The sequence below is a fragment of the Nocardioides sp. REDSEA-S30_B4 genome (assembly GCF_001627265.1).
Classification (GTDB): Bacteria; Actinomycetota; Actinomycetes; order Propionibacteriales; family Nocardioidaceae; genus Nocardioides.
On the sequence record NZ_LUPI01000025.1, the window covers coordinates 1 to 56,431 of the forward strand.

A 56,431-nucleotide genomic window follows, 5' to 3' on the forward strand; every position below is an offset into this window, starting at 1 on the left:
GCAAAGCCGACGGATTTACAGTCCGCTCCCATTGGCCGCTCGGGCAACCTGCCGGGTGTCACGCGCGGGGGCCGTTTGGTCCCGCGGCAACGGGAGGAAACAATAGCGCAGCCCCCCGGGGCGACCTCAATTCCGCGCGCCCGACCGGCCGCGGACCCCCAGCAGACCAGCAGCGCACACCGAGACCAGGAGACACCGTGGCCGACTCGTCCTTCGACATCGTCAGCAAGCTCGACCGCCAGGAGGTCGACAACGCGCTGGGCCAGGCGGCCCGCGAGGTGGCGACCCGCTTCGACTTCAAGGGCACCGGCGCCACCATCGAGTGGAAGGGCGAGAAGGCGATCGAGATCACCGCCTCCGCCGACGACCGCGCCACCGCGGTGCTCGACGTGTTCAAGGACAAGCTGGTCAAGCGCGGCGTCTCGCTGAAGGTGCTCGACGCCTCCGAGGTCCGCCAGTCCGGCCAGCAGTCGAAGATCGACATCGCGCTCAAGGAGGGCATCACCACCGAGGACGCGAAGAAGATCGGCAAGCTGATCCGCGACGAGGGCCCCAAGGGCGTCAAGGCGCAGGTCCAGGGCGACGAGCTGCGGGTCTCCTCCAAGAAGCGCGACGACCTGCAGGCCGTTCAGCGCCTGGTCAAGGAGCAGGACTACGACTTCGCGGTGCAGTTCACCAACTACCGCTGAGCCGGGTCAGGCGGGCGCCCCCACGCTGAGCCTCGGCGGCATCGAGGGGACGGTGGCGGCCCCGACGGCCGCAGTGAGCCACAGCGTCGCGCCCTCCGCCACCTCCAGCGCGCGGGCGTGGGTGCGGGTCATCAGGACCGTCACCTGCTCCCCGGTGGTGGTCTCGGCGCTCACGCGCACCTCGAAGCCCACCCGCAGCACCCGGGTCACCACCGCTTCCTGGGCGCCGGATCGTCCGGGCCCCCGGTCGACCTCGATGTCATGGGGCCGCAGGACGACCCCGCCGAGCATGGTGATCTCGCCGAGGAATCCCATCACGAAGTCGTTGGCGGGGGCGTCGTAGAGCTCGTCAGGGGTGCCGACCTGCTCGACGCGGCCCTGGTTGACCACGACGATCTCGTCGGCCACCTCGAGGGCCTCCTCCTGGTCGTGGGTCACGAAGACGGTCGTCACGTGCACCTCGTCGTGGAGCCGTCGCAGCCAGTCCCGCAGCTCTTTGCGGACCTTGGCGTCCAGTGCGCCGAAGGGCTCGTCGAGCAGGAGCACCGTCGGCTCGACGGCCAGCGCGCGCGCCAGCGCCATCCGCTGGCGCTGGCCGCCGGAGAGCTGGGCTGGCAGCCGGTGCCCGAACTGCGAGAGGTGCACGAGTTCGAGCAGCTCGGCCACCCGCGCCTCCACCTCGGCCTTGGGACGCTTGCGGATCTCCAGACCGAAGGCGACGTTCTTGGCCACGCTCATGTGCTTGAAGACCGCGTAGTGCTGGAAGACGAACCCGACGTTGCGCTTCTGCGGCGGCAGCCGGGTGGCCTCGACCCCTTCGATGTGGACCGAACCGCTGTCGGCGCTCTCCAGCCCGGCGATCACGCGCAGCAGGGTCGACTTGCCGCCGCCGGAGGGTCCCAGCAGGGCGGTGAGCCCGCCCGAGGGAATGGTGACGCTGACGTCGTCGAGGGCGACGAAGTCGCCGAACCGCTTGGTGACGCCACGGACGTCGATGCTCATGGGAGTACCTCTCTGCGATGGGGGATCAGTGGGCGCGCGCGGGGCGCAGCAGGGCGACAGCGACCAGGCAGGCCACGGAGACGAGGATCAGCAGGAACGAGACCGCGTAGGCGGTGTCCTGGGCGAAGTTGTTGTACTGCTGCTCGACCACCAACGTGGCGGTCTGGGTGCGGCCGGTGATGTTGCCGGACACGATCTTCACCGCACCGAACTCACCGACCGAGCGGGCCAGACTCAGCACGACGCCGTACACCAGCGCCCAGCGGATGCTGGGCAGGGTGATGCGCCAGAACGTCTGACGGGCGTTGGCGCCGAGGCTGCGGGCCGCCTGCTCCTGGTCGTCGCCGATCTCGTGGAGCACCGGCACGACCTCACGGATCACCAGCGGCAGGGCCACGAAGCAGGTGGCCATCACCATCGCGGGCAGGTCGAAGACCAGGCGGAGACCGGCGGCCTCCAGCGTCGGTCCCACCAGGCCGTCGCGGCCGTTGTAGGTGAGCAGCAGCGCCAGCCCGACGACCACCGGCGAGACCGACAGGGGTACGTCGATGAGCGCCGAGAGCACCCGCTTGCCCGGGAACTCGTAGCGCACCAGCAGCAGCGCGATGGTGACCCCGAAGACCAGGTTGATGACCACGGCCCAGCCGGCGACCATCGCGGTCAGTCGCAGGGCGTACTGGATCCGCTCGTCGCCGAGCGCGTCCAGCAGCGTGCCGGGCCCGCCGGCGAAGGTCCGCTGCACGAGCATCCCGACCGGCCAGGCGACCAGCAGGCCGACCCAGCCGACCGCGACGACGCGCAGCAACCAGCGGACGGGGGTGGAGGTCTCAACCACGGCGGCTCACCCGCCGCTGCACCACGTCGAGCAGGACGATCACCACCAGGGCGATGACCAGCATGATGGAGGCGAGGGCGGCCGCCGAGGCGGTGTTGCCGTTCTCGATGAAGCTGAGGACCCGCACGGAGACCACCTCGGTCTGGTAGGGACGGTTGCCGCTGAGCAGCACCAGGGAGCCGTACTCGCTGATCGCCCGGGCGAAGGACAGCGCGGCGCCCGCGGTGATGGCGGGGACCAGGGCCGGCAGCAGCACCCGGCGCAGGGTGGTGAGCCGGCCGGCCCCGAGGGACGCGGCCGCCTCCTCAGCATCGGGGTCCAGCTCCTCGAGCACCGGCTGGACCGTGCGCACCACGAAGGGAAGGGTGACGAAGGCCAGGGCGAGGAAGACGGCGTAGCGGGTGAAGGCCCAGTGCACGCCGATCGGGCTGCTGGGGCCGTAGAGCGAGAGCAGGACGAGCCCGGCCACGATCGTGGGCAGCGCGAACGGGACGTCGATGATGACGTCGAGGACCCGCTTGCCCCAGAAGGAGTCACGCACCAGGACCCACGCGATCACCGTCCCGACCACGACGTTGACCGCCGTCACCAGGGCGGCCTGCCCCACGGTCAAGGTGATGGCAGCCCAGGTCTGCTCGTTGCTGACCACCGACCAGTAGCGCTGCCAGCCCCCCTCGCCGGCGGTGGCGACCACCACGGCGAGGGGCAGCATCACCAGCACGGAGAACCAGGCAACCGCGATGCCGAGCCCGAGACCGGCGCCGGGGGTCAGGGTGCTGCGCGGTCCGGACCGGCGGACGCGGCGGCGCGGCGCCGGGCTCGCCGGGTCCACGGCGGGCGGGTCGCCGGGCCCGCCGGCCGTGGGCGGCGCGAGGAGGTCGGTCACTGCTCGCCGACCTTGCCGGTGCGCTGCTGGATCCTCGTGACGATCCCCAGGGGGTTGCCGTCCTCGCCGTCACCGAAGAACTCCCCGGCCGCCGTGGCCCAGCCACCGAACAGGTCGTCGATGGTGAACAACGACTCCGGCGCCGGGAACGGGTCGGTGGGGTCGTTGGCGCCCTCGACGTCGGGCACGTCGACGCCATCGACCACGGGTCGGAAGCCGGAGGCGGCGTAGTCGGCCTGGGCCTGGGGGGAGGTCATGAAGTCGAGGAACGCCCGGGCGGTGTCGTCGGCCGAGGTCGTGACGGCCGCGGGGTTCTCGATGAGCAGGGTGTCCGGCGGGACGACGTAGTCGACGGCGGCTCCGTTCTGCCGCGCCAGGATCGCCTCGTTCTCGTAGGAGAGCAGGACGTCACCGCTGCCGTCTGTGAACGCGGTGGTCGCCTCGCGGCCCGACGCCGGCAGAGCGATGGTGTGGTCGAGCAGCTCGGCCAGGAACCGGCCGGCCTCCTCCTCGCTCCCACCGTTGCCCACGACGTGGGCCCAGGCTGCCAGGATGTTCCAGCGCGCCGAGCCTGAGGAGCCCGGGTTCGGTGTGATGACCTCGACGTCGCCCTCCACCAGGTCGTCCCAGGTCTCGATGCCGAGCGGGTTGCCCTCGCGGACCACGAGGACGACGACCGAGGAGGTGGCGATGCCGCGGGTCGGCGTGTTCTTCCAGTCCTCGGCGACCAGTCCCTCGTCGACGAGCCGGGTGATGTCGGTCTCGAGCGAGTAGTGCACGACGTCAGCCTCGGCGCCGGCCACGACGGCACGACTCTGGTCGCCGGAGGCGCCGTAGGAGGTGACGAAGTCGGCCGCGGTGAGCGCGCCGGCCGCGTCGGTGTCCGCGAAGTCCTCGAAGACGGGCTCGTTGGCCGCCTCCATGACCGAGAACGCGTTCACGGCGACCGGGTCGACACCCTCGGTGCCGGCCACGCCGCTGGCCGAGCACGCGCCCAGGGCGAGCGGGAGGGGGAGCAACAGGGCGGCGGCGCGCAGCCGGGCCTTCGTGGTGGTCATGGTGACTCGCTTCCAGCCCGCGGGGGCGGGCTCCGGTGGTGGTCGCGACCTCAAACAGGTCAATGTCGAGTGAATTAGTCCATTTACTTGAGAAGGCGTCAAGCCACGTCGGCCCCGCGTGTCGCAGATCACCTCGCCCGGCGGGGCGTCGACCCGGGACCGCCGAGGCGCGATACGCGGCGGGCCCCTCACCAGCGCCGGACTACAGTGGGCCGGGTGTCCAGGTATTTCTGGACACCTGTCCAAGTCACGGAAATCGTGCGAAACTAGAACACGTTCTCGTACGACGTACGGCAGTGCGCGACCCACGCGCAGCACGAAGGAGTGGACGCACCGTGTCCAAGCAGGTCAAGCAGCTCGACCGGGTCATCATCCGGTTCGCGGGCGACTCCGGTGACGGCATGCAGCTCACCGGTGACCGGTTCACCCAGGAGTCGGCGGCGTTCGGCAACGACCTGGTGACGCTGCCCAACTTCCCCGCCGAGATCCGCGCCCCCCAGGGCACGATCCCGGGTGTCTCGTCGTTCCAGGTGCACTTCGCCGACCACGACATCCTCACCCCCGGCGACGCGCCGGACGTGCTGGTGGCGATGAACCCGGCGGCACTGAAGGCCAACCTGGCCGACCTGCCCAAGGGCGCGACGATCATCGTGGACACCCACGACTTCACCAAGCGCAACCTGGAGAAGGCCGGCTACTCCGAGAACCCGCTCGACTCCATCGACGACACCGCCGGCCCGCTGGCCGACTTCGGGGTCCACCCGGTCGACCTGACCGGCATGACGGTCGAGGCGGTCAAGGAGTTCGGGCTCTCCCGCAAGGACGCCGCCCGCGCGAAGAACATGTTCGCCCTCGGCCTGCTGTCGTGGATGTACGGCCGTCCCACCGACACCACCGAGAGCTTCCTGTCCAAGCGGTTCGCGAAGGTCCCCGACATCCGCGACGCCAACATCACCGCCTTCAAGGCGGGCTGGAACTTCGGTGAGACCACCGAGACCTTCGTGGTGCGCTACGAGGTGAAGCCGGCCACGATGTCGCCGGGCACCTACCGCAACATCACCGGCAACCTCGCGCTCGCGTGGGGCCTGGTCGCCGGTGGCGTGCAGTCCGGGCTGCCGGTCTTCCTGGGCACCTACCCGATCACCCCGGCCTCCGACATCCTCCACGAGCTGAGCAAGCACAAGGGCTTCGGTGTCACGACCTTCCAGGCCGAGGACGAGATCGCCGGCATCGGTGCCGCGATCGGCGCCTCGTTCGGCGGTGCCCTGGGCGTCACCTCGACCTCCGGTCCCGGTGTCGCGCTGAAGTCCGAGGCCATCGGCCTGGCGGTGATGACCGAGCTGCCGCTGATCGTCGTCGACGTCCAGCGCGGCGGCCCCTCGACCGGCCTGCCCACCAAGACCGAGCAGGCCGACCTGCTGCAGGCGATGTTCGGCCGCAACGGCGAGGCCCCCGTGCCCGTCGTGGCCCCCCAGTCGCCCGGTGACTGCTTCGAGGCCGCGGTCGAGGCCACCCGGATCGCGGTCACCTACCGCACCCCGGTGATGCTGCTCTCCGACGGCTACCTCGCCAACGGCTCCGAGCCCTGGCGCATCCCCGAGGTCGCCGACCTCCCGACCATCGACCCCGCGTTCGCCACGGCCGACGACCTGACCGACGAGGGCGAGTTCCAGCCCTACGCCCGTGACCCCGAGACGCTCGCGCGTCCATGGGCGCCGCCGGGCGTGGCCGGTCTCGAGCACCGCATCGGTGGTCTGGAGAAGGCCGACATCACCGGCAACATCTCCTACGACCCGGCCAACCACGACTTCATGGTCCGCACCCGCCAGGCCAAGATCGACCGGATCGCCGACTCGCTGCCGCCGCTGGAGGTCGACGATCCCAGTGGCGAGGCCAAGGTGCTGGTGCTGGGCTGGGGCTCGACGTACGGCCCGATCGGTGCCGCCTGCCGTCGCGTCCGCCGCGCCGGCTACCACGTGGCCCAGGCCCACCTGCGCCACCTCAACCCCTTCCCGAACGACCTCGGCGAGGTCCTCAAGCGCTACGACAAGGTGCTGGTCCCCGAGATGAACCTCGGCCAGCTCTCCCTGCTGCTGCGCGCGAAGTACCTCGTCGACGCCATCGGCTACAACCAGGTCAACGGCATGCCGATCAAGGCCGCCGAGCTCGCCGAGGCCGTGGGCCACCTCGTGGCCGAGGCCGAGGGCATCCCGCTCGAGGAGCTCGACCTGTCCGTCGCGACCAGCCAGGAGGTCCACCAGTGACCACGTCGTCCATCACGGACCTGAACATCCCGACCTTCCGCTCCGGCACCGAGGGCGTCCCCACGCTCGCCGAGGGCGAGACCCAGACCGGCAAGGACTTCTCCTCCGACCAGGAGGTCCGCTGGTGCCCCGGCTGCGGCGACTACGCCGTGCTCAAGGCCGTGCAGTCCTTCCTGCCCGACCTGGGTCTGCGCCGCGAGAACATCGTGTTCATCTCCGGCATCGGCTGCTCCAGCCGCTTCCCCTACTACCTCGACACCTACGGCATGCACTCCATCCACGGGCGTGCCCCCTCGATCGCGACCGGCCTGGCCACCGCGCGCGAGGACCTCTCGGTGTGGGTCGTCACCGGTGACGGCGACGCGCTCTCGATCGGTGGCAACCACCTGATCCACGCGCTGCGACGCAACGTGAACATGACGATCCTGCTGTTCAACAACCGGATCTACGGCCTGACCAAGGGTCAGTACTCCCCCACCTCCGAGGCCGGCAAGATCACCAAGTCGACCCCGATGGGCTCGGTGGACCATCCGTTCAACCCGGTGTCGCTTGCCCTGGGCGCGGAGGGCACCTTCGTGGCCCGCACCATCGACTCCGACCGCAAGCACCTCACCTCGGTGCTCGCCGCGGCCGCCGCCCACCGCGGCACCTCACTGGTCGAGATCTACCAGAACTGCCCGATCTTCAACGACGGCGCCTTCGACGCGATCAAGAGCCCCGACACCAAGGCCGACGCGATCATCCCGCTGGTCCACGGCGAGCCGATCCGCTTCGGCGCCCCCGCCGAGGACGGCCTGGGCTCCAAGGGCCTGGTCCGCTCCGCCGGCGGCGGCGTCGAGGTCGTCGAGGTCGCGTCGGTCGGTGCCGAGGCGATCCTGGTCCACGACGCTCACAACCCCGACCCGAGCACGGCCTTCGCGATCAGCCGCCTGACCGACTCCGGCTACCTCAACCAGTCCCCGATCGGGATCTTCCGCCAGGTCGAGCGCTCGACGTACGACGACCAGGCCCGTGCCCAGCTCGCGACCGCCCGCGGCGACCTCGAGTCCGCCGACGCCGCTCCCCCGGCCGAGCGGCTCGCCGCCCTCATCGGCGGCGGCGACACCTGGACCGTCGTCTGACCAACTCCTGAACGCAGGAGCCACGTCCTGCTCCACGCACGAGGGGCCCCACCGTCTCGGTGGGGCCCCTCGTCGCGTCTGGTCAGGTCGGCCGGCGGACCGGGTCAGGACAGCCGTTCGACGTAGATCGACTCCGAGACCGCGGCGAGGAACTTCTTGTTCTCCTTGGTGGCGACCCGGTAGTAGACCCGCTCGTGGCCCTTCTTCGGGCCCTTGACCCGCTCGCTGTAGCGGCCCTTCTTGTTGGTCTTGATCTTGGCGAACCGCTTCCAGTCCGCACCGCAGTCGGTGTCCTTCCTGCAGTGCTTGACCTCGATGATCGCGTTGACCGGCTTGCCGGTGCTCGGGGCGATCTTCCCCTTGATGATGAACTTGTTCTCCTGCGGCTCCTTGCCGTTGATCGAGATCTCCCGCTCCACCTGCTCGGCGCTGGCGGCCGGCACGGTCGCGGTCAGCAGGCCGAGGGCCAGCACCACGGCGAGAAGGGTGTGGGGGGCGCGGAGGAGGCGGCGCAGCACGTGCGGCATGGGGACTCCCGAGGGCTGGGGTAGCGGTGTGGTGGGGCGGTGCTGGCTTCGTGCCCCGATGCTGCCTGAGTCAAGCAGCGCTCCTATGCTCCGGACGTGAACGACTCGGGACGCGGCGTGGCGCTGGGGGCGGCGGCGTACCTCATGTGGGGGCTCTTCCCGCTCTACTTCCCCCTGCTGGAGCCGGCGGGCGCACTGGAGATGCTGGCCCACCGGATCGTGTGGTCGACGCTGACCGTCGGGCTGCTGATCCTCCTCCTGCGCCGGCGCGAGAGCCTGATGGCGGTCGTGAGGAACCGTCGGGCGCTGCGCCTGCTGGCCTTCGCCGCGGTGGCGATCAGCGTGAACTGGGGCGGCTACATCTACGGCGTGACCCACGACCGGGTCGTGGAGACGGCGTTGGGGTACTTCATCAACCCGCTGGTCATCGTGCTGATGGGCGTCTTCGTGCTCGGTGAGCGGCTGAGGCCGCTGCAGTGGGCCGCCCTCGGCGTGGCCGGCGTGGCCGTGGTGGTGCTGACCGCGGCGTACGGACGCCCCCCGTGGATCGCGATCACGCTGGCGCTGTCGTTCGCCTGCTACGGCCTGGCCAAGAAGAAGGCCTCGGTCGGCGCCGTGGAGTCGCTCTCGGTCGAGACCGCGGTGCTCGCGCCGGTGGCGCTGGGCTACCTGCTGCTCATCGGGCTCGCGGGCAGCGCCGAGGTCGGGCAGCACGGCGTCGGCCACGCGCTGCTGTTCACGACGGCCGGCATCATCACCGCGGTCCCGCTCATCTGCTTCGGGGCGGCTGCCACGCGGGTCTCGATGACCACGCTCGGGCTGCTGCAGTACCTCGCGCCGATCCTGCAGTTCCTGCTCGGCGTGCTGTGGTTCCGCGAGGAGATGCCCGCGGCGCGATGGGCCGGCTTCGTGCTGGTCTGGGTGGCGCTGGTGGTCTTCACCGTCGAGGCGCTCACGCACCGGCGCCGCCAGCTGGCGCTGGCCGCGGAGGCGTCGGCGGTCTGAGCGGGCGTCAGGCTCCCGGGGTCCCGTCGCGCTGCTCGCGGCGTTCGTGCAGGCGCTGCTGGGCCGCGGGCAGGTGCACCAGGCATGGTGCCTCCTGGCCGGGGTGCTTCTCGACCAGGTGGAAGGACCAGCGGTCCATCGCCGCGAGGTAGCCGTTGTCCTCGCCGCGTCGGTGGGTGGACCAGGGGCTGCCGGACCCGGTCGTGCAGTCGGTGCAGGCGATCCGGTAGACGAACGAGTCGTCGGCCCCCACCTCGATGCGGACCCGGGCGAGCGGTCCGGCCTCGACACCGGCCTTCCGCGCCCGGGCGGACCTGCTGGCGACCACGCGTCAGCCGGTCCGGGTGGCGACCAGGTCGGCGAACGACTCCAGGGCCGTGCGCACCGGCGTCTCGGGCAGGACCTCCAGCAGTGCCTTGGCCTCGGTGGCACGGGCGACGACGTAGGCGCGTGCCTGCTCCATCGCGGGGTGCGCGCGGAGCAGGCCCAGGGCCTCCTCGACGTCGGCGTCCTCGGTGATGGGGCCGGACAGCAGCTCCAGCAGCCGCGCGTCGGCCGGGTCGGAGGAACCGCGGCAGGCGGCCTGGGCCATCAGGGTGGGCAGCGTCGGCACGCCCTCGCGCAGGTCGGTGCCCGGGGTCTTGCCGGACTCGTCGGTCTCCGAGGCGATGTCGAGGATGTCGTCGGAGAGCTGGAAGGCCGAGCCGACGATCTCGCCGTACGCCGCCAGCGCCTCCTCCACCTCGCGGCTGGCGCCCCCGAAGCGGGCTCCGTAGCGCGCCGAGGTGGCGATGAGGGAGCCGGTCTTGCCGGCCACGACCTCGAGGTAGTGCTCCAGCGGGTCCTCCCCCTCACCAGGTGGGACGGTCTCCATGATCTGGCCCTCGACCAGTCGGGTGAACGTCTCGGCCTGGATGCGCACCGCGTCGGCCCCGAGCCGCGAGGTGAGCTCGGAGGAGCGCGCGAAGAGGAAGTCACCGGTGAGGATCGCGACGAGGTTGTCCCAGCGCGCGTTGGCCGAGTCGGCGCCGCGGCGCAAGTCGGCCTCGTCCATCACGTCGTCGTGGTAGAGCGAACCCAGGTGGGTGATCTCCACGACGCAGGCCGCCGTCAGGACGTCGTCGCTGTCGGGGTGCTCACCGGTCTCCGAGGCCAGCAGCACCAGCAGCGGCCGGAACCGCTTCCCCCCGGCGGCCAGCAGGTGCCGTGCCGCCTCGGTGACGTAGGCGGTGCGGCCCTCGACGTGACCGTCGAGGAGCTTCTCGACGGTCTCCATGCGCGTGCGCAGCCGGGCCGCGAGCGCGTCGTCGGTGACCGGCAGGGCCAGCGTGGCGGGGGGCGGGGTGGAGCTCACCTGATGAATTGTCCGGCATCGGCCGCCAGCTCGAGCAGCGGCCCCGGCACCACGCCGAGGACGAGCGTGCCGAGCACGGCCACGGCGATGGTGCCGCTGGTCAACATCGACGGCACCGAGACCGCCGCGGGCTCGGTGCCCTCGGCGACGTCGGAGAAGAACATCACCTGGATGGTCCGCACGTAGAAGAAGATCGCGATCACCGAGGAGGTGATGGCCACCAGGACCACCGGCCACGCTCCCGCCGACATCGCCACCGTGAACACCGCCCACTTCCCCGCGAAGCCGGCGGTCAGCGGGATGCCGGCCATCGACAGCAGGAAGAACGCGAAGGCACCGGCCACCAGCGGCGAGCGCTTGCCCAGGCCGGCCCAGCGGTCCAGCCCGGTCGCCTCACCGGAGGCGTCGCGCACCAGGGTGACGACCGCGAAGGCGCCGAGCGTCGCGAAGGAGTACGTCGCCAGGTAGAACAGCACGGCCTGGAGCGAGGTGACCTGGCCGACCGCGAGGTCGCCGGCCGCCTGCGCGCCGAGCACGCCGGTGAGCAGGAACCCGGTGTGGGCCACCGCGGAGTAGCCGAGCATGCGCTTGACGTCGGTCTGCACGACCGCGAGCAGCGCACCGACCAGCATGGTGAGGACCGCGATGACGCCCAGCACCGGCTGCCAGGTCCAGCGGTCGGCACCGAAGCCGACGTAGAGCAGGCGCAGCAGCGCGCCGAAGGCGGCGATCTTGGTGCACGCGGCCATGAAGCCGGTCACCGCGGTCGGGGCGCCCTGGTAGACGTCGGGGGTCCAGGAGTGGAACGGGACGGCGCCGACCTTGAAGAGCAGGCCGACCAGCAGCAGGCCGAGCCCGACGGTGAGCATCCCGGTGTTGCCGGAGCCGTTGCGGATGGCCAGGTCGATGCCGCCGAGGTCCAGCGTGCCGGCGTACCCGTAGACCAGCGCCATGCCGTAGAGGAAGAAGCCGGAGGAGAACGCCCCGAGCAGGAAGTACTTCAGCGCGGCCTCCTGGCTCAGCAGGCGGCGGCGGCGCGCCAGCCCGGAGAGGAGGTAGAGCGGTAGCGAGAGCACCTCGAGGGCCACGAACATCGTCAGCAGGTCCCCGGAGGCGGGGAAGAGCATCATGCCGCCGATGGCGAACATCATCAGCGGGTAGACCTCGGTGTGATCCAGCCCCTGCGCCTGGCGCTCGGCGTCGCTGCCGGGCAGCGCGGCGGCCTGGCCGGCGAAGACCGACACCCCGGCCTCGACCTTGCGCTCGGCGAAGAGCGCGAGACCCATGAGCGAGAAGACCAGCACCAGGGCCCACAGGAAGACCGTGGGGCCGTCGACGACGACCGAGCCGGCGCCACCGATGACGCCGCGGGCGGCGCCGTCGGCGACCTCGTCGAGGCGGGTGCCGACGACGACGGTGCCGACGAGCGCGGCGACCAGGCCGGTGCCGGCGAGCAGCACCTGCGCACGGTGGCGGTGGGGGCGGGCGAGCAGCGCCTCGGCCAGCACGCCGAGGCAGGCGACACCGAGCACCGCGATGAGCGGCCAGATCTCGGCGTAGGCGAGGACAGGCTTGGTGAACTCCATCAGTGCTCGCCCTCCTCGGCGTGCTCGTCACCGGCGTGGTCGGCCGCAGGCGCGGTGACCTCCGGCGGGTCGTCGGTCACGCCGACGTGGCTCATCAGGTCACCGACGTAGGGGTCGGCGGCGTCCAGGAGCGGCGCGGGGTAGAAGCCCAGGAACACCAGGGCGACGACCAGCGGGGCGACGGCGATGCCCTCGCGCAGGCTGAGGTCCTCGTCGGCGGTGGCCCGCTCGGGTGTCGGGCCGGTCATGGTGCGCTGGTACATCCACAGCACGTAGATCGCGGCCAACACGATGCCGGTGACGGCCACGGCGCCGACGTACCAGGCGTAGTCGAAGGCCGCGATGATCACCAGGAACTCGCTGATGAAGGGCGACAGGCCGGGCAGGCCGAGGGTCGCGAGGCCGCCGATGAGCAGCAGGCCGGCGATGACCGGGGTGACCTTCTCCTGGCCGCCGAGCTCGCGGATCGAGGCGGTGCCCCGACGCGCGATGACGTAGCCCGCGACCAGGAACAGCGCGGCGGTGCCGAGGCCGTGGTTGACCATGTAGAGGATCGAGCCGGTGCCGCCCTGGGAGCTGAAGACGAAGATGCCCAGGACGATGAACCCGAAGTGGCTCAGCGAGGTCAGGCCGATCAGGCGCAGCACGTCGTCCTGGCCGATCGCGACGAAGGCGCCGTAGACGATCGAGATCAGCGCCAGCGTGACGACCAGCGGCGTGGCCCACTGCGAGGCCTCGGGGAAGATCCCCAGGCAGAAGCGCAGCATGCCGAAGGTGCCGATCTTGTCGAGCACGCAGACCAGCAGCACCGAGGTGCCGGGCGTCGCCCTGCCGGTGGTGTCGGCCAGCCAGGTGTGGACCGGGAACAGCGGGGCCTTGACCGCGAAGGCGATGAAGAACGTGGCGAAGAGCCAGCGCCCGGCGGTGGTGTCGATGTCGAGCGCCATCAGGTCGCTCAGGAGGTACGACGGGGAGCCGGCCTGCGCGGAGACGACGTAGAGCCCGATGACGCCGATGAGCAGCACCAGACCGCCGGCCAGCTGGAACATCAGGAACTTCACCGCGGCGGCCGAGCGACCGACGCGACCGAAGCCGCCGATGAGGAAGTACGCGGGGATCAGCGTGGCCTCGAAGACGATGTAGAAGAGGAACACGTCGGTGGCCAGGAAGACCGCCAGCGAGAGCGCCTCGAGGGCCAGCGCCCAGGCGACGAAGACGTGGGCCTTGCCCTGGGTGTTGCCGTCGACGTGGGCGGGGTTGTCGGTCTCGTCCTCACGCCAGGCCGCGAGCAGCACGATCGGCACGAGCAGCGTCGTGAGCAGCACCATCAGCAGGCCGAGGCCGTCGACACCGAGGGCGAAGTGGACGCCGAAGGCGGGGATCCACTCGTAGGTCTCGGTCAGCTGCATGCCGCCGTCGAGCTCGTACTGCGCGGCCACGAGCACCGAGAGGACCAGCGTGGCCAGCGAGAAGCCGAGGCCGACCTGCTTGGCGGTGGTGCCGCGCAGGCTCGGGACCACGAAGGCGCCCACGAGCGGCAGCGCCACGAGGACGCTGAGCCAGGGGAAGTCGGACATCAGAGGTTCACCACCGTGAGGGCCGCGAGGACGAGGATGACGCCGCCGAGGATCGACAGGGCGTAGGAGCGCACGAAGCCGTTCTGGGCCCGGCGCAGGCCCTGCCCGATCCCGGCCAGCACCGTGGCGGTGCCGGTGAACAGACCGTCGACCACCGAGCGGTCGGTCGAGACCAGGCCGCGGGTCAGCGCGGCACCGGGCCTGACGACCAGGGTGTCGTTGATCGTGTCGCCGTAGATGTCAGCGCGGGCCGCGCGGGTGACGAAGGAGACGTCGGTCGGCGGTGTGGTCGGGATCGGCCGCTTGCCCACGGTCATCCAGGCCACGCCGACACCGACCGCCACGACGGCGACGGTGATGATCGAGTAGACGATCGCCGGCATCGGGAGCTCGTGCTCGGGGATCTCGCCGACGACCGGCGCCAGCCAGTCGACGATCCAGTGCCCGAGGTAGAGCACGCCGCCAAGGACCGACAGGGCAGCCAGGACCATCAGCGGGACCGTCATCACCGACGGCGACTCGTGCGGGTGGACGCCGTCCTTCCAGCGCTTCTCGCCGAAGAAGGTCATCAGCATCAGGCGGGTCATGTAGAAGCCCGTGACCCCGGCGCCGATGAGCGCGGCCGCTCCGGCGACCGGGCTCTCGACCAGCGCGGTCTCGATGATCTTGTCCTTGGACCAGAAGCCGGAGAAGAGCGGGAAGCCGATGATCGCGAGGTAGCCCATCGCGAAGGTCAGGAAGGTGACCGGCATGACCTTGCGCAGCGCCCCGTAGGCCCGCATGTCGACGTCGTCGTTCATGCCGTGCATGACCGAGCCGGCGCCGAGGAACATGTTGGCCTTGAAGAAGCCGTGGGTGATCAGGTGGAAGATCGCGAAGGCGTAGCCGTACACGCCCAGGCCGGCGGCCAGCATCATGTAGCCGATCTGCGACATCGTCGAGCCGGCGAGCGCCTTCTTGATGTCGTCCTTTGCACAGCCGATCACCGCACCCCACAGCAGGGTCACGGTCGCCACCACGATGACCGCGGTCTGCGCGGTCGGGGCGAGCTCGAAGACGAAGTTGGAGCGGGTCACGAGGTAGACGCCCGCGGTCACCATGGTAGCAGCGTGGATCAGGGCCGAGACCGGGGTCGGGCCCTCCATCGCGTCGAGCAGCCAGGCCTGCAGCGGGACCTGGGCGGACTTGCCGCAGGCACCGAGCAGGAGCAGCAGGCCGATGGCGGTGAGTGCACCCTCGCTGGCGCCGGAGGCGTTGGCGGAGATGACGGTGAAGCTGGTCGAGCCGAAAGTCACGAAGAACATCGCCAGCGCCAGGCTCATGCCGATGTCACCGACGCGGTTGATGACGAAGGCCTTCTTGGCGGCCGCGGCCGCCGAGGGCTTGTGCTGCCAGAAGCCGATGAGGAGGTACGACGCCAGGCCGACGCCCTCCCAGCCCAGGAACACCCCGAGGTAGTTCTCCGCCAGCACCAGCATCAGCATCGCGGCGACGAACAGGTTGAGGTAGGCGAAGAACCGGCGGCGGCGCGGGTCGTGCTCCATGTAGCCGATGGAGTAGACGTGGATCAGCGAGCCCACACCGGTGATGAGCATGAGGAACAGGATCGAGAGCGGGTCGACCAGCAGGTCCATCCCGACCTCGAAGTCACCGACGCTCACCCAGTCCCACAGGTGCTGGGTGACCGAGCGGTCACCCTCCTCGCGGCCCATCAGGCCGATGAGCATCAGCGTGCTGAGGACGAACGAGCCCACGGCCATGGCGGTGCCGAGCAGGTGGCCCCACGGGTCGGTACGACGACCGCCGAGCAGCAGCACGGTGGCACCGAGCAGCGGCAGGCCGATGACCAGCCACAGCAGGCCGAAGACACCACCCGCGTCGGCCGCGCTCACGGGGTCGACCACAGGGATGCTGTGGCCGCCTTCTGTGAAGAGGAACATCATCCGCCTTAGTACTTGAGGAGGCTCGCGTCGTCGACCGAGGCCGAGCGACGGGTCCGGAAGATGGTCATGATGATCGCCAGGCCGACGACGACCTCGGCGGCCGCGACGACCATGACGAAGAACGCCGCCACCTGGCCGTCGAGGGTGCCGTGCTGGCGGGCGAAGGCCACCAGGGCGAGGTTGCAGGCGTTGAGCATCAGCTCGACGCACATGAAGACCACGATGGCGTTGCGCCGGGTCAGGACACCGATCGTGCCGATCGTGAACAGCACGGCCGAGAGGCCGATGTAGGCGTTGACGTCACTCACGCGTCCTCCTCCGGGTTCTCGGTGTTGTGGCCGCTGCCGGCACTGGTGTCGCCGGCGCCGCCGGACCCGCCCGCGACCCCGCCGCCACGAGCGTCGGAATCGGTGCGGCTGCCCACGTCGCCGAGGGTGCGTCGCAGCTCCTCGATGTCGTCGGCCAGCGCGGGCGCGGAGCGGACGGTGCCGCGGGCCGCGAGCACCCGGGCCACCGACTCCTCGGCGGGCGTGCCGTCCGGCAGCAGGGCCGGGGTGTCGACCGCGTTGTGGCGGGCGTAGACGCCCGGGGAGGGCAGCGGACCCAGCGGCTTGCCGGACTCGGCGTAGTCCCGGACCCGGCGCGCGGCCGTCGAGGCCTGGGTCGGCTTGGGCGTGAGCCGCTCGCGGTGGGCCAGCACCATCGCCCCCATGGCCGCGGTGATCAGCAGCGCCGCGGTGACCTCGAAGGCCAGGACGTAGCGGGAGAAGAGCAGGTCGGCCAGGCCCTCGATGTTGCCGCCGGCGTTGGCCTCCTCCAGGCCGCGGACGGTGCCGAGGGAGATCTGGGCGACCGCGACGAGGAGCAGCGCGCCCATCACCACGCCCGCCCCCCAGGCCAGCCAGCGCTGCCCACGGATCGTCTCGACCACCGAGTCCGAGGCGTCGACGCCCACGAGCATCACGACGAAGAGGAACAGCATGAGGATCGCGCCGGTGTAGACGATGATCTGCACCGCGAAGAGGAACGGCGCCTCGAGGGTCAGGTAGAGCACCGCGAGGCTGATCATCACCACGGCGAGCAGCAGCGCGCCGTGCACGGCCTTGCGCACGAACAGCACGCCCAGCGCCGCCGGCACGATGATGGCTGAGAGCAGCCAGAAGGTCACGGTCATGCCTGCTCCCCCGTCGTGAGCTTCTCGCCGGGCGCGGGTGCGGCGTACTGGCCGCGGTAGTAGTCGCCCTCGTCGTCGCCGAGCCGCATCGGGTGCGGCGGCTGCTCCATGCCCGGCAGCAGCGGCGCGAGCAGGTCGGACTTCTCGTAGATCAGGTCGGCGCGGTTGTCGTCGGCCAGCTCGTACTCGTTGGTCATCGTCAGCGCGCGGGTGGGGCAGGCCTCGATGCACAGGCCGCACAGGATGCAGCGCAGGTAGTTGATCTGGTAGACGCGGCCGTAGCGCTCGCCGGGGCTGAAGCGCTCCTCGTCGGTGTTGCCCGCACCCTCGACGTAGATCGCGTCGGCCGGGCAGGCCCAGGCGCACAGCTCGCACCCGACGCACTTCTCCAGGCCGTCGGGCCAGCGGTTGAGCTGGTGACGGCCGTGGAAGCGCGGCGCGGTGGGAAGCTTCTCGAAGGGGTACTGCTCGGTGACGACCTTCTTGAACATCGTCCGGAACGTCACACCGAACCCGGCGACCGGGTCGATGAACTGCTCCTTCAGCGTCTTGTCCTTCTTCTCAGCCACGGGTCAGGCCTCCTCCCCGGCACCGGCCGGGACGGTGGTGGATCGGGGGAACTCCAGCGGCGCCGCGGCGCCGCGCACGGCACCACCGGCGGGCATCGGCGGGACGGGGTAGCCGCCCTCGGGGGCCGGCGGCGTCTCGTCCTCCTCCTCGTCCTCCTCGGAGCCGAAGAAGCCGAGCGCGAGGACCACCACGATCGCCGCGCCGCCGAAGAGCAGCACCTGCTGCACACCGATGTCGTAGGTGTTGGAGACGTAGCGCATGATCGCGACGAGCACGGTCCAGGCCAGCGCGACCGGGATCAGGACCTTCCAGCCGAAGGCCATGAACTGGTCGTAGCGCAGACGCGGCAGCGAGCCGCGCAGCCAGATGAACATGAAGATGAAGAACAGGACCTTGCCGAAGAACCAGATCACCGGGACGTAGCCCTCGTTGGCGCCCTCCCAGACCCGGTCGATCCAGAACGGCGCGTGCCAGCCGCCGAGGAACAGCGTCGTGGCCAGGGCCGAGACCGTCGCCATGTTGATGTACTCGGCGAGGAAGAACAGGGCGAACTTCAGCGAGGAGTACTCGGTGTGGAAGCCGCCCACCAGCTCGCCCTCGGCCTCGGGGAGGTCGAAGGGGGCACGGTTGACCTCGCCGACCATCGAGATCACGTAGATCACGAAGGACGGCAGCAGGATCAGGCCGAACCACAGGTCGTCCTGGGCGGCGACGATCTCGCTGGTCGACAGGGAGCCGGCGTAGATGAAGACCGCGATGAGCGCCAGGCCCATGGAGACCTCGTAGGAGATCATCTGGGCGCTGGAGCGCAGTCCGCCGAGCAGGGAGTAGGTCGAGCCGGAGGACCAGCCGCCGAGCACGATGCCGTAGATGCCGATCGAGGCGATCGCCATCACGAAGAGCACCGCGACGGGCATGTCGGTCAGCTGCAGCGGGGTGCGCTCACCGAACATCGTGACCTCGGGGCCGAAGGGCACCACCGAGAAGGTCACGAACGCGGGGATCACCGCGATCACCGGGGCCAGGACGAAGACGACCTTGTCGGCCGCCTTGGGGATGAGGTCCTCCTTGAGGGCCAGCTTCACGCCGTCGGCCAGCGACTGCAGCAGGCCGAAGGGGCCGTGCACGTTGGGGCCGATGCGGTGCTGCATGCGCGCCACGACGCGCCGCTCCCACCAGATGTTGAACAGCGTCAGCAGCACCAGGACGACGAAGATCAGCCCGGCCTTCACCAGGACCAGCCACCAGGGGTCCTGGCCGAAGGCCGAGAGGTCCTCGGCCATGGGCACGAACAGCGGGCTCACGCTCCTGCTCCCTTCACGGTCACCCGGGAACCGGGCGAGGCGAGACCAGCGAGCACGCCGGTCCCGGTGGAGGCCGCCGGCACCCAGACGGTGCCGTCGGTCATGTCGGCGACGACCTCGGCCGGCATCGTGACCGACCCGCGGTCGCCGGTGAGGACGACGGCGTCGGGCTCACCGAGCTCGGCGTACGTCGCGGGGCTGACCCGCGCCACGGCCGGTCGGGCGGTCGCCGCGAGGTGCTTGTCGCCGTCCTGCATCGAGCCACCGTCGATCATCAGCTTCCAGGTCGACAGCGCCAGGCCCTCGCCCTGCGCCGCGGTGGGCGGGACCGCGGTCATCGCGGGGCGCTCACCGTCCCAGGGGCCGAGCTGCTCCATCTCCGCGCGCACGTCGGCGACGGTGCGGAAGCCCAGCGGGGCGCCCTGGCCCAGGGCCGCGAGCTCCTCGGAGACGCCGGCCAGGACCCGGAGGTCGGGCAGCGAGGTCGGGGAGGGCAGGACCGCCTCGAAGGGCCGCGGGCGGCCCTCCCAGGTGAGGTAGGTGCCGGCCTTCTCGACCGCGGCGGCGACCGGGAAGACCACGTCGGCGGCTCGGGTGACCTCGGTGTCGCGCAGCCCGAGGGCAACCACGAAGCCGGCGGCCTCGATCGCGGCCCGGGTGGCGGCGGGGTCGGTGGTGTCGTCGGGCTCCACGCCAGCGACGACGAGGCCGCCGAGCTCACCGGCGACCAGCGCGGCGACGATCGCGTCGGCGTCACGGCCGGGGGTCTCGGGCAGCGAGCCGACGCCCCACGAGGTGGCGGCGTCGACGCGGGCGGCGGCGTCGGCGACCGGACGGCCCCCGGGCAGCAGGGTCGGCAGGCAGCCGGCCTCGACCGCACCGCGGTCACCGGCCCTGCGTGGCACCCACGCGAGGCGGGCACCGGTCTTGGCCGCCAGGTCGGCCGCGGCGCTCAGCGCGCCGGGCACCGAGGCGAGCCGCTCGCCGACCAGGACCACCGAGGTGGCGTCGAGCCCCTCGGAGGCCAGCGCCGCCAGGGCCACGGGCTCCTCGCCGGGGACGGTCGGGACCAGGGTGCCGCCCATCTTGCGCAGGCCGCGGGTGGTGTACGGGGCGAGGGCCACCACGCGGCCGCCGCCGTGGCGCGACGCCTTGCGCAGCCGCAGGAAGATCGCGCCCGCCTCGTCCTCGGGCTCGAGGCCGGCGAGCACCACCGTGGAGGCGGTCTCGAGGTCGGCGTACGAGACGCCGCCGGCCCAAGGGCCGGTGAGCGCGACGTGGGCGGCGAGGAACTCGGCCTCCTCGGCCGAGTGCGGCCGGGCACGGAAGTCGATGTCGTTGGTGCCGAGGCTGGCGCGCGCGAACTTGGCGTAGGCGTAGGCGTCCTCGGCGGTCAGGCGACCGCCGGTGAGCACGCCCACGCCGCCGGCGGCGCCTGCAGCACGGAGCCCGCGGGCCGCGACGGCGAAGGCCTCGGGCCAGGAGGCCGGGCGCAGCTGGCCGTCGGCGCCGTCCTCGACGCGGTCACGGACCATCGGGTAGCCGAGGCGGTCCTCCAGGGAGACGTAGGCGAAGGCGAAGCGGTCCTTGTCGGTGATCCACTCCTCGTTGACCTCCGGGTCGTCACCGGCGAGGCGGCGCATGACCTTGCCGCGACGGTGGTCGACGCGGATCGCGGAGCCGCACGCGTCGTGCTCGGCGACCGAGGGGGTGGAGACGAGGTCGAAGGGGCGCGACCGGAAGCGGTAGGACTCCGAGGTCAGCGCGCCGACGGGGCAGATCTGGATGGTGTTGCCGGAGAAGTAGGACAGGAACGGCGCGTCCTCGGCGATGCCGATCTGCTGCTGGGCACCGCGCTCGACCAGGGCGATGAACGGGTCACCGGCGATCTCGTCGGCGAAGCGGGTGCAGCGCTGGCACACGATGCAGCGCTCGCGGTCCAGCAGCACCTGCGGGCTAAGGTTGATCGGCTTGGGGAAGGTCCGCTTGACCCCTCCGCTGCCGGACCCGGCGAAGCGGGACTCGCCCTGGCCGTTGGACATCGCCTGGTTCTGCAAAGGGCACTCGCCGCCCTTGTCGCAGACAGGGCAGTCGAGCGGGTGGTTGATCAGCAGGAACTCCATGACGCCCTGCTGCGCCTTGTCCGCGACCTCGGAGGTGGCCTGGGTGTTGACGACCATGCCGGGCGCGACCGGCAGGGTGCAGGAGGCCTGCGGCTTGGGGAAGCCACGGCCGTTGCCGGCGTCCGGGACGTCGACCAGGCACTGCCGGCACGCGCCGACCGGCTCGAGGAGCGGGTGGTCGCAGAAGCGCGGCACCTGCACGCCGATCTGCTCGGCGGCCCTGATGACCAGGGTGTCTTTCGGGACGCTGACCTCGATGCCGTCGATCGTGAGGGTGACGAGGTCCTGCTCGGTCACAGCCTTCTGGGAGGCCTTCTCGGGGGCCTTGTCGTTGGTGGCGGTCATGCCTTCGCTCCGGCGGTCGTGGCGGCCCAGGCGGTGGAGGCGGCCGGGTCGAACGGGCAGCCGCCGTGGGTGAGGTGGGCGAGGTACTCGTCGCGGAAGAACGTGATGGAGCTCGAGATCGGGCTCGTCGCACCGTCACCGAGCGCGCAGAAGGAGCGGCCCAGGATGTTGTCGCACTGGTCCAGCAGCAGGTCGAGGTCGGACTCGCTGCCCTCGCCGCGCTCCAGCGCCGCCAGGGTCTGGACCAGCCACCAGGTGCCCTCACGGCACGGGGTGCACTTGCCGCAGGACTCGTGCTTGTAGAACTCCGTCCAGCGCAGCACCGCGCGGACCACGCAGGTGGTCTCGTCGAAGAGCTGCAGGGCGCGGGTGCCGAGCATGGTGCCGGCCTCGCCCATCGACTCGAAGTCCAGCGGCAGGTCGAGGTGCTCCTCGGTCAGCAGCGGCGTCGAGGACCCGCCGGGGGTCCAGAACTTCAGCCGGCTGGGCTGGCCGTCGGGGCCCGGACGCATGCCCCCGGCGAGCTCGACGAGCTGGCGCAGCGTGATGCCGAGCGGCGCTTCGTACTGGCCCGGCCGGTTGACGTGGCCGGAGAGGGAGAAGATGCCGTAGCCCTTGGACTTCTCGGTGCCCATCGAGGAGAACCACTCCGCGCCGTTGGCGATGATGCTCGGCACCGAGGCGATCGACTCGACGTTGTTGATCACCGTCGGGCTGGCGTAGAGACCGGCCACGGCCGGGAAGGGCGGGCGGAGCCGCGGCTGGCCACGACGACCCTCGAGACCCTCGAGCAGGGCCGTCTCCTCGCCGCAGATGTAGGCACCCGCACCGGCGTGCACCACGATGTCGAGGTCGTAGCCGGAGCCGTGGATGTCGGTGCCGAGGTGGCCGGCGGCGTACGCCTCGGCGACCGCGGCCTGCACCCGCCGGATCACGTGGAGGACCTCGCCGCGGATGTAGATGAAGGCCTTGTTGGCACGGATGGCGAAGCTGCTGATGATGACGCCCTCGACCAGCGTGTGCGGGCTGGCCATCATCAGCGGGATGTCCTTGCAGGTGCCCGGCTCGGACTCGTCGGCGTTGACGACGAGGTACTTCGGCTTCCGCCCCGCTTCGGTTTCAGGGTCCTGCGGGATGAAGGACCACTTCATGCCCGTGGGGAAGCCGGCGCCACCACGGCCGCGGAGACCGGAGTCCTTGACCGCGGAGATGATGTCGTCGGGCGCCATGCCCAGCGCCTTCCTCAGCGCGGCGTATCCGCCGTGCTGCTCGTAGGACTCCAGGGTCCACGAGCGCTCGGCGCCCCAGTTGGCGGTCAGGACCGGGGTCAGCGTGTCGATCGTGTTGTCGCTCACTGGGCGTCCTTCTTCTCGGCTGCCTCCGTGTCGGTGGGGGCGTCGGCCTCCACCGCGGCGGACTCGGCCTCCTGCGAGGCGTCGGTCGCGGCGGCTGCGGCCTGCGGGGAGGCAGGCACGGCCGCCGGGGAGCCGTCGGCACCGGCAGGGGCCGACCACCCCTTCTCCCGGGCGATCTCCAGGCCGCGCAGCGACGCCGGCCCGGCGCCCGGACCCTCGTCGACCCGACCGTCGGGGAACCCGGCGAGCACCCGCTCCGCCTCGCGCCAGCTGCACAGGCGCGGCCCGCGGGTGGAGCTGACCTCCTTGCCGGCGCGCAGGTCGTCGACCAGCGTGACCGCCGACTCGGGGGTCATGTTGTCCATGAACTCCCAGTTGACCATCATCACCGGCGCGTAGTCGCAGGCCGCGTTGCACTCGACGTGCTCGAGCGTGATCGACCTCTTGCCGGGCTCGTCCTCGGTCGTCTCGTCGTTGCCGACGTCGAGGTGGTCCTTGAGGCGGGTGAAGATCTCGTCGCCGCCCATCACCGCGCACAGCGTGTTGGTGCAGACACCGACGTGGTAGTCGCCGACCGGGCGACGCTTGTACATCGTGTAGAAGGTCGCGACACCGCTGACCTCGGCCGGGGTGATCTCCAGGATCTCCGCGCACGCCTCGATGCCGGCCGGGGTGACCCGGCCCTCGACCGACTGCACGAGGTGCAGCATCGGCAGCAGGCCGGAGCGCTTCTCGGGGTAGCGCGCCGCGATCTCCTGCAGCTCTGCGTAGGTCTTCTCGTCGATGCCGCTCACCGGTCGACGCCTCCCATCACGGGGTCGATCGAGGCGATGGCCACGATGACGTCGGCGACCTGGCCGCCCTCGCTCATGACGCTGGTCGCCTGCAGGTTGTGGAAGGACGGGTCGCGGAAGTGCGCCCGGAACGGGCGGGTGCCGCCGTCGGAGACCACGTGGGCCCCCAGCTCCCCGCGCGGGGACTCGACCGGCACGTACGCCTGGCCGGCCGGCACGCGGAAGCCCTCGGTCACCAGCTTGAAGTGGTGGATCAGCGCCTCCATGGACTCGCCCATGATGTGCTTGATGTGGTCGAGGCTGTTGCCCATGCCGTCGGAGCCGATCGAGAGCTGGCTGGGCCAGCCGATCTTCTTGTCCGCGACCATGACCGGTGCGCCCTCGAGGCCGGCCAGCCGGTCCGCGGCCTGCTCGACGATGCGCAGCGACTCCCACATCTCGGCCAGGCGGACGCGGAAGCGGCCGTAGGCGTCGGCGGTGTCCCAGGTCTGGACGTCGAACTCATAGTCCTCGTAGCCGCAGTAGGGCTGGGTCTTGCGCAGGTCCCACGGGTAGCCGGTCGAGCGCAGCACCGGACCGGTGATGCCCAGGGCGGTGCAGCCCTCGAGGTCGAGGTGGCCCACGCCCTCCAGCCGCGCCTTGAAGATCGGGTTGGCGTTGCAGAGCGAGGCGTACTCGGGCAGGCGCTTCTTCATCAGCGCGATGAACGAGCGGATCTCCTCCAGCGCGCCGACGGGGAGGTCCTGGGCCACGCCGCCGGGACGGATGAAGGCGTGGTTCATCCGCAGGCCGGTGATCAGCTCGAAGAGGTCGAGGACCAGCTCGCGCTCGCGGAAGCCCACGGTCATGACCGTCAGCGCGCCGATCTCCATGCCACCGGTCGCGATGGCGACCAGGTGGGAGGAGAGGCGGTTGAGCTCCATGAGCAGGACCCGCATGACCTGGGCCTTCTCGGGCACGTCGTCCTCGATGTCGAGCAGCCGCTCGACGCCGAGCACGTAGGTCGCCTCGTTGTAGAACGGGGAGAGGTAGTCCATCCGGGTGCAGAACGTGACGCCCTGCGTCCAGGTGCGGAACTCCATGTTCTTCTCGATGCCGGTGTGGAGGTAGCCGATGCCGCAGCGGGCGTCGGTGACCGTCTCACCCTCCAGCTCGAGGATCAGGCGCAGCACCCCGTGCGTGGAGGGGTGCTGGGGGCCCATGTTGACGACGACCCGCTCCTCGGCCTCCTCGGCGAGGCCCTCGCTGATCGCGTCCCAGTCCTGGCCGGTGACGGTGAAGACCCGGCCCTCGGTGGTCTCGCTGGCGCCGGCGTACATGTCCTGATCGGTCGACATCAGTGGTAGCTCCTGCGCTGGTCCGGCGGCGGCACGGTCCCGCCCTTGTACTCCACGGGGATTCCTCCGAGGGGGTAGTCCTTGCGCTGCGGGTGACCCGGCCAGTCGTCGGGCATCAGGATGCGGGTCAGCGCCGGGTGGCCGTCGAAGACGATCCCGAACATGTCCCAGGTCTCGCGCTCGTGCCAGTCCGCTGCGGGGTAGGTGTCGCTGACCGTCGGCACGTGCGGGTCGCTGTCAGGGGCGGTGACCTCCACGCGGATGCGTCGGTTCCAGGTCATCGAGCCGAGGTGGTAGACGACGTGCAGCTCGCGCCCGGTGTCGTCGGGGTAGTGCACACCGCTGACCGAGGAGCAGAACTCGAAGCGCAGGGCCGGGTCGTCGCGCAGCACCCGCGCGACGGCGCCGATGTCCTCGCGACGGACGTGGAAGGTGATCTCACCGCGGTGGATCACGACGTCGCCGAGGGCGTGCTCGAGGCCGGCCGCGCGGGTCGCGGTCTCCAGGGCGTCGGCGACCTCGTCGAACCAGCCGCCGAAGGGCCGCTGGGCGGGCGCCGGGAAGGTGACGGCGCTGACCAGGCCGCCGTAGCCGGAGGTGTCGCCGGTGCCGCTGACGCCGAACATGCCCTGGCGGACGCCGACCTGGCCGACCTCGCCGGTGGGTGCCGGGACGTTCTCCGGCATCTTGTCGGTGCTGTCGGGGCTGCCGGGGCTGCCGGGCTTGTCGGGGGTCTGGTCGCTCATCGCAGCAGGCCCTTCATCTCCGAGGTCGGCAGCGCCTTGAGGGCCGCGTTCTCCAGCTCCTCGATCTGGGCGGCACGGTTGGCACCGAGCTTGGTCGTCTGGACCTGGTCGTGGAGCTTGAGGATCGCGTCGATGAGCATCTCCGGGCGCGGCGGGCAGCCGGGGAGGTACATGTCCACGGGCACGACGTGGTCGACGCCCTGGACGATGGCGTAGTTGTTGAACATGCCGCCGGAGCTGGCGCACACGCCCATGGCGAGCACCCACTTGGGGTCGGCCATCTGGTCGTAGATCTGGCGCAGGACCGGGGCCATCTTCTGGCTGACCCGGCCGGCGACGATCATCAGGTCCGCCTGGCGCGGGGAGGCGCGGAAGACCTCCATGCCGAAGCGGGCCAGGTCGTACTTGGGGCCACCGGTCGTCATCATCTCGATGGCGCAGCAGGCCAGGCCGAAGGTGGCCGGCCAGAACGACGCCTTGCGGAAGTAGCCGGCCACGCCCTCCACGGTCGTCAGCAGGACGCCGCTGGGAAGCTTCTCTTCAATGCCCACGGGGGTCTCCTTCTGCTCCGGTCAGTCCCAGTCGAGGCCGCCGCGACGCCACTCGTAGGCGTAGGCGACGGTCAGGTTGACCAGGAAGAGGACGACGGCGACGAGCCCGAAGCCGCCCAGGGCGTCGAAGTGCACGGCCCACGGGACGAGGAACATGATCTCGACGTCGAAGACGATGAAGGTCATCGCGACGGTGTAGTACTTCACGGGGAACCGGCCGCCACCGACCGGCTGCGGAGTGGGCTCGATGCCGCACTCGTAGGAGTCGACCTTGGCGCGGTTGTAGCGGCCCGGGCCGGTGAGGGTGCTCACCGCCACCGAGAAGATCGCGAAACCCGCGGCCAGGGCCGCGAGGAACAGGACCGGTGTGTAGAGCTCCATCTGAGCCGACTCTCCTCTCCGGCGCCCCGTGGTCGGATGCGCGTCCAGGCCGGTCCGAGGACGTGGCGCGGGCCGCGTCTCGTGACCTTGTGAACCGAATCACTAGGTGGCGCAGCCCACATCTTGCCACTGCTCGCGAGGTCGGTACAGCCGGGGGGTCGCTCCGGTCCGGACCGACCCCGCGACCGGGCCGCACCGGCCCTGACCTGGGCATTTAAGACACTCAGCCGTTGCTTAATTCAGGGTGCTTGGGGGCGCGGTTGCTCCGGCTCGTGTGGGCCAGCGCGGTCCGTGGAGCGCGCTGGGACGCACGAGGCGGCTGCCGGGCCGAGCCTCGCAGCCGGGCTCAGGCGTGGCCGCGGTGGAGGGCGACGATGCCGCCGGAGAGGTTGCGCCACTCGACGCCGGACCAGCCGGCCTCCTGGAGCAGAGTCGCCAGGCCGGCCTGGTCGGGCCAGGCGCGGATCGACTCCGCGAGGTAGACGTAGGCGTCCGGGCTGCTGGAGACCGCGCGCGCGACCGGGGGCAGCGCCTTCATGAGGTACTCGACGTAGACGGTGCGGAACGGCGCCCAGGTGGGGTGGCTGAACTCGCAGACCACGAGGCGGCCGCCCGGCTTGGTCACCCGGCGCATCTCGCGCAGGCCGGCGACCGGGTCGACGATGTTGCGCAGCCCGAAGGAGATCGTGACCGCGTCGAAGGTGGCGTCCGCGAACGGCAGCCGGGTGCCGTCGCCGGCGGTGAAGGGCAGGTGCGGGCGGGCCTGCTTGCCCACCTGGAGCATGCCCAGGGAGAAGTCGCACGGGACGACCGTCGCGCCCTTGTCGTGGAAGGGGACGCTCGAGGTGCCGGTGCCGGCGGCCAGGTCGAGGATGCGCTCCCCCGCCACCGGCGCGACGGCGTCGACGACGTGGGTGCGCCAGCGTCGGTCCTGGCCCAGCGAGAGCACGTCGTTGGTGACGTCGTAGCGCTTGGCCACCGCGTCGAACATCCGACGGACGTCGGTCGGCTGCTTGTCCAGGTCTGCACGGGCCACGGGCGAAGACTAGGCGGTGGCCCCTGGCCCGCTCTCGCTCGACCCGTCCCGCCCGCACCGGCACACGTCGCCGTCGCGGTGATCCCCGCCACGCGATGTCCGGGAAGCGGACGGCGGTGAGTAGTCTCGACGGCGTGACGAGCAGCAGTCCGGGTGAGCTGGGCACTCCCGCCCCCGCCCTGGTGGCCCGCACGGTCGAGATCGACCCGGCTCGGGTCGAGGACCTCCTCGCGCTGCTGCCCACCGACGACCCGGTCAGCTGGGTGCGCCGCGACGAGGGCCTGGTCGGCTGGGGACGCGCCGCCGAGCTGCGCACCGCCGGGGCCGCCCGCTTCGACGACGCCGCCGCCTGGTGGAGCGAGCTGACCTCCCGCGCGGTGGTGCGCGACGAGGTGACCGAGCCGGGGACCGGCCTGGTCTGCTTCGGCACCTTCGCCTTCGCCGACTCCCCCGGCGAGTCCGTCCTGGTCGTGCCCTCGGTCGTGGTCGGCCGGCGCGGTGAGCGCGCCTGGCTCACGACCGTCGGTCGCGGCCTGGAGCACCTCGACCACGCGCTGGTCGCCGCCGAGGCGCCGCGCGCCCCCGAGGGGATCGCGTTCACCGACGGTGCCCTCGACGGCGAGGCCTGGATGTCGGCGGTCGCCGACGCCGTCTCCCGGATCGAGCGCGGCGACCTCGAGAAGGTCGTGCTGGCGCGAGACCTGGTGGCGCGCGCCGACGGTGACGTCGACGTCCGGTGGCCCCTGCGACAGCTGTCGGCGGCGTACCCGATGTGCTGGACGTTCCACGTCGACGGGATGGTCGGCGCGACCCCGGAGATGCTGGTGCGCCGCGAGCGCGGCCTGGTCACCTCGCGCGTGCTCGCCGGCACCATCCGCCGCACCGGCGACGACGAGCGCGACCTCGCCCTGGCGGCGGCGCTGGCGCGGTCCTCCAAGGACCTCGAGGAGCACGAGTACGCCGTCCGGTCGGTCGCCGACGCGCTCGACCCGCACTGCTCGTCGATGAACGTCCCCGAGGCTCCGTTCGTGCTGCACCTGCCCAACGTGATGCACCTGGCCACCGACGTCGCCGGCGTCGCCCGGGACGCCCGCACGTCGCTGGAGCTCGCCGCCGCGCTGCACCCCTCGGCCGCCGTGGGCGGCACCCCGACGACCGCGGCCGTGGCCCTGATCGCCGAGATCGAGCAGATGGACCGGGGCCGCTACGCCGGGCCCGTCGGCTGGATGGACGCCAGCGGTGACGGCGAGTGGGGCATCGCGCTGCGCTCCGCGTCGGTCTCCGGCGACACCGTGCGGCTCTTCGCCGGCTGCGGCATCGTCGCCGACTCCGACCCCGAGGCGGAGCTGGCGGAGGCGCAGGCGAAGTTCGTGCCGGTCCGCGACGCGCTGGGCGGCTGACCCGGGCCGCCGAGCCGTCACTCACGCACGCTCGAGGCGTCACTCGCGCACGCGCGGCCGTGCGCCAGCGACCTCTCGGCCGTGCGCCAGCGACCTCTCGGCCGTGCGCCAGCGACCTCTCGGCCGTGCATGTGCGACCTCTCGGCGGGTGAGGGTCAGGGGAGGTCGGCGCCGTCGGGGAGGCGGAGGTAGTCCTGCTCGCGCGGGGTGAGGAAGGTCGAGAGGTGGGTGTCGGCCATGCCGAGCGCGAGGTCGGAGTAGACCTTGTCGTGGATGGCGAGGTTGCGCGGCGCGCCGACGGCCAGGGCGAAGTCGATCGCCTCGCTGATCTTCATCCACGGCGCGGACACGGGCGCCAGCAGCAGGTCCACCGGGCGGCCCGGGCCGTCGAGGCTGTCGCCGGGGTGGAAGACCGAGGTGCCACCGAGGTCGAGCAGGAAGCCGGAGTTGTCGGGGCGCGGGTAGTCGGGGTGGATGACGGCGTGCTTGTCGTTGACGACCTCGACGTCGATCGCTCCCGCGGCGAACCGCTCCCCGGGCGCCACCACGGTGACCCGCTCGAGCAGGTCCGGCGCCTGCTCGGCGACCGCGTCGGCCACCTGGGCGATCGTGCGCACCGGGGCGTCGGCCCGGCGCAGCCGGTCGGGCGTCCAGTGGTCGGGGTGCAGGTGCGTCACCAGCACCAGGTCGGCGCCGTCGACCGCCTCGGGCTCGGTGAAGGCACCCGGGTCGAGGACCACCGTGGTGCCCTCGTGCTCGATGCGGACGCAGGAGTGGCCGAACTTCGTCAGGCGCATGCACCCACCGTAATCCGCTGGCCGCGCCCTGCCGGGTCGGCCAGGATGCGTGGGTGCTCGAGGTGGTCGTCTCCGGTCTCGTGACCGGTCTGGCCATCGCGGTGCCGATCGGTGCGGTCGGCGCGTTCCTGGTCATCCTCACCGCCCGCACGTCCTGGCGGGTCGGCTCCGCGGCGGCGCTGGGGGTCGCCACGGTCGACGGGGTGTACGCCGCCGTCGCGGTCCTCGGCGGAGCGGCCCTGGCCGGTCTGGTCGGGCCGGTCGCCGACCCGCTGCGCGTGGTGTCCGGCCTGGTGCTGCTCGGCATCGCCGCGCTCACCGCGCTGCATGCCTGGTCGCGGCGGGCCGCCCCGGAGCGGTCGGGGCGGGTGGTCGGGCCGCGAGCGGCGTACCTGCTGTTCGTGGGGATCACCGCGGTCAACCCGACGACGGTGGTCTACTTCGGGGCCGTCGTGCTCGGGAACCGCGACCTGGTGGACGGGCCGGCGCAGGGGCTGGTCTTCGTGACGGCGGCCTTCGCGGCCTCGGCGCTGTGGCAGCTCGGACTGGCCCTCGCGGGCGCCGGCCTGGGGCGGAGCGTCACGGGACGGCGGGGCCGGCTGGTCACCGGCCTGGTCTCCGCCACGGTCGTCGCGGGCCTGGCGGTCCGGACGATCCTGGGCTGAGCCGTCACGTCCTGAGCCTCACCAGGGGCGTCGCAGACTGGGGCCATGGAGCACCAGCGCACCGTCGCGATCACCGGCGTCACCGGGGCCATCGGCGGGGAGGTGGTCCGGCTGCTGGCCGGTGCCGACCTCCGCCTCGACCTGCGTCTGCTGGCCCGCGACCCGTCCCGGGCACCTGACGTCGACACCGACGTACGACGCTGCGACTACGCCGACCACGCCTCGGGCGTGGAGGCCCTGCGTGGCGTGGACACCCTGCTCATGGTCTCGGCGTCCGAAGCCGCCGACCGCCGGGTCCAGCACCGCACCTTCGTCGAGGCAGCGGCGGAGGCCGGGGTGCCCCGGGTCGTCTACACCTCGTTCGTGGGCGCCGCGGCGGACGCGACCTTCACGCTCGGCCGCGACCACCACGACACCGAGGCCGCGATCCACGCGAGCGGGATGGAGCACACCGTCCTGCGGGACAACTTCTACCTCGACGTGCTGCCGCTCTTCGCCGACCACGAGGGCGTGATCCGCGGGCCCGCCGGGGACGGGCGGGTGGCCGCGGTCGCGCGTGCGGACGTGGCGGCGGTGGCCGCCGCCGTCCTGCGCGACCCGGCTCCGCACGCGGGCGCCGCCTACGAGCTCAGCGGACCGGAGGCCCTCACCATGACCGAGGTCGCCGAGCGGGCCGGGCGGGTGCTCGGGCGCGACCTGCGGTTCGTCGACGAGACCGTCGAGGAGGCCTGGGCGTCGCGGCGGGCGGCGTACCCCGACGCCCCCGACTGGCAGCTCGAGGCCTGGGTCAGCACCTACACCGCGATCGCGGACGGCTCGTGTGCCCAGGTCACCGACGCGGTCGAGCGGGTCACCGGGCGCCCCGCGCGGACGCTCGAGCAGACGCTGGACCAGACGCTGGACGGCTGAGCGCGGCACCCGGGGGATCAGGGACGCAGCGCGCGGATCCGGGCGTCGAGGTCGCGCCGGTTGTCGCGGCGCACCCGCACCTCGACCACCTCGATGCCCCCGTTCGGCGAGGCGAGCGCCTGCTCGAGCTCGGGCAGCGACTCGACGCGCCAGTGCGGGGTGCGGGTGGCGGCGCAGAGCGACGCCAGGTCGACGTGGTGGGGCGTGCCGAAGACCCGGTCGAAGCGGTCCGCGTGCACCGGGTCGCCCTGCTCGAGGGTCGCGAAGATCGAGCCGCCGTCGTCGTTGACCACGACGATCGTGAGGTCCGGCTCGGGCTCGTCGGGCCCGAGCACGAGGCCGTTGGCGTCGTGCAGGAAGGTGACGTCGCCGAGCAGCGCGATCGCGCGGGAGGAGTGCGGACGACCCAGTGCCGCACCCACCGCAGTGGACACCACCCCGTCGATGCCGGCCAGCCCGCGGTTGGCCAGCACCTTGCGCCGGTCGCCCACGGCCCAGCCGCGGATCATCAGGTCCAGGTCACGGACCGGGTTGGAGGCGCCGACGAGCAGCAGCCCACCAGGAGGTACGGCGGCAGCGACCGCCCCCGCGACCTCGTGGGGCGTCAGGTCCGGCTCGGCCGCGAGCAGCCGGTCGAGCTGGGCTGCGACCGAGCGGTCGGCGGCCTGCCACTCCTCGAGCCAGCCGGGGTCGCACGCGGCCTGGTCGGGGTGCGGCTCGCCCCAGCCGATCTCGTGGTCGACGACGAAGGGGCGCTCGCTCCACACCCCGGGCGTCGGCGCCGACAGCACCTCGACGTCGGGCCGGGCGAGCAGCGCCTGCACCGGCCGGGACAGTGTGGGGTGCCCCATGACGACGACCCGCTCGACCCGCTCGGCGAGCGACGAGCCCAGCAGCAGGCGGTAGGTCCGCAACGGCGTGCATCCGGTGCGGCAGCCGGCGCTGGGCTCGGCCAGCAGCGGCCAGCCGACGCGCTCGGCCAGCACCCGGGCCGGGGGCCCGGCGTCGTCACCGGCCACGACGACCGTCCGCTTCGCGGGGTCGATCGGCTCGAGGTGCCGACCGCGCCACGGGTGCTGCACGCGCGGCGGCTCGGCGACCTCGGGCAGGTCGGTCCAGGCCGCCTCGGGCACCAGCGGGTCGTCGAACCGGACGTTGAGGTGGGTGGGCCCGCCCTCGGCGAGCGGGGGCACCGGGTCGTCGGGCCCGAGGTCGAGGGTCGGCACCAGCGGTCCGAACACCCCGACCTGGTCGGTCGTCTGGTTGGCGCCGGTGCCGCGCAGCCGGGCGGGCCGGTCGGCGGTCACCGCGACGACCTCGACGCCGGCGTGGGCGGCCTCGAGCAGCGTGGGGTGCAGGTTGGCGACGGCGGTGCCCGACGTGCAGACCACGGCCGCGCGGGCACCGACCTTGGTCAGACCCAGCGCGAGGAACGCGGCGGATCGCTCGTCGATGCGGGTGTGCAGCCGCAGCAGCCCGGCGCGGGCGGCGTCGAACAACGCGAAGGAGAGCGGGGCGTTGCGCGAGCCGGGGGCGACCACGACCTCACGGACGCCGGCCTCAAGCAGCGCGGTGACGACGGCGCGGGCGGTGGCGGTCGAGGGGGTCACGAGCGGCGATCCTGCCGCAGGGCCCGCACCTCGGCCAGCCGTGCCTCCCAGTGCGCCACCCGGTCCGGGGCGGCCGCCAGTCGGTCGAGGGCCGCCCGATCGACGGTGGGTCGCGTCACCGGCAGCGCACCGTCGACGGGCAGCAGCGGCTCGACCGCGGGGTCGTCGGTCAGCAGCGCCACGGTTGCCAGGCCGCAGGCGTGCGGCAGCTCGGGCAGCGAGGCGGCCAGCGCGACGCCCGCCGCGATGCCCACCGAGGTCTCCAACGCCGACGAGACCACCACGGGCAGGCCGATGTCCTCCGCGATCCGCAGGCAGGCCCGGACCCCGCCGAGCGGCTGCACCTTCAGCACCGCCACGTCGGCGGCCTCCAGGTCGCGGACGCGGTAGGGGTCGGCCGCCCGGCGGATGGACTCGTCGGCGGCCACGGGCACGTGCTGCCGGCGGCGTACGACGGCGAGGTCCTCGACCTGCGCGACCGGCTGCTCGACGTACTCCAGGCCCCCGGCGGCGCGGTCCAGCACCGGCAGCCGACGCAGCGCGGTGTCGACGTCCCAGAGCCCGTTGACGTCGATGCGCACCAGCCCGTCGGGGCCCAGCGCGTCGCGCACCGCCTCGAGGCGGGCCTCGTCCTCGGTCTCGTCCTGTCCGGGCTCGGCGACCTTGACCTTGGCGGTGCGGCAGCCGGAGCGCGCCACGATGTCGTGCGCCCGCTCGGGGCCGACCGCGGGGACGGTGACGTTGACCGGCACGCGGTCGCGCAGCGGCGCCGGCCAGTCCCCCGCCGCGGCCTCCTCGGCGCAGCGCAACCACGGCTCGGCGACGGCCGGGGCGTACTCCAGGAACGGGCTCCACTCGCCCCAGCCGCCCGGTCCCTCGAGCAGCACGCCCTCGCGGACGGTGATGCCGCGGAAGCGGGTCGTCATCGGCACCGACCACACGTGGGGGCTCACGCCGGCTCCCCGACCAGTCGCCCGAGGGCCAGGCGGTCCGGCTTGCCGTTGGCCAGCAGCGGGATGTCTCGCACCTCCACCACCTGGCGCGGGGCCCACGAGCGCGGGCGCTCGGCGGCCACCCAGTCGCGCAGTTCCTGCGTGGAGGGGGCGGCACCGTCGCGCGGCACCACGAACGCCACCAACCGGCGCCCCCACTCCTCGTCGGGGACCCCGAGCACCTCCGCGGCGGCGAGGTCCGGGTGCTCCCGCAGTCGCGCGGCCACCGCCGGGCCCGGGACGTTGACCCCGCCGGTGACGACCACGTCGTCGACCCGACCGAGCACCTGCAGACGACCGTCCTCGTCGAGGCGGCCGGCGTCGGCGGTGTGGAACCAGCCGTCGACCAGCACCTCGGCGGTCAGCTCGGGGTCGCCGTCGTAGCCGTCGAAGATCGTGGGCCCGGCCAGCCGGATGCGACCCGAGGGTCCCAGCGCGACCGCCACACCGTCGAGCGGGACGCCGTCGTAGACGCAGCCGCCCGCGGTCTCGGCAGCGCCGTACGTCGCGACTACGCGCACCCCGGCCGCCTCGGCGCGGGCACGCAGCGCGGGATCTACCGGCCCCCCGCCGAGCAGCACGGTGTGGAAGGTCCGCAGCGCCCAGGTGTCGTCAGAGGTGCCTCCCCGGCCGTCCCCCGCCGACAGCATCCGGTGCAGCTGCGTGGGGACGAGCGAGGTGAGGCGCGGCACCGTCGGGTGCTCGCGCAGCAGCGCCGCGGTCGCCTCCGCGAAGCCCGCGTGGTCCTCGGCGAGGACCGGTCGGTGCCCGGCGAGCCAGGACCGGCACACGACCTGGGCACCGGCGACGTAGGTCGGCGGCAGGGTCAGCAGCCACGCCCCCTCCGCGCCGAGGCGCGCGCGGGTCGCCCGCGCCGACGCGAGCACCGCCCCGCGGCTCAGGACGACGCGCTTGGGTCGGCCTGTCGAGCCGGAGGTCGTCACGACCAGCCGCTCGTCGTCGTCGCGCTCCAGCCACCCGGTGAGGGCGCGCACGGCGTCGGCGGCGCTGCCCTCGAGGTCCATGGCGACGAGGCTAGCCGCGACGCCCGGGTCGGCCCGTGCCGGGACGCCCCCGGTCCACCGTGTTGAATGGCTGCTCGTGGCAACCCCAGGACAGTGGCTCGCCGGCTCTCGGCCCCGCACCCTCCCGGCCGCGGTCTCACCGGTGCTCGCGGGCACGGCCGTGGCGGCGTACGTCGACGAGCCGGTGTGGTGGAAGGCGGCCCTGGCCCTCGTGGTCAGCCTGGCGCTGCAGGTCGGCGTCAACTACGCCAACGACTACTCCGACGGCATCCGCGGCACCGACGAGGACCGCGTCGGCCCGATGCGGCTGGTCGGATCCGGTGCCGCGGCCGCGGGGGCCGTGAAGCGTGCCGCGTTCCTGGCCTTCGGCGTGGCCGGCGTGGCCGGCCTGGTGCTCGCCGCCGCGACCGCGTGGTGGCTGCTGGCCGTCGGTGCGGTCTGCGTGCTGGCCGCCTGGTTCTACACCGGCGGGTCCAGGCCCTACGGCTACCTCGGGCTCGGCGAGGTGATGGTCTTCGTCTTCTTCGGCCTGGTCGCCGTCGTGGGCACGACCTACGTCCAGACCCGCACCTGGGAGCCCGCTGCGCTCTGGGCCGCGGTCGGCGTCGGGGCGCTGGCCTGCGCGATCCTCGTCGTCAACAACCTGCGCGACATCCCCACCGACACCCTCGCCGGCAAGCGCACGCTCGCGGTCAAGCTCGGCGACCGCGGCACCCGCACGCTGTACGCCGGCCTGGTGGCCGCGGCCGCGCTCGCCGTCGTGGCCCTGGCCGCGACGACCACGTGGTGGGCGCTGCTGGGGCTGGGTTTCCTGCTGCCCTCGGTGGCCGGGCTGCGGACCGTCCTCGGTGGCGCGACCGGACCGGCGCTGGTGCCGGTGCTCCAGTCGACCGGGTTCGCGCAGCTGGTGTGGGCGGTGCTCAGCGGCGTACCGCTGTTCTGGGTCTGAGCAGCGGCCCCGACCTCAGTCCGCGTCCTCCTTGGACTTCATCTCCTCGAAGCGGCTCGTGGCTGCCCGGGCCCGCTCGTCGACCTTGCGGGCCAGCGCCTCGCGGGGGCCGTTGAGCAGCACGTAGGAGCCGATGCCGCTGATCAGCAGGGCGATGACGAAGCCCGCCAGCAGGTTGGCCTCACCGGCGATGAGCACCCACAGCCCGAGCACGACGCCGAGGGAGGCGAGGAAGAGCAGGATGCGCAGACCGGTGTAGACGAGGAACTCCTTCACGTCGTTCAGGGTAGGCGGTCACCACCGCCGACCTAGAGTGGAGGTGTGCTGAAGTTCCTGCTGGTGGTGGCGCTGGTCGCGGTCGCGGTCTACCTCGTCGTCCGTGCCGCCCAGCGCGGCACCCTCCGACCGTCCCGTCCGGCGCCCACGCCCCGTCCGCGACAGATCGCGCCCGACGACGACGAGGACTTCCTGCGCGACCTCGACCGGCGCAAGCCGCACGGCGAGGACGACGACCCGGACACCCCGACCCGCTGACCCGACCTCGCGCTGCCGGGATCCGCGCGCTGGTCTGGTCGAACCGGCGTGTTGATACGCCGGGTCGGCAGGACGGACGGGTCGAACCGGCGTCTTGATACGCCGGGTCGGCACGACGGACGACTAGGAGCCGGGGTGGAGCGGGGAGACGGCGGGCGCGTCGGCGTAGGAGTGCATCGAGGAGGTCGAGAAGTAGTTGATCCCGATGAAGTTGAACCACAGCGTCGCCATGCCCAGCAGCGCGAGCAGCGCGGCGTTGCGGCCCTTCCAGCCGGCCGTGGCGCGGGCGTGGAGGTAGGCGGCGTAGACGACCCAGGTGATGAAGGCCCAGACCTCCTTGGGGTCCCAGGACCAGTACGACGCCCACGCCTCGTGCGCCCAGATCGGCCCGGTGATGAGCACCGCGAAGGTCCACACCGGGAAGCCGAAGGCATGCATCCGGTAGGACACCCGGTCCAGTGCCGCGGGGCTGGGGACCCGGCCGAGGTAGCCGCCGGTGCGCCCCTTGCGCTCGGCGCGCTCCTTGAGCAGGAACAGCGCCGAGGCGATGCCGCCGAGGGTGAAGGCACCCGTCGCGATGATCGCCGACACCACGTGGATGACGAGCCAGTAGGAGTTGAGCGCCTCACGCAGCGGGCCGACGGGCTGGTAGAGCCAGATGACGGCCACCATCAGCAGGCTGAGCACCACCGCGACGACGATCGGCGCCATCCACGCCAACCCGAAACGGCGGCGCAGCAGGAGGTAGAGCGCGGCGACCACGAAGGTGCCGGACAGCGTGAACTCGTACATGTTGCCCCAGGGCACGCGGTGCGGCTCGGCGGCCATGCCGCGCGCGACCAGCGCCACCAGGTGCACCACGGCGGCCAGGCAGGTGAGCAGGAAGCCCAGTCGACCGGCCATCTCCACGCGCTCGCTGGTGCGATCGTCGACCTCCGGCTCGGGCGCCGGCGGCGCACCGGCACCGACCGTGATCGCCTCGCGGGCGGTCGCCTGGCCGCGCTGGCCGGCCACCGGGACCGAGCGCAGCAGCGCCCACTCGGCCAGGTGCGAGAGCAGGGCGAGGAAGTAGACGACGCCGGCCGCGGCGACGGCCTGGTTCGAGAGCGCCTCCCAGGCGGTCTGGCTCACGGGGTGTCCTCCTGAGGATGGTCGAGCGCCTCCACGATAGCCAGGCGCAGGTCGTCGACGACGGCGGCGGTGTCTCCGCCGCCGGAGCGGTCCAGGGCCGCGAGCTCCACGCGCGACCCCTCCCCGTCTTCGGCGGGCACGACGCGCAGCCACACGCGCCGCGGCCGGATGAACAGCGACCCGCACAGCCCGATCAGCGCCAGCACGACGCCGCCCAGCGCGATCCGCTTGCCCGGGGTCTGGCTGACCTGGACGCGCACCCACGGCTCGACGCCCTCGAAGGTCACCGAGCCGAGCCCGTCGGGCAGCCGTGCGGTGTCACCGACGGCCAGGTCGAGCCGCAGCGGGCGGCCCTCGTCGTTCTCCAGCTGGGTCGCGTCCTCCTTGTCGAGGATGTAGACCGACTGGGACTCGCCGTCCTCGAGGCCGAGGTCGCCGACGTAGACGTTGGTCGAGAGCACCGGGTTGCCGTCGCGGCCCATCACGTTGAACGGGTCGCCGTCGATGCTGGCGAAGAAGGGGTAGAAGAAGCCCTCCAGGCCGATCGCCTGCGGCTCGGCGGCCAGCGCCTTCACCACCCCGAAGGAGAAGAACGAGGCGTCCTGCGGCAGGAACACCGTCGGCCCCGAGTAGGCGATCTCGCCGTCGCCGCCGCGCACGGTGACGATCGGCGCGTAGCCGTGCCCGACCAGGAAGACCTCGCTGTCGCCGATGCGCAGCGGGTGGTTGACCCGCAGGTCGTAGGTCTGGTCGGGCTCGCCGGGCGCGGTGCGGTAGGTCAGCCGGGCCTCGAAGGCGCGCGCCATCCCCTGGCCCGGACCCTCCTCGAGCCACTCCACCTCGAAGGAGTCGACGTCGAAGGAGAAGGGCTCGAGCTCGTCGGCGGAGAAGAACGAGCCCGGCACGAAGTCGTCGTACTGCGTGAGGTTGTTGGCGAAGCCGGCGCCCTGCACGACGATGACGCCGCCCTTGTAGCCGAGCAGCCCGCCCATCGCGAAGCCGACCAGCACCACGATGACCGAGAGGTGGAAGAGCAGGTTGCCGGCCTCGCGGAGGTAGCCGCGCTCGGCGGCGACCGTGCCTGCCTCGCGCTCCGCGGCGGCGCCCTCGGTGGGGGCGGGACGCAGCCGGTAGCGCCGGCGGCGCAGCTCGGCACGGGCGACCTCGAGCACCTGCTCGGGGCTCGCGCCGACGTCGTACGCCGCATGGTCGGGCAGCCGGGTCAGGTGGCGGGGGGCCGCGGGCGGGACGGCGCGGGCGGCGGTCCAGTAGTGCTTGGTGCGGGGCAGGATGCAGCCGACGAGGCTGACCATGAGCAGCACGTAGACCGCGGCGAACCACACCGACCCGTAGACGTCGAAGAGGCCGAGCGCCTCGTAGACCGGGGTCAGGGACTCGTGCTGGTCCTTCCACTGCCGGGCCCCGAAGGAGTCGACGCTCTCCTGGGGGATGACCGAGCCCGGGACGGCGGCGAGCGCGAGCAGGAGCAGCAGCACCAGGGCGGTGCGCATCGAGGTCAGCTGGCGCCAGACGAAGCGGCCCAGCTCCCGGGCGGTGAGCTCGCCCGGACGCCGGGTGGGCTGCCGGGTGGGCTGCCGGGTGGGCTGCTGCTGGCCGGACTGCTCGCTCACACCGCCACCTCGAAGTCGCTGACCAGCTGGATCTGGATCCACGTGACGGCCTGGTCCCACAGCCCGGTGACCAGCAGGACGCCGACCAGCACGAGCATGCCGCCGCCGGCGCGGGTGACCCACTGCTGGTGGCGCCGCACCCAGGCCAGTGCGGTGAGCGCCCGGCGCCAGGCCAGCCCGGCCAGCACGAACGGCACCCCGAGGCCGAGGGAGTAGAAGCCGAGCAGCAGGGCGGCGCGACCGGCGGTGCCCTCGTCGTACCCGAGCCCGAGGATCACTCCGAGCGTCGGGCCGATGCAGGGGGTCCAGCCCAGGCCGAACAGGAAGCCGAGGACGGGGGCGGCGGCCAGTCCGACGGCGGGCACCTTGTGCACGCGCAGGTCGCGCTGGAGCCACGGGACGGCGCGGGCGAAGAGGCCCATGAACGCCAGGCCGAGGACGATCGAGAAGATGCCCAGCCCGATGTCGAGGGCCTGCTTGTTGACCAGGAGCCACGTGCGCATGCCGCCCACCGCGGCGCCGAGGATGACGAAGACGACCGTGAAGCCGAGCACGAAGAGCACCGAGCCGGCGACCATGCGCCCGCGGCGCACGTCACCGGTGGCGATGTCGGCGCCCGACAGCCCGGTGGCGTAGGAGAGGTATCCCGGCAGCAGCGGCAGCACGCACGGGGAGAAGAAGGAGACCAGGCCCGCGAGCACGGCGACGGGCACGGCCAGCACCAGCGACCCGGACAGGGTGGTCGCCTCGAGCCAGTCACCCATCGGCGGGCTCGCCCTCGGTGGGCTCGGGGGGCGCGGGGGCGGGAGGACCGCCGGCGTCCTCGACCAGGTTCGTCAGCGTCGTGCGCGACGGGATCTCGCCGTTGATCAGGGAGACCACGACACCGGACTCGTCGAGCACGAGCGTGGTCGGCGTCGAGCGCGGCGAGGTGCGGCCGGTGAAGGCCAGGAGCGCGTCGCCGTCGGGGGCGTAGATCGAGGGGTAGTCCACGCCGCGGTCGAGCTCGAAGGAGCGGGCGTTGGCGGCGCTGGTGTCGCGGATGTTGATGCCGAGGAAGTCCACGTCGCCGTCGTACGCCGCATAGAGCTCGGTCAGCATCGGCATCTCCTTGATGCAGGGCCCGCAGCCGCTCCACCACACGTTGACGACCGTGACCGTGCCCGGGGTGAAGGTGTAGTCCTCCCCCGTCGTCGTCTTCCCCGAGAGCTCCACCGGCGGCTGCTGGTCACCGAACGCGAACTCCACGACGCCGCCGTTGCCGGGGACGTAGTCGAGGTCGCCGGTGCCGGTCAGGTTCGAGCAGCCGGCGAGCAGCACCGGCAGCAGCACCGCGGGGAGCAGGGAGGCGGGCCGTCGCAGGAGACGGGTCGCCCGGGAGGAGCGGGACATGTCAGGGACGGCGCTCCTCGGGAGCGCCACCGGCCGAGAACGGGGCCGCCTTGTCACCGGCGGGGATCAGGTCGCCGGCGGGCTCGGAGTAGGCGATGGCGGTGACCCGGTCGCCGCTGAAGTGGATCGAGGTCAGCGAGCACAGCGTGCACTGGCGCTTGCGCGGGTCGTGGAGGAACGAGCGCCCCTCGAGGCTGAGCCGGGTGATCCAGATCGGCAGCTGGTGGGACACGATCACGGCCTCGTGGCCGGCGGCGGCCTCGCGCGCGTCGTGGATGGCCTCGGTCATCCGGGCGACGACCTGCTTGTACGGCTCGCCCCACGAGGGCTTGAACGGGTTCCACAGGTGACGCCACGACGAGGGTCGGGTGAGCACGTTGCGCTTGCCGCCGAAGGTCTCGCCCTCGAAGACGTTGGTCGACTCGATGACCCGCTGATCGGGGTGCACCTCGAGCTCGCGGGCCGCGGCGAGCGGCGCGATGGTCTCGCGGGTGCGGTCGAGCGGGGAGGCGACGAGGTGGACGATGTCGCGGTCGCTGATGGTGTCGGCGACCCGCTGGGCCATGGTCCGGCCCAGCTCGGAGAGGTGGAACCCGTCGCGACGGCCGTAGAGCACGCCGTCGGGGTTGTGGACCTCGCCGTGGCGCAGCAGGTGGACGATCGTCTGCTCGCTCATGCGGCACCCCCCGCAGCGGCGGCCGCACGGGCGGCGGCGGGCAGCGCGTCGAGCACGGTCTGCACGGCCTCGTCGTCGTGCGCGGAGGACAGGAACCACGCCTCGTACGCCGACGGCGGGAGGTAGACCCCGGCGTCGAGCATCGCGTGGAAGAAGGCGGCGTACGCCGCGGCGTCGGTGCGCGAGGCGTCGGTGAAGTCACGCACCGGCCCCTCGGCCAGGAAGACCGAGAACATCGTGCCGGTCGACTGCACGGTGTGGGCCACACCCGCGGCCGTCAGTGCCTCGGAGGCCGCCTGCTTGAGCGTGTCCGCGGCGGCGCCGATGTGGTCGTAGACCTCCTGGGTCGCCAGCCGCAGCGTGGTGAGCCCCGCGGTGGTGGCGATCGGGTTTCCCGACAGCGTGCCGGCCTGGTAGACCGGCCCCTCCGGCGCCAGGTGGCCCATCACGTCGGCACGGCCGCCGAAGGCCGCGGCGGGGAAGCCGCCGCCCATCACCTTGCCGAAGGTGACCAGGTCGGGGCGCCAGCCCTCGGCCCTGCCGTCCAGGCCCCACTGGCCCTCGCGAGTGACGCGGAAGCCGGTCATCACCTCGTCGGAGACGAACAGCGCACCGTGCTTCGCGCAGGTCTCGGCCAGGAAGGCGTTGAAGCCCGGCTCCGGCGGGACGACGCCCATATTGCCGGGGGCGGCCTCGGTGATCAGGCAGGCGATCCGGTCGCCGTGCTCGGCGAAGGCGGCCTCGACCGCGGCACGGTCGTTGTAGGGCAGCACCAGCGTCAGCTCGGTCGAGGACGTGGGGACGCCGGGGGTCCCGGGCAGCGCGAAGGTGACCAGCCCGGAGCCGGCCGAGGCCAGCAGGGAGTCGACGTGCCCGTGGTAGCAGCCGGCGAACTTCACCACGACGTCGCGACCGGTGAAGCCGCGGGCCAGCCGGATCGCCGACATGGTCGCCTCGGTGCCGGAGGAGACGAAGCGGACGCGGTCGACCGGCGTCCGGTCGACGATCTCCTCGGCCAGCTCGACCTCGGGCTCGGTGGGCGTGCCGTACGACGTGCCGCGCGCGACCGCGGCCTGGACGGCGGCCTGCACCTCGGGGTGCGCGTGCCCGAGCAGCATCGGACCCCAGGAGCAGATGAGGTCGACGTACCGCTTCCCGTCGACGTCGGTCAGCCACGGTCCCTGCGCGGACCGGATGAACCGCGGCGTGCCGCCGACGGCGTTGAACGCCCGCACCGGGGAGTTCACGCCCCCCGGGGTCACGGCGTGGGCGCGCTGCATGAGTGCGCGCGAGTGGGGTCCGGCGTCGAGCCGCTCGTCGGTCTCCGGCGTGGTGCTCACCTCGTCATTGTCCCCGAGACGGCCAACCGCTCCCCGCGGGGGCGGGCGCCTGCGCGGGTGACGTGGTCCAGACCACGGCGTGCGACAGTGGAACGCCTGCTGTTTCAGCGTCATGACCCGGGGGGAGGCTCGTCGTCCGGGTAGCAGACATGCAGGACACGCGTAACCCAACCGTGACACCATTCGTTAGGTCAGTCACACGTGCTTGAGGGAGCGCGACACACGCACGAAGACAACTGGGAGATTCATCATGGCAGGACACCGATCCGGACGCTGGCAGCGGGGCGTGACCCTGGTGCCCCTCGCGCTCGTGTCGGCGGCATGGACGGCGAGCGTGGTCTCTGCCCCTGCCGTGAGCACCGTCGCAGCCGGCACCGACGAGGCCCCCGCGGTGGCACTGCCCGACGGCACCTCGGTGCCCGCCCAGGCCATCGACGCCCCCGCCTCGGTCTCCACCGGAGCACTCGCCGCCGGCATCGGTGACAAGAACCCCACCCAGGTCGTCGCCACCTCCTCCACCTCCGGCATCCCCGCCGCCGCGCTCGCCGCCTACCAGCGTGCTGAGACCGTGATCAACGCCGCCGACGAGACCTGCAACCTCACCTGGCAGCTCGTCGCCGCCATCGGCCGCGTGGAGTCCAACCACGGCCGCTTCGGCGGCTCTGTCCTCGACGACGACGGCGTCGCCACCCCCGGCATCTACGGCCTGCCCCTCAACGGCACCAAGGGCACCGCCGCCATCTCCGACACCGACGGCGGCCAGCTCGACAACGACTCCCGCTGGGACCGCGCGGTCGGCCCCATGCAGTTCATCCCCTCCACCTGGTCCGTGGTCGGCGTCGACGCCGACGGCGACGCCCAGCGCAACCCCCAGGACATCGACGACGCAGCCCTGGCCACCGCGGTCTATCTCTGCTCCGGCGACGACGACCTCTCCACCACCACCGGCCAGGAGAAGGCGGTCTACCGCTACAACCACTCCTGGTCCTACGTCGACCTCGTCCTGCAGGTGATGGACGCCTACGCCTCCGGCGACTACACCTCCATCCCCACCAGCGTCTCCGCGGCCGGCGCCATCAGCCCCGACCCGAAGTACACCCCCGCCCCGGTCAAGACCGCCAAGCCCGACAAGGGCGGCGACAACACCGTGGCCCCCGCACCGCAGCCCAGCCAGCAGCCCGCGCAGCCCCAGCCCACCACCGGCACCGGCGGCGACGGCGGCACCAAGGACGACGACAAGCCCAAGGGCGGCCTCGGCATCCCCGGCGCCCCCACCGTCACCCTGCCCACGCTGCCCACCACCGGCGTCACCGTGGTCGACGAGACCCTCTCCTACGCCCAGGCCGTGCTGCAGTGCACCCTCGACGGCTACATCGACAACATCCTCAAGAACGACGACCCGTTCGACCAGTGCGTCGAGGACTACATGAACGGCAAGAAGAAGGGCTGACCACCGCCCATCAGACAGCCCGAGGGGGCAGGACGCTCGACGTCCTGCCCCCTCGTGCGTCTGCGAGTCGAACCGGCGTAGCGATGCGCCGGCTCGGCGCACGGTGTCAGCGGAGGGCGACGGGGCCCGGACGGGACGCCGCCGCCCCACGGCGGAGGGTGGATGGGCCTGGCCCCCCTGGAGCGACGAAGGAGCGGAAGGGGTGGTTCCCCTCCGCCGTGGGGTGGCGGCGGGACGGCAGGGTCCCGGCGCCCCATCTCACCGGCCCACCGTCGTCGCGGACGGATGCGCCGGCTCGGCGGAACAGCACGGTCGAACCGGCGTATTGATACGCCGGCTCGGCGGGCTCAGCCGGTCAGAGGGCCAGGAGACGGGCGGCCTCGGAGGCCCAGTAGGTGAGGATCACGTCGGCGCCGGCGCGGTGGATGGAGGTGAGGGTCTCCAGGATGGCGGCCTCGCGGTCGATCCAGCCGCGCTCGGCGGCCGCCTCGAGCTGGGCGTACTCCCCCGAGACGTTGTACGCCGCCACCGGGACCTCGACGGCCTCGCGCACGCGCCGCACCACGTCGAGGTAGGGCAGCGCCGGCTTCACCATCACCATGTCGGCCCCCTCGGCGACGTCGAGCAGGGCCTCACGCACACCCTCACGGGCGTTGGCGGGGTCCTGCTGGTAGGTGCGGCGGTCCCCGACGAGCGAGGAGTCGACGGCCTCGCGGAAGGGCCCGAAGAAGGCCGAGGCGTACTTCGCGGAGTAGGCCAGGATGCCGACATCGGTGTGCTCGAAGGCATCAAGAGCGTCGCGGATGACGCGGACCTGGCCGTCCATCATGCCGCTCGGGCCGACCATGTCGACACCGGCGTGCGCCTGGGCCCGGGCCATGTCGGCGTACGCCGCCAGCGTCTGATCGTTGTCCACCCGGCCGTCCGCGGTCAGGACGCCGCAATGCCCGTGGTCGGTGAACTCGTCGAGGCACAGGTCGCTCATGACGGTCAGCGCGTCGCCGACCTCGGCGACCACGTCGGTGATCGCCAGGTTGAGGACGCCGGAGGGGTCCAGGGCACCGGACCCGGTGGCGTCCTTGGTCTCGGGGACGCCGAAGAGCATGACGCCGCCGAGACCGAGCTCGGCGGCCTCGGAGACCGCAGCCAGCAGCGAGTCGCGGGTGTGCTGGACGACGCCGGGCATGGAGGAGACCGGCTTGGGCTCGGTGAGGCCCTCACGGATGAAGACGGGCAGGACCAGCTGGCGCGCCTGCACCTGCTGCTCGGCGACCATGCGCCGCAGGGCGGGGGTGGTGCGCAGGCGGCGGGGCCGCACCAGCGGGGGGACGACGGGGGCGGGGACGGGGTGCTCGGTCACGGACCGATCCTGTCAGGTCCCCTCGAGCACCGACACGACAGCGGCCGCCACCCCGCGGGTGCGGGGGGGGCGGCCGCTGTCGGTGCCTGTGGCGGGTGGGCCGGTGGGCCCGGACCTCACTCCGCCTTGCGGCGGCGGGCCGAGGTCTTGCGGTCCGACGGCTTGGTGACCGGCTGGCCGGCCTCGAGCAGCGAGGCGCGGCGGGCGGCGCCGAAGTCGGCCAGGGCGTCGACGAGCACCTCGACGTCGGGCTTGGGCGCCATGACGTCGACGCGCAGGCCGTGCTCCTCGGCGGTCTTGGCCGTCGCGGGGCCGATCACGGCGATCACCGTCGAGGTGTGCGGCTTGCCGGCGATGCCGACCAGGTTGCGCACGGTCGAGGAGGAGGTGAAGACCACCGCGTCGAACTTGCCGGTCTTGATCGCGTCGCGGGTCGGCGCCGGCGGCGGGGCGGCCCGCACGGTCCGGTAGGCCGTGACGTCGTCGCACTCCCACCCGAGGTCGATGAGACCGGCGACGAGGTTCTCGGTGGCGATGTCGGCACGCGGCAGGAAGACCCGGTTGATGGGGTCGAGCTGCTCGTCGTACTCCGGCCACACGTCCAGCAGGCCGGCGGCGGACTGCTCCTCGGTGGGCACCAGGTCGGCGCGCAGGCCCCAGGCGGCGATCGCGGCGGCGGTCTTGTCACCGACCGCGGCGATCTTCAGGCCCGAGAAGGCGCGGGCGTCGAGGCCGTACTCCTCGAACTTCTCGCGCACGGCCTTGACGGCGTTGACCGAGGTGAAGGCGATCCACTCGTAGCGGCCCTCCACCAGGCCGCGGACGGCCTTGTCCATCTGCTGGGGGTTGCGCGGCGGCTCGACGGAGATCGTGGGGACCTCCTCGGGGATGGCGCCGTAGCCGCGCAGGTTGGTCGACAGCGAGCCGGCCTGCTCCTTGGTGCGGGGCACCAGCACGCGCCAGCCGAACAGCGGCTTGGTCTCGAACCACGACAGCGTCTGGCGCAGGTCAACGACCTTGCCGATCACGATGACGGCCGGCGGCGCGATGCGCGCGGCCCGGACGTCGGCGGCGACCTCGGCCAGTGTCGAGGTGACCGTGGACTGCTCGGTGGTGGTACCGACGCGGGTGACGGCCACGGGCGTGGTCGCGGGGCGGCCGGCGGCGACGAGCTGCTTGGCGATGTCACCGATCTGGCCGACACCGGAGAGCAGCACCAGGGTGCGATCGTCGGCGTAGCGGCTCCAGTCGACGGTGCCGTCGCAGGTCACGACCGCGACCTCGCGGTGGTCCTTGCTGGTCAGCGGGATGCCGGCGTACGCCGGGACGCCGGCGACCGAGGAGATGCCGGGGACGATCTCGAAGCCGATGCACGCCTTGGCGCAGGCCTGCGCCTCCTCGGGGCCCGAGGCGTAGGTGAACGGGTCGCCGGTCATCAGCCGGACGACGCGGCCGCCCTTCTTGGCGTGCTTGACCACGACCTTGGCGCGCGCGGCATGGGTCAGCGGCTGCCCGTCCTCTCCGAAGCCGCCGTCCACGATCTCGGGACCGGCGGCCTCGTCGGTGGGCTCCAGCCCGACCACGCGGCGCACGAGCTCGGCGTGCTCGGGTGACTCGGTCACGACGACCTCGGCCTGCTTGAGCAGCTCGACGGCGCGGACGGTCAGCAGCTCGGGGTCGCCGGGGCCGGCGCCCACGAACGACACCCAGCCGACGCGGGCCGTGGTGGGGGTTTCGGTTCGTGCGGTGGTCTTGCCTCGGGTCATGCTTGTGGCACCTGTCCTGATTCGATGGCCGGACCTGGCTGGCCCAGCTGTCCTGCCCCGTCGGCGAGCATCTCCGCTGCCAGACGGGCACCGACGCCGTGGGCGTCGGCAGGCGAGCCGGTCGCGGACATCCGCACCGAGAGCGCCCCATCGGGTGACAACGCGATCGCGCGCACCCACAACTCTTCCTCGTCCTCCCCCTCGACGATCTCCGCGAGCGCCCCGATGGGGGCCGAGCAGCCGCCCTCGAGGGTCGCGAGCACCGACCGCTCGGCCTCGACCGCCGCGCGGGTACGCGGGTCGTCGAGGGCCGCGAGCGCCTCGAGGAGCTCGGTGTCGTCGCTGCGGCACTCGACCGCGAGCGCACCCTGGCCCGGCGCGGGGAGGACCTGCAGCGGGTCGAGGACCTCGGTGGCCTCCTCGACCCGACCGATCCGGGCCAGGCCGGCGCGGGCGAGCAGCACCGCGTCGACGGTGCCCTCGCGCACGGCGCGGATGCGGGTGTCGACGTTGCCGCGGATCGGCACGACCTCCAGCCCCAGGCCCAGCGCGTGCAGCTGGGCGGCGCGGCGCGGGGAGCCCGTGCCGACGCGGGAGCCGACCGGGAGCTCGCCCAGCGTCAGGTCGTCGCGGGCGACGACCACGTCGCGGGGATCCTCGCGGGGCGGCACGACGACCAGCGTCACGCCCTCGCAGGGGTAGGTCGGCAGGTCCTTGAGGGAGTGCACCGCGAGGTCGACCTCGCCGCCGACGAGGGCGTCGCGCAGCGCGTTGACGAACACCCCGGTCGAGGCACTGCCCACGAGCGGGGTGCCGGCGGCCTGGCTGCGGTCGCCATCGGTGGTGATCTCGACCAGCTCGGTGGCCATCCCCAGCCCCTCGACCATCTCGGCGACGTGGCCGGACTGGGTCGTGGCGAGCAGGGAGCGGCGGGTGCCGACCCGGACGGTGCGGGAGGTCGAGGGGCTCATCGGGTCTTCTCCTCGGGCACGGCGGGGCTGGTCACCGCGGTGACGGCGTCGGGGTCGAGCGCGAAGAGCTCGGCCAGCGCGGCGGCGTAGGACACCGCGCCGGTCTCGTTGGCGAGCTCACGGACCCGGACGGTCGGCTCGTGCAGCAGCTTGTCGGCCACCCTGCGCACGGCGTGGAGGACCTCGGCCCGCGTCGTCGGGTCGAGGTCGGGCAGGCGCCCGTCGAGTCGGGCCATCTCGGCGGCGACCACCGAGGTGGCCATCGAGCGCAGGGCCACCACGGTGGGGGTGACGCTGGCCTGGCGGCGGGCGGTGAGGAAGGCCGAGACCTCCTCGGTGACGATCGAGCGCACGGCGGCGATCTCGACCCCGGCCTCCGACTCGTGCAGCCCGGCGGCGAGCTCGGCGAGGTTGACCAGGGTGACCCCCGGGACCTCGGCGGCCGCGGGGTCGACGTCGTGCGGGAGCGCGAGGTCGATGATCGCCAGCGGGCGGCCGTCGGGGCGGGCGGCGCGGACCAGGTCGGCGTCGACCTGGACGCCGGTGGCCCCGGTGCAGGTGATGAGGAGGTCGACACCGGCCAGCTCGGAGGCCAGCGACTCCACGGGCGCCGGGCGACCGGCGTACTCCGCAGCGAGGCGCTCGGCACGCTCCGGCGTGCGGTTGAGCACCACGATGTCGGCTGCCCCGAGGCGCGAGACCGTCGCGGTGGCCAGCCCCGCCATCGCGCCGGCGCCGAGCACGGCCACGGAGCGACCGGCGACGTCGCCGAGGGCCGGGCGGGCACGGTCGAGGGCGGCGGTGACCAGCGAGGGCGCCGCCCGGTCGATGCCGGTCTCGGCGCGCGAGCGCTTGCCGACGCGCAGCGCCTGCTGGAACAGCACGTTCAGCGCGGGCCCGACGGTGCCGAGCTCCTGGCCCAGGCGCAGCGCCTCGCGGGTCTGCCCGAGGATCTGGCCCTCGCCGACGGCCATCGAGTCCAGCCCGGCGGCCACCTGGAAGAGGTGGGCGACCGCACCGTCGTCGTAGTGGACGTAGAGGTGCGGGAGCAGCGCCTCGGTGGAGACCCCCGAACGCTCGACCAGGAGCGTGGAGAGCTGCTCGACCGAGCCGTGGAACCGCTCGACGTCGGCGTAGATCTCCAGCCGGTTGCAGGTGGAGATGACGGTGGCCTCGGCGACGTGGGCGCAGCCGGCCGCGTCGCTGACCAGCTTGTGCACCGCGTCCGCCCCGGGCGCGGCGAGCCGCTCCAGCAGGGAGACGGGGGCGGAGTTGTGGGAGACCCCCACGATCAGCACGCTCATGCCGGCGCCTCCAGTCGTCCGTCGAGGTCGTCGGCCCCACCCGCGTCGCCGGGGGCGTGCAGGACGGCACCCTCGACAGCGGACGCCTTGCGCTGCTGGTGGTAGGCGAGGATCTGCAGCTCGATGGAGAGGTCGACCTTGCGCACGTCGACGCCCTCGGGGACCGAGAGCACCTGCGGCGCGAAGTTGAGGATGCTGGTGATGCCGGCCGCGACCATGGCGTCGGCGACGTCCTGGGCCGCGTGCGCGGGGGTCGAGATCACGCCGATCGCGACGCCCTGCTCGGCGACGATCGTGGCGAGGTCGCGGAAGGGACGCACGTCGATGCCGGCGACCTGCTCGCTGTGCCGACCCGGGTCGGCGTCGAGCAGCGCGACGACCCGGAAGCCACGGCTGCGGAAGCCGGAGAAGTTGGCCAGAGCGTGCCCGAGGTTGCCGATGCCGACGATGACGACGGGCCAGTCGTGGGTGACGCCGATCTCGCGGGCGATCTGGTAGCGGAGGTACTCCACGTCGTAGCCGACCCCGCGGGTGCCGTAGCTGCCGAGGTAGGAGAGGTCCTTGCGCAGCTTGGCGCTGTTGACCCCGGCGGCGCTCGCGAGCTCCTCGCTGGAGCAGGTGGGCGTGCCGGACTCGGCCAGCGAGGTCAGGGCCCGCAGGTAGACGGGCAACCGCGCGACGGTGGCCTCGGGGATGTCCCGTGCCGCCTCGGTGGGGGTCCGTTCGGTCACTGCTCGCTCTCCAGCCCAGCCGTCGCGGGTGGGAGTCGGAGGAGGGGGTCGGCCGGGGGTCCGGCGCGGCCCTCGCGACCGCGACGGCTCGATCACTGTAGGAGTTTGTGAACGGGAGAACAAAACGAGCGGGAGGGGCGCTAGCACACGTGGCGCAGCCCACGTCGCTCGGGTCGCGCGAGACCCCTCTCAGGGTGTAAAGGGCCGCACGCCCCGGGGCGCCGCTCGGCGTACGGCGGTGGCCCGGTCGTGCCGGGCCCGGCGCTCAGCCCGCGGCGAGGGCAGCGCGCAGCCGGTCGGGCGAGACCCGCCAGAAGTCGTGCTGTCGACCGTCGACGAAGGTCACGGGGATCTCCTCGCCGAACCGCTCGACCAGGGCCGGGTCGTCGTCGATGGAGACCTCGTCGAAGGACTCCCCCAGCTCGGCGCAGACCGCCGCGATCACGGCCCTGGCGTCGTCGCAGAGGTGGCAGCCGGGGCGGGAGTAGAGCCGCACCCGGGGGGTCGCGCTCACAGCAGCTCCAGGTGCCGGCGCCGCTCGGCGGCGCGCAGCGAGCCCTTGCGGACCTTGCCGGTGACGGTGTGCGGCAGGGCGTCGACGACCTCGATGCGACGCGGCTGCTTGAACCGTGCCAGGCGTACGACGCAGCGCGCCCGCACCGCGGCCTCGACCGTCTCCGGGTCCTGGTCGGGCGCCACGACGTAGGCCACGACCGCCTCCCCGGTGTCCTCGTCGGGCACCCCGATCACCGCCACCTCGCGGACGCCGGGCACCTCCTCGATGACGTCCTCGATCTCGGTCGGGTAGACGCTGAAGCCGCTGACGATGACCAGCTCCTTGACCCGGTCGACCAGGAAGAGCTGCCCGTCGGGCGCCAGGAACCCCACGTCGCCCGTGGCCCACCAGCCGTCCTCGTCGGGGGCGTCGTCGCCGTCGGGCCAGTAGCCGCTGAAGAGGTTGGCGCCGCGGATGCTCACCTGCCCCGGGTCGCCCTGCAGCGGGGTGTGCCCGTGGTCGTCGACCAGACGGATCTCGATGCCCGGCAGCGCGGTGCCCACCGACGCGGGGTCGGGCTGGGCGGGGACGGGACCGGCCTCCTCCCCGTCGTCGGCGGGAGCGATGCACAGGGTGCTGGTGACGACCGGGGCCGCCTCGGTGAGGCCGTAGCCCTGGTGCACCACGATCCCGGTGGCCTCGTGGAACGCCGCGACCTGGTCGGCGTCGAGCGGCGCTGACCCGGAGAGCACCAGCCGGACCGGGGCGAGCCGCTCGGCCAGCCGCTCGAGACCCAGCAGGTGCCCGACGACGGTGGGCGCGACCGGCAGCACCGTGACCCCCTCGGCGGCCACGAGGTCGAGCACGGCGTCGGGGTCGTAGGCGTCGACGAGCACCAGGGTGGCGCGGTGCCGCAGCACGCCGCCGAGGACCGCGTTGAGGCCGTAGACGTGGAAGAGCGGCAGCGCGCCCAGCACGACGTCGCCGGGCCCGATCATCGGCGGCTCGACGCGGGCGACCTGCTCGACGTTGGCCAGCAGGGCCCGGTGGCTGAGCATCACCGCGCGGGGACGGCCCGAGGCGCCGGAGGTGTAGAGGAGCGTCGCCAGCCGCTCCGGGTCGACCAGCGGCGGGTGCTCGCGGCCCCGCTCGGCGCGCAGGTGGTCGTAGGACCGCTCGCCGGGTCGCAGCGTGGTGCCGGCCACGACGACGCGGGGTACGACGGCGCGCTCGAGCAGCTCGGCCGGCAGCGTGCCCCCGGGCCGGTCCGTGGCGCCGGACAGCTCGGTCTCGAGTCGCGCGACGCCCGCGCGGACGACGCTCACGGCCGCCTCGTCCACCAGCACCATCCGGGCGCCGGAGTCCGCGAGCATCCGCGCCACCTCCTCCCCGGTGGCCCGCGGGTTGAGCGGGACGGCGACGGCCTGCACGCGCAGCACCGCGAGGTAGGACACGACGAGCTCGGGGCGGTTGACCATGGCCAGCGCCACGCGGTGGCCGGCGACCACCCCGGCCGAGACCAGGCCGTGGGCGACCCGGGCGACCTCCTCCTCCAGCGCGGCCCAGGTCAGGCGGACGTCGCCATGGACGAGCGCGACGGCGTCGGGCACGTCGACGGCCGCCGTCGACACGAGGTCGGCGAGCGTGGCCTCGGCCGGGGGCGCGGAGGCCGGGGAGGCTGGGGAGGCTGGAGGGGCAGTGGCGGAGTCGGCTGTTCCGTCCTCGGACATGCGCTCGATCTTGGCACAGCGGCGCCGCGCTCGCGGGGGGGTCGCGGCTCCTAGGCGCAGGGGGCGCGATCTCCTAGGCTCTGCGGGGTGACCCCGCCTCCCCGTCGCACCCTGCCCGACCTGCGACAGCGCTCCGTGCTGGCCGGCGAGGCCGCGGCCTCGGCCGCCGAGGGCAGGCCTACTTCCGGGTCGTGGGCGTCGAGGACCCCGAGCACGTCGCGGAGGCACGCAACTCCGCCCTCGGCTTCATCGCCGGGCACACCGTCGCCGAGCTCGAGGAGCTCGGCGAGGAGATCTTCGACGAGGGCATGGCCCACCGGATCTGGCCGGGCACCCGCGCCCAGGCCCAGCTGCACCTCGACCAGGGCCAGAGGGTCTGGCTGGTGACCGCCGCCCCGATCGAGATCGCCCAGATCATCGCCCGCCGGCTCGGGCTGACCGGCGCGATGGGCACGGTCGCCGAGCACCGCGACGGCGTCTACACCGGCCGTCTCGTCGGGGACATGCTCCACGGGCCGGCGAAGGCCGAGGCCGTGAAGGCGCTGGCCGCCCGGGAGGGACTGGACCTGAGCCGGTGCTCGGCGTACTCCGACTCCTACAACGACCTGCCGATGCTCTCGATGGTCGGCGACCCGTGCGCGATCAACCCCGACGGCCGGCTGCGGCACCACGCCAAGGAGCAGGGCTGGCGCATCCGCGACTACCGCACCGGTCGCAAGGCGGCCCGCGCCGGCCTGGTCGTCGGCGCCGCCGCCGGTGCCGTGAGCGGGACCGTGGCCGCCGGAGTCGCCCTGCGCCGTAGGCACTGACGCTGCGCCGCCGGCGCTGACCCTGCGCCGCCGGCAGACCCGTCACGGAGCGACCGCTCGGTCACACGCAGGTCACGGCGCGGTCACGGCCGGCGGGAGCTGGTCTGGACCGGGGGCTCCGGCGAAGTCGTACGCTCGTCGGGCTCCATGGGAGGAGCACAACGGGAGGGTTCACCAGATGGCGTTGCACGCCGAGCAGGTCGTGCGCGGGCTCGACGCCCTGCGCACCCTGGTCACGCACGCCCTCATCGACCCCCTCGCCGGCGGCCTGGGCCCCGGCCTCACGCCCGCTCTCGCCGGCGCCACGTCCGGCTCGCCGGACGCCACCGCACGCCGCTTCCTGGGCCTGATGGCCGAGGCGGTCGCCGACGACGACGCCCGCACCAGCCTGGGCGCCGACGGCAGCGGGTACGGCGACTCCGACCTCGCCGCGTCCTCCGAGGACGACGCGGCCGACCGGGAGCGCCTGATCGCGCTCGTCGAGCTCGCCCGCACCGGCGACTCCGAGGCGTTCGGCCTGCTCTACGACCACTACCAGGCCTCGGTCTACCGGTTCCTCTTCTACCGGACCCGCTCCAGCGCGCTCGCCGAGGACCTCACCTCCGAGACGTTCTTCCGGGCGCTGCGCTCGATGCAGAACTTCCGCTGGCAGGGCAAGGACTTCGGCGCCTGGCTGATGACCATCGCCCGCAACCTGGCCACCGACCACTTCAAGGCCGGCCGCACCCGCCTCGAGATGACCACCGAGGACATGGGCCAGCACGACGACGCCACCGAGGGCCCCGAGTCCACGGTGCTGGCGGGCCTGACCAACGAGATCCTGCTCAAGGCGCTCACCGAGCTGCCCGACGAGCAGCGCGACTGCCTGGTCATGCGCTTCCTGCAAGGCATGAGCATCGCCGAGACCGCGGCCGTGCTCGGCCGCTCCGACGGCGCCGTCAAGCAGCTGCAGCTGCGCGGGGTGCGCAACCTGGCCAAGCTGATGCCGGAGGGCCTGCGATGAGCGCCCGGCTGACGGCGACAGCGCCCTGTTACCGCGCTGTTCCTGAACGGTTGATGAATCGTGCATCACACCCCGTAACCCGCCCCGTCGACCGGTCGTTGAGGCAGGTGTCGGGCCACCACGGCACCGACCACCAGACCTCCGACACGACGACAGGACAGCTGCGATGAGCCCCGTGTTCTCGGCGCGACGACGCGCCGACGAGTTCGACTCCCTGGTCGAGGCCGCCGCCTCGGGCAAGCGGGTCGAGGACGCGCGCTTCGCCGAGCTCCTCGAGGTCGTCGGGACCCTCCGCTCCACGCCTGCTCCCGAGGCCCGCCCCGAGTTCGTCGCGGACCTGCGCTCCCGCCTGATGACCGCGGCCGCCGAGGAGCTCGTGCAGGTCGCGCCCACGCCGGCCGAGCGGCTCACGGTCACCCAGCGCCGTACCCCCCGCGAGCGGCGGCTGGCCATCGCCGTCGGCGGTGTCGCCATCGTCGGCGCCACCACCTCGATGGCCGTGGCGGCCCAGACCGCGCTGCCGGGCGACGTGCTCTACCCGCTCAAGCGGGCCCTGGAGAACGCCCAGACCGGCGTCCGCGTCGACGACGCGTCGAAGGGCTCCTCGCTGCTGGCCAACGCCCGCGGCCGCCTCGCCGAGATCGACCAGCTGACCCGCTCCGAGCAGGGCCAGGACTTGGTGGCGATCGAGGACACCCTCGAGGCGTTCGCCGACCAGGCCACCGAGGCCTCCGACCTGCTGCTGGCCGACTACGCCGAGACCGGTGCCGAGACCTCCATCGTGGAGCTCCAGGACTTCACCGCCCAGAGCCTCGCCACGCTCGAGGAGCTCTCCGCGATCCTGCCGGCCGCCGCCCAGCAGGCGCTCGTCTCCGCGGGCGAGCTGCTCGCGCAGATCGCCCAGACCACCGTGTCGCTGTGCCCCACGTGCACCGGCGAGCAGATCGGGCGCATCCCGCGCTTCCTGGTCCAGGCGGCCGAGGACGTCGTCGGCACCCTGCTCAACCCGACCCCGACCACCCCGGTGGCCGAGGCCCCCGCCGCCTCGACCCCGGCTGCGCCCACCAAGGGCGGCAGCGGCCCGCGCACCCCGGCCAGCCCGTCGGCCTCCGCGACGCCGCAGAGCCCGACCATCCTGCAGCCGCCCGCCGGCTCCTCCGGTGGCGACAAGGACGAGGACGGCAAGAAGGACGACGAGCCGCTGGGCGGCCTCGGTGACGGCACCCTGCTCGGTGGCACCGGTAGCGACACCGGCACCCCGGCCTCGGGCCCCGGCAGCGACAACCCGATCACCGGGATCACCGACCCGGTCCTCGAGCTGGTCGACGACCTGCTCAACCCCGGCGGCGGCAAGAAGCAGTAGGCGCCCTGGGCGCTGCCCGCCCCACCGCCCCCACGCCGGATCCGCGCGCCGGATCCGCACGGGTCCGCCGCGCAGAGCGTCGCGCTCGCCGCCCTAGGTCAGCGGCCGGGCGTCAGCGGAAGACCGACTCGCGCTCCATCAGCAGCGTGTAGAGGGTCTGCTGGATCGTCTCACGCACCTGGTCGGTGACGTTAAAGACGTGCATGGGGTCGTCGGCGGCACCCTCGTCGTACTCGTCGGTGCGGATCGGCTCACCGAACTCCAGCAGCCACTTCGACGGCAGCGGCACGAGCCCCAGCGGGCCTAGCAGCGGGAAGGTCGGCGTGATCGGGATGTAGGGCACACCCAGCAGCCGCGCGAGGGAGGGGATGTTGCCGACGAGCGGGTAGATCTCCTCCGCCCCCACCACCGAGAGCGGCACGATCGGCACACCGGTGCGGATCGCGGCCGAGACGAACCCGCCGCGCCCGAAGCGCTGCAGCTTGTAGCGCTCGGAGTAGGGCTTGCCGATGCCCTTGAAGCCCTCGGGCCACACGCCGACCAGCTCGCCACCGCGCAGCATCCGCTCGGCGTCCTCGTTGCAGGCGAGCGTGGCGCCGCCCTTGCGGGCCATCGTCGAGACGATCGGCATCTTGAAGACCAGGTCGGCGCCCAGCGGACGCAGGAAGCGGCCGGCGTGGTCGTGGATCGAGACCATCGTCATCAGGCCGTCGACCGGCACCGTGCCGGAGTGGTTGGACACGACGAGGGCACCGCCCTCGCTCGGGATGTTCTCGATCCCGCGCACCTCGATGCGGAACCACTTGTCCGCGATCGGGCGCAGTGCCGCCATGA

At 72.5% G+C, this 56,431-nt stretch carries 54 protein-coding genes (1 of these 54 cut by a window edge); 13 read left to right on the plus strand and 41 right to left on the minus strand.

Annotation, left to right across the window (positions count from 1 at the left end):
- Positions 1-197 precede the first annotated feature (197 nt).
- The gene (locus tag A6R01_RS06495; protein ID WP_292604655.1) at positions 198-689 is read left to right on the plus strand and encodes a YajQ family cyclic di-GMP-binding protein; all 492 of its coding nucleotides are present in this window, start codon (positions 198-200) and stop codon (positions 687-689) included.
- Between the two features lie 6 nt (positions 690-695).
- Here the strand turns inward: A6R01_RS06495 and cysA are convergent, their stop codons facing one another.
- The 4 genes from cysA to A6R01_RS06515 are packed head-to-tail and all read right to left on the minus strand — an operon-like array spanning position 696 to position 4,470.
- Positions 696-1,691, minus strand: coding sequence for a sulfate ABC transporter ATP-binding protein (gene cysA, locus A6R01_RS06500; protein ID WP_292604656.1), 996 nt, complete (start codon positions 1,689-1,691; stop codon positions 696-698).
- Positions 1,692-1,716: 25 nt separating this feature from the next.
- Entirely contained in the window at positions 1,717-2,526 is an 810-nt protein-coding gene (locus tag A6R01_RS06505) for a sulfate ABC transporter permease subunit (RefSeq protein ID WP_292604657.1), read from the minus strand.
- Positions 2,519-3,412 (minus strand): sulfate ABC transporter permease subunit CysT, encoded by an 894-nt coding sequence (cysT, locus tag A6R01_RS06510; RefSeq protein ID WP_292604658.1) that lies wholly within the window; start codon positions 3,410-3,412, stop codon positions 2,519-2,521. Before cysT ends, A6R01_RS06505 begins: the two co-directional genes overlap by 8 nt.
- Positions 3,409-4,470 (minus strand): sulfate ABC transporter substrate-binding protein, encoded by a 1,062-nt coding sequence (locus tag A6R01_RS06515; RefSeq protein WP_292604659.1) that lies wholly within the window; start codon positions 4,468-4,470, stop codon positions 3,409-3,411. The genes cysT and A6R01_RS06515 overlap by 4 nt, the downstream gene beginning before the upstream one ends.
- Before the next feature lie 335 nt (positions 4,471-4,805).
- Here A6R01_RS06515 and A6R01_RS06520 point away from each other — a divergent pair, with 335 nt between their 5' ends.
- Positions 4,806-6,734 (plus strand): 2-oxoacid:acceptor oxidoreductase subunit alpha, encoded by a 1,929-nt coding sequence (locus tag A6R01_RS06520; protein ID WP_292604660.1) that lies wholly within the window; start codon positions 4,806-4,808, stop codon positions 6,732-6,734.
- Positions 6,731-7,855, plus strand: coding sequence for a 2-oxoacid:ferredoxin oxidoreductase subunit beta (locus A6R01_RS06525; RefSeq protein ID WP_292604661.1), 1,125 nt, complete (start codon positions 6,731-6,733; stop codon positions 7,853-7,855). Before A6R01_RS06520 ends, A6R01_RS06525 begins: the two co-directional genes overlap by 4 nt.
- A 104-nt stretch (positions 7,856-7,959) precedes the next feature.
- On the opposite strand, the gene A6R01_RS06530 is transcribed toward A6R01_RS06525, so the two are convergent.
- Entirely contained in the window at positions 7,960-8,382 is a 423-nt protein-coding gene (locus tag A6R01_RS06530) for a hypothetical protein (RefSeq protein ID WP_292604662.1), read from the minus strand.
- A gap of 96 nt (positions 8,383-8,478) precedes the next feature.
- Here A6R01_RS06530 and rarD point away from each other — a divergent pair, with 96 nt between their 5' ends.
- Positions 8,479-9,387: an EamA family transporter RarD gene (gene rarD / locus A6R01_RS06535; RefSeq protein ID WP_292604663.1), complete on the plus strand. Its 909-nt coding sequence runs from the start codon at positions 8,479-8,481 to the stop codon at positions 9,385-9,387.
- Positions 9,388-9,394: 7 nt separating this feature from the next.
- Here rarD and A6R01_RS06540 read toward each other — a convergent pair whose 3' ends face one another.
- From A6R01_RS06540 to A6R01_RS06620, 17 genes are all read right to left on the minus strand, one after another.
- Positions 9,395-9,715: a hypothetical protein gene (locus tag A6R01_RS06540; protein WP_292604664.1), complete on the minus strand. Its 321-nt coding sequence runs from the start codon at positions 9,713-9,715 to the stop codon at positions 9,395-9,397.
- A 3-nt stretch (positions 9,716-9,718) separates the two neighbouring features.
- Positions 9,719-10,741 (minus strand): polyprenyl synthetase family protein, encoded by a 1,023-nt coding sequence (locus tag A6R01_RS06545; protein WP_292604665.1) that lies wholly within the window; start codon positions 10,739-10,741, stop codon positions 9,719-9,721.
- Positions 10,738-12,327: an NADH-quinone oxidoreductase subunit NuoN gene (gene nuoN, locus A6R01_RS06550; RefSeq protein ID WP_292604666.1), complete on the minus strand. Its 1,590-nt coding sequence runs from the start codon at positions 12,325-12,327 to the stop codon at positions 10,738-10,740. The genes A6R01_RS06545 and nuoN overlap by 4 nt, the downstream gene beginning before the upstream one ends.
- Entirely contained in the window at positions 12,327-13,904 is a 1,578-nt protein-coding gene (locus tag A6R01_RS06555; protein ID WP_292604667.1) for an NADH-quinone oxidoreductase subunit M, read from the minus strand. Before A6R01_RS06555 ends, nuoN begins: the two co-directional genes overlap by 1 nt.
- Complete coding sequence (gene nuoL, locus A6R01_RS06560; RefSeq protein ID WP_292604668.1) at positions 13,904-15,844, minus strand: NADH-quinone oxidoreductase subunit L; 1,941 nt, start codon at positions 15,842-15,844, stop codon at positions 13,904-13,906. The genes A6R01_RS06555 and nuoL overlap by 1 nt, the downstream gene beginning before the upstream one ends.
- Positions 15,845-15,852: 8 nt before the next feature.
- Positions 15,853-16,155, minus strand: a complete 303-nt coding sequence (gene nuoK, locus A6R01_RS06565) for an NADH-quinone oxidoreductase subunit NuoK (protein ID WP_292604669.1) — start codon at positions 16,153-16,155, stop codon at positions 15,853-15,855.
- Positions 16,152-17,021, minus strand: coding sequence for an NADH-quinone oxidoreductase subunit J (locus tag A6R01_RS06570; protein WP_292604670.1), 870 nt, complete (start codon positions 17,019-17,021; stop codon positions 16,152-16,154). The genes nuoK and A6R01_RS06570 overlap by 4 nt, the downstream gene beginning before the upstream one ends.
- On the minus strand, positions 17,018-17,590 hold the full coding sequence (nuoI, locus tag A6R01_RS06575; protein WP_292604671.1) for an NADH-quinone oxidoreductase subunit NuoI: 573 nt from the start codon (positions 17,588-17,590) through the stop codon (positions 17,018-17,020). Before nuoI ends, A6R01_RS06570 begins: the two co-directional genes overlap by 4 nt.
- Before the next feature lie 3 nt (positions 17,591-17,593).
- Positions 17,594-18,874 (minus strand): NADH-quinone oxidoreductase subunit NuoH, encoded by a 1,281-nt coding sequence (gene nuoH, locus A6R01_RS06580; protein ID WP_292604724.1) that lies wholly within the window; start codon positions 18,872-18,874, stop codon positions 17,594-17,596.
- 17 nt (positions 18,875-18,891) lie between these two features.
- The gene (locus tag A6R01_RS06585; protein ID WP_292604672.1) at positions 18,892-21,363 is read right to left on the minus strand and encodes an NADH-quinone oxidoreductase subunit G; all 2,472 of its coding nucleotides are present in this window, start codon (positions 21,361-21,363) and stop codon (positions 18,892-18,894) included.
- The gene (gene nuoF / locus A6R01_RS06590) at positions 21,360-22,718 is read right to left on the minus strand and encodes an NADH-quinone oxidoreductase subunit NuoF (RefSeq protein ID WP_292604673.1); all 1,359 of its coding nucleotides are present in this window, start codon (positions 22,716-22,718) and stop codon (positions 21,360-21,362) included. The genes A6R01_RS06585 and nuoF overlap by 4 nt, the downstream gene beginning before the upstream one ends.
- Positions 22,715-23,512: an NADH-quinone oxidoreductase subunit NuoE gene (gene nuoE / locus A6R01_RS06595; RefSeq protein WP_292604674.1), complete on the minus strand. Its 798-nt coding sequence runs from the start codon at positions 23,510-23,512 to the stop codon at positions 22,715-22,717. Before nuoE ends, nuoF begins: the two co-directional genes overlap by 4 nt.
- Positions 23,509-24,849, minus strand: coding sequence for an NADH-quinone oxidoreductase subunit D (locus tag A6R01_RS06600; RefSeq protein WP_292604675.1), 1,341 nt, complete (start codon positions 24,847-24,849; stop codon positions 23,509-23,511). Before A6R01_RS06600 ends, nuoE begins: the two co-directional genes overlap by 4 nt.
- On the minus strand, positions 24,849-25,595 hold the full coding sequence (locus A6R01_RS06605; protein WP_292604676.1) for an NADH-quinone oxidoreductase subunit C: 747 nt from the start codon (positions 25,593-25,595) through the stop codon (positions 24,849-24,851). Before A6R01_RS06605 ends, A6R01_RS06600 begins: the two co-directional genes overlap by 1 nt.
- Positions 25,592-26,146, minus strand: coding sequence for an NADH-quinone oxidoreductase subunit B family protein (locus A6R01_RS06610; protein ID WP_292604677.1), 555 nt, complete (start codon positions 26,144-26,146; stop codon positions 25,592-25,594). Before A6R01_RS06610 ends, A6R01_RS06605 begins: the two co-directional genes overlap by 4 nt.
- Before the next feature lie 21 nt (positions 26,147-26,167).
- The gene (locus A6R01_RS06615) at positions 26,168-26,527 is read right to left on the minus strand and encodes an NADH-quinone oxidoreductase subunit A (RefSeq protein WP_292604678.1); all 360 of its coding nucleotides are present in this window, start codon (positions 26,525-26,527) and stop codon (positions 26,168-26,170) included.
- 346 nt (positions 26,528-26,873) lie between these two features.
- Entirely contained in the window at positions 26,874-27,563 is a 690-nt protein-coding gene (locus tag A6R01_RS06620) for a demethylmenaquinone methyltransferase (RefSeq protein ID WP_292604679.1), read from the minus strand.
- 134 nt (positions 27,564-27,697) lie between these two features.
- Between A6R01_RS06620 and A6R01_RS06625 the strand changes: the two genes are divergently transcribed.
- The gene (locus A6R01_RS06625) at positions 27,698-28,963 is read left to right on the plus strand and encodes an isochorismate synthase MenF (RefSeq protein WP_292604680.1); all 1,266 of its coding nucleotides are present in this window, start codon (positions 27,698-27,700) and stop codon (positions 28,961-28,963) included.
- 155 nt (positions 28,964-29,118) lie between these two features.
- Here the strand turns inward: A6R01_RS06625 and A6R01_RS06630 are convergent, their stop codons facing one another.
- Positions 29,119-29,760: an MBL fold metallo-hydrolase gene (locus A6R01_RS06630; protein WP_292604681.1), complete on the minus strand. Its 642-nt coding sequence runs from the start codon at positions 29,758-29,760 to the stop codon at positions 29,119-29,121.
- A gap of 53 nt (positions 29,761-29,813) precedes the next feature.
- On the opposite strand from A6R01_RS06630, the gene A6R01_RS06635 reads away from it, so the two are divergent.
- Positions 29,814-30,425, plus strand: a complete 612-nt coding sequence (locus A6R01_RS06635; RefSeq protein ID WP_292604682.1) for a LysE family transporter — start codon at positions 29,814-29,816, stop codon at positions 30,423-30,425.
- 45 nt (positions 30,426-30,470) lie between these two features.
- Positions 30,471-31,334, plus strand: coding sequence for an NAD(P)H-binding protein (locus tag A6R01_RS06640; protein WP_292604683.1), 864 nt, complete (start codon positions 30,471-30,473; stop codon positions 31,332-31,334).
- Between the two features lie 17 nt (positions 31,335-31,351).
- On the opposite strand, the gene menD is transcribed toward A6R01_RS06640, so the two are convergent.
- From menD to A6R01_RS06655, 3 genes are read right to left on the minus strand one after another with little or no spacing between them, the layout of a single operon-like run.
- On the minus strand, positions 31,352-32,944 hold the full coding sequence (gene menD, locus A6R01_RS06645; protein WP_292604684.1) for a 2-succinyl-5-enolpyruvyl-6-hydroxy-3-cyclohexene-1-carboxylic-acid synthase: 1,593 nt from the start codon (positions 32,942-32,944) through the stop codon (positions 31,352-31,354).
- The gene (locus A6R01_RS06650; protein ID WP_292604685.1) at positions 32,941-33,897 is read right to left on the minus strand and encodes an o-succinylbenzoate synthase; all 957 of its coding nucleotides are present in this window, start codon (positions 33,895-33,897) and stop codon (positions 32,941-32,943) included. The genes menD and A6R01_RS06650 overlap by 4 nt, the downstream gene beginning before the upstream one ends.
- On the minus strand, positions 33,894-34,961 hold the full coding sequence (locus A6R01_RS06655; RefSeq protein ID WP_292604686.1) for an AMP-binding protein: 1,068 nt from the start codon (positions 34,959-34,961) through the stop codon (positions 33,894-33,896). The genes A6R01_RS06650 and A6R01_RS06655 overlap by 4 nt, the downstream gene beginning before the upstream one ends.
- A 76-nt stretch (positions 34,962-35,037) precedes the next feature.
- Between A6R01_RS06655 and A6R01_RS06660 the strand changes: the two genes are divergently transcribed.
- Positions 35,038-35,910: a 1,4-dihydroxy-2-naphthoate polyprenyltransferase gene (locus A6R01_RS06660; protein WP_292604687.1), complete on the plus strand. Its 873-nt coding sequence runs from the start codon at positions 35,038-35,040 to the stop codon at positions 35,908-35,910.
- 15 nt (positions 35,911-35,925) lie between these two features.
- On the opposite strand, the gene A6R01_RS06665 is transcribed toward A6R01_RS06660, so the two are convergent.
- Positions 35,926-36,186 carry a DUF4229 domain-containing protein gene (locus A6R01_RS06665; RefSeq protein WP_292604688.1) on the minus strand — a complete coding sequence of 87 codons (261 nt, stop codon included), beginning with the start codon at positions 36,184-36,186 and terminating at the stop codon, positions 35,926-35,928.
- A gap of 45 nt (positions 36,187-36,231) precedes the next feature.
- Here A6R01_RS06665 and A6R01_RS06670 point away from each other — a divergent pair, with 45 nt between their 5' ends.
- Positions 36,232-36,444 (plus strand): hypothetical protein, encoded by a 213-nt coding sequence (locus A6R01_RS06670; protein ID WP_292604689.1) that lies wholly within the window; start codon positions 36,232-36,234, stop codon positions 36,442-36,444.
- Between the two features lie 123 nt (positions 36,445-36,567).
- Here the strand turns inward: A6R01_RS06670 and ccsB are convergent, their stop codons facing one another.
- Genes ccsB through hemL form a run of 6 tightly spaced genes read right to left on the minus strand, consistent with a single transcriptional unit; the run spans position 36,568 to position 42,614 of the window.
- Positions 36,568-37,575 (minus strand): c-type cytochrome biogenesis protein CcsB, encoded by a 1,008-nt coding sequence (ccsB, locus tag A6R01_RS06675; RefSeq protein ID WP_292604690.1) that lies wholly within the window; start codon positions 37,573-37,575, stop codon positions 36,568-36,570.
- Positions 37,572-39,206 carry a cytochrome c biogenesis protein ResB gene (locus A6R01_RS06680; protein ID WP_292604691.1) on the minus strand — a complete coding sequence of 545 codons (1,635 nt, stop codon included), beginning with the start codon at positions 39,204-39,206 and terminating at the stop codon, positions 37,572-37,574. Before A6R01_RS06680 ends, ccsB begins: the two co-directional genes overlap by 4 nt.
- The gene (locus tag A6R01_RS06685; protein WP_292604692.1) at positions 39,203-39,970 is read right to left on the minus strand and encodes a cytochrome c biogenesis protein CcdA; all 768 of its coding nucleotides are present in this window, start codon (positions 39,968-39,970) and stop codon (positions 39,203-39,205) included. The genes A6R01_RS06680 and A6R01_RS06685 overlap by 4 nt, the downstream gene beginning before the upstream one ends.
- The gene (locus A6R01_RS06690; protein ID WP_292604693.1) at positions 39,963-40,598 is read right to left on the minus strand and encodes a TlpA disulfide reductase family protein; all 636 of its coding nucleotides are present in this window, start codon (positions 40,596-40,598) and stop codon (positions 39,963-39,965) included. The genes A6R01_RS06685 and A6R01_RS06690 overlap by 8 nt, the downstream gene beginning before the upstream one ends.
- 1 nt (position 40,599) lies before the next feature.
- Positions 40,600-41,274, minus strand: coding sequence for a histidine phosphatase family protein (locus A6R01_RS06695; protein ID WP_292604694.1), 675 nt, complete (start codon positions 41,272-41,274; stop codon positions 40,600-40,602).
- Entirely contained in the window at positions 41,271-42,614 is a 1,344-nt protein-coding gene (hemL, locus tag A6R01_RS06700) for a glutamate-1-semialdehyde 2,1-aminomutase (protein ID WP_292604695.1), read from the minus strand. The genes A6R01_RS06695 and hemL overlap by 4 nt, the downstream gene beginning before the upstream one ends.
- 352 nt (positions 42,615-42,966) lie before the next feature.
- Between hemL and A6R01_RS06705 the strand changes: the two genes are divergently transcribed.
- On the plus strand, positions 42,967-44,064 hold the full coding sequence (locus tag A6R01_RS06705; RefSeq protein WP_292604696.1) for a lytic murein transglycosylase: 1,098 nt from the start codon (positions 42,967-42,969) through the stop codon (positions 44,062-44,064).
- A 355-nt stretch (positions 44,065-44,419) separates the two neighbouring features.
- Here the strand turns inward: A6R01_RS06705 and hemB are convergent, their stop codons facing one another.
- The 7 genes from hemB to A6R01_RS06740 all read right to left on the minus strand — a co-directional run bounded on the left by hemB (position 44,420) and on the right by A6R01_RS06740 (position 52,422).
- Positions 44,420-45,424: a porphobilinogen synthase gene (gene hemB, locus A6R01_RS06710; RefSeq protein ID WP_292604697.1), complete on the minus strand. Its 1,005-nt coding sequence runs from the start codon at positions 45,422-45,424 to the stop codon at positions 44,420-44,422.
- A gap of 116 nt (positions 45,425-45,540) precedes the next feature.
- Positions 45,541-47,190 carry a uroporphyrinogen-III synthase gene (locus tag A6R01_RS06715; protein ID WP_292604698.1) on the minus strand — a complete coding sequence of 550 codons (1,650 nt, stop codon included), beginning with the start codon at positions 47,188-47,190 and terminating at the stop codon, positions 45,541-45,543.
- Positions 47,187-48,161, minus strand: coding sequence for a hydroxymethylbilane synthase (hemC, locus tag A6R01_RS06720; RefSeq protein ID WP_292604699.1), 975 nt, complete (start codon positions 48,159-48,161; stop codon positions 47,187-47,189). Before hemC ends, A6R01_RS06715 begins: the two co-directional genes overlap by 4 nt.
- Positions 48,158-49,465, minus strand: coding sequence for a glutamyl-tRNA reductase (locus tag A6R01_RS06725; RefSeq protein ID WP_292604700.1), 1,308 nt, complete (start codon positions 49,463-49,465; stop codon positions 48,158-48,160). The genes hemC and A6R01_RS06725 overlap by 4 nt, the downstream gene beginning before the upstream one ends.
- Positions 49,462-50,196, minus strand: a complete 735-nt coding sequence (locus A6R01_RS06730; protein ID WP_292604701.1) for a redox-sensing transcriptional repressor Rex — start codon at positions 50,194-50,196, stop codon at positions 49,462-49,464. Before A6R01_RS06730 ends, A6R01_RS06725 begins: the two co-directional genes overlap by 4 nt.
- A gap of 265 nt (positions 50,197-50,461) precedes the next feature.
- Positions 50,462-50,710, minus strand: coding sequence for a glutaredoxin family protein (locus A6R01_RS06735; RefSeq protein WP_292604702.1), 249 nt, complete (start codon positions 50,708-50,710; stop codon positions 50,462-50,464).
- Positions 50,707-52,422 (minus strand): AMP-binding protein, encoded by a 1,716-nt coding sequence (locus A6R01_RS06740; protein WP_292604703.1) that lies wholly within the window; start codon positions 52,420-52,422, stop codon positions 50,707-50,709. The genes A6R01_RS06735 and A6R01_RS06740 overlap by 4 nt, the downstream gene beginning before the upstream one ends.
- Positions 52,423-52,502: 80 nt before the next feature.
- On the opposite strand from A6R01_RS06740, the gene A6R01_RS06745 reads away from it, so the two are divergent.
- From A6R01_RS06745 to A6R01_RS06755, 3 genes are all read left to right on the plus strand, one after another.
- Positions 52,503-53,231, plus strand: coding sequence for an HAD-IB family hydrolase (locus tag A6R01_RS06745; protein ID WP_366925094.1), 729 nt, complete (start codon positions 52,503-52,505; stop codon positions 53,229-53,231).
- Between the two features lie 178 nt (positions 53,232-53,409).
- Entirely contained in the window at positions 53,410-54,234 is an 825-nt protein-coding gene (locus A6R01_RS06750) for a sigma-70 family RNA polymerase sigma factor (protein ID WP_292604704.1), read from the plus strand.
- Positions 54,235-54,400: 166 nt separating this feature from the next.
- Positions 54,401-55,597 (plus strand): DUF5667 domain-containing protein, encoded by a 1,197-nt coding sequence (locus A6R01_RS06755; protein WP_292604705.1) that lies wholly within the window; start codon positions 54,401-54,403, stop codon positions 55,595-55,597.
- Between the two features lie 112 nt (positions 55,598-55,709).
- On the opposite strand, the gene A6R01_RS06760 is transcribed toward A6R01_RS06755, so the two are convergent.
- Positions 55,710-56,431, minus strand: the 3' portion of a protein-coding gene (locus A6R01_RS06760) for a lysophospholipid acyltransferase family protein (protein WP_292604706.1). Its footprint extends 493 nt past the window's final position; 722 of the gene's 1,215 nt are visible here — the last part of the coding sequence; its start codon lies off the right edge, out of view — the gene reads right to left on this strand; it ends in the stop codon at positions 55,710-55,712.

Bases quoted from the DNA above. Each gene is read 5' to 3' on its own strand.
- hemC (WP_292604699.1), bottom strand. From the start codon at position 48,161: ATGAGCCCCTCGACCTCCCGCACCGTCCGGGTCGGCACCCGCCGCTCC.
- A6R01_RS06715 (WP_292604698.1), bottom strand. From the start codon at position 47,190: ATGACCCGAGGCAAGACCACCGCACGAACCGAAACCCCCACCACGGCC.
- A6R01_RS06695 (WP_292604694.1), bottom strand. From the start codon at position 41,274: ATGAGCGAGCAGACGATCGTCCACCTGCTGCGCCACGGCGAGGTCCAC.
- nuoN (WP_292604666.1), bottom strand. From the start codon at position 12,327: ATGGAGTTCACCAAGCCTGTCCTCGCCTACGCCGAGATCTGGCCGCTC.
- A6R01_RS06605 (WP_292604676.1), bottom strand. From the start codon at position 25,595: ATGAGCGACCAGACCCCCGACAAGCCCGGCAGCCCCGGCAGCCCCGAC.
- A6R01_RS06555 (WP_292604667.1), bottom strand. From the start codon at position 13,904: ATGTCCGACTTCCCCTGGCTCAGCGTCCTCGTGGCGCTGCCGCTCGTG.
- A6R01_RS06685 (WP_292604692.1), bottom strand. From the start codon at position 39,970: ATGGGTGACTGGCTCGAGGCGACCACCCTGTCCGGGTCGCTGGTGCTG.
- A6R01_RS06515 (WP_292604659.1), bottom strand. From the start codon at position 4,470: ATGACCACCACGAAGGCCCGGCTGCGCGCCGCCGCCCTGTTGCTCCCC.
- A6R01_RS06755 (WP_292604705.1), top strand. From the start codon at position 54,401: ATGAGCCCCGTGTTCTCGGCGCGACGACGCGCCGACGAGTTCGACTCC.
- A6R01_RS06655 (WP_292604686.1), bottom strand. From the start codon at position 34,961: ATGGACCTCGAGGGCAGCGCCGCCGACGCCGTGCGCGCCCTCACCGGG.
- nuoH (WP_292604724.1), bottom strand. From the start codon at position 18,874: ATGGCCGAGGACCTCTCGGCCTTCGGCCAGGACCCCTGGTGGCTGGTC.
- A6R01_RS06750 (WP_292604704.1), top strand. From the start codon at position 53,410: ATGGCGTTGCACGCCGAGCAGGTCGTGCGCGGGCTCGACGCCCTGCGC.
- A6R01_RS06725 (WP_292604700.1), bottom strand. From the start codon at position 49,465: ATGAGCGTGCTGATCGTGGGGGTCTCCCACAACTCCGCCCCCGTCTCC.
- A6R01_RS06690 (WP_292604693.1), bottom strand. From the start codon at position 40,598: ATGTCCCGCTCCTCCCGGGCGACCCGTCTCCTGCGACGGCCCGCCTCC.
- cysA (WP_292604656.1), bottom strand. From the start codon at position 1,691: ATGAGCATCGACGTCCGTGGCGTCACCAAGCGGTTCGGCGACTTCGTC.
- A6R01_RS06630 (WP_292604681.1), bottom strand. From the start codon at position 29,760: ATGCGCCTGACGAAGTTCGGCCACTCCTGCGTCCGCATCGAGCACGAG.
- A6R01_RS06570 (WP_292604670.1), bottom strand. From the start codon at position 17,021: ATGACCGTGACCTTCTGGCTGCTCTCAGCCATCATCGTGCCGGCGGCG.
- A6R01_RS06530 (WP_292604662.1), bottom strand. From the start codon at position 8,382: ATGCCGCACGTGCTGCGCCGCCTCCTCCGCGCCCCCCACACCCTTCTC.
- nuoL (WP_292604668.1), bottom strand. From the start codon at position 15,844: ATGTTCCTCTTCACAGAAGGCGGCCACAGCATCCCTGTGGTCGACCCC.
- A6R01_RS06740 (WP_292604703.1), bottom strand. From the start codon at position 52,422: ATGTCCGAGGACGGAACAGCCGACTCCGCCACTGCCCCTCCAGCCTCC.
- A6R01_RS06615 (WP_292604678.1), bottom strand. From the start codon at position 26,527: ATGGAGCTCTACACACCGGTCCTGTTCCTCGCGGCCCTGGCCGCGGGT.
- A6R01_RS06585 (WP_292604672.1), bottom strand. From the start codon at position 21,363: ATGACCGCCACCAACGACAAGGCCCCCGAGAAGGCCTCCCAGAAGGCT.
- A6R01_RS06600 (WP_292604675.1), bottom strand. From the start codon at position 24,849: ATGTCGACCGATCAGGACATGTACGCCGGCGCCAGCGAGACCACCGAG.
- A6R01_RS06640 (WP_292604683.1), top strand. From the start codon at position 30,471: ATGGAGCACCAGCGCACCGTCGCGATCACCGGCGTCACCGGGGCCATC.